Below are 57,671 nucleotides of genomic sequence, written 5' to 3'. Positions count from 1 at the left end.
ACCTGTGGCCCGACTCGGTCTTCGCCACCGGGTTCCTGGCCGGCGGCCCGGGTCGCCGCCTCGCCCAGAACGCCCTCGGCCGGTTCACCGACCGGGTCTATCGCTGGGCCGACCACGTCACGGTCCCCTCCCCCGGCCTGCGCGAGACGGTGCTGGCGCGCGGCGTGCCGGCCGAGAAGGTGTCGGTGGTCTACAACTGGGCCGATGAGAAGGTGATGCAACCGACCGAGCCGGACCGGGAGTTCCGGGCGCGTCTCGGCCTCGGCCCGCGCGACTTCGTCGTCATGTACGCCGGTAACGTCGGCGCCGCCCAGCGGCTCGACGTGGCCGTCGAGGCGATGGAGCACCTGCGCGACCTGCCGGACGTGCACCTGGTGCTCGTCGGCGACGGTGTGGAACGCGAGGCCCTGCGCCAGCGGGCGACGGCCCGACGGTTGGCGACGGTGCACTCCGTCGACCCGATCGAGCCGCACCTGATCTCCGCCACCATGGCGGCGGCGGATCTCCAGCTGGTGTCGCTGGCCGACGAGCCGCTGTTCCGCATCACCCTCCCGGGCAAGGTCCAGGCGATCCTCGCCAGCGGCCGGCCCGCCCTCGTCTGCGCACCCGGCGATGCCGCCCGCATCGTGACGGGGGCCGGTGCGGGGTTCGCCGCACCGCCGGGCGACCCGGTCGGTCTGGCGGAGGTCATCCGGCAGGCGCGTGCGACGCCGGCGCACCTGTTGCGCGCCATGGGCGACGCGGGCCGGCGGCACTACCTCGGGCACATGAGCGAAGCCATCAACGCGCAGGTGCTCGCCGACCTGCTGACGGATGCCGCACGGCGAGGTGGCGCGGCCACCCGCCGGGAGAGGAAGACACGATGACCCGGGTTCTCGTCCTCGGCGTAACCGGAATGCTGGGCCACACCCTGCTACGGGAGCTCGACCGGGATCCGGACGTCGAGGTGCACGGCACCGCCCGGGCGCGGGAGGTGACGGGCCTGCTGCCGGCCGATCTCGCCGTCCGGGTCAGGACCGGTGTGGACGCGCGCGACGTCGACGGGATCCGGCGGCTGCTGCACGACGTCCGGCCGGACGCGGTGGTCAACTGCGTGGGAGTCGTCAAGCAGCGCCCGGAGGTGCAGGACGCCGTCGGGACGGTGTCGCTGAACGCGCTCTTTCCTCACCTGCTCTCCCGCGAGTGCGCCGCCGTGGGCGCCCGCCTGATCCACGTCAGCACCGACTGCGTCTTCTCCGGCGACCGCGGCGCCTACGTGGAGACCGACCTGCCCGACCCGCCGGACCTGTACGGGCGGTCGAAGCTGCTGGGCGAGGCGACGGAGGGCGGCGCGCTGACGCTGCGGACGTCGATCATCGGTCACGAGCTGGCCTCGAACCGGTCCCTCGTCGACTGGTTCCTCACCCGGTCCGGTGTGGTGAGCGGCTACACCAAGGCCATCTACAGCGGGGTGACGACCCTCGAGTTCGCCCGGCTGCTGCGCACGGTGATCCTGCCGCGTACCGACGTCGCCGGGCTCTACCACGTCGCGGCGACGCCGATCCCGAAGTACGACCTGCTCCGTCTCGTCGCCGCCGAGTACGGCTGGACCGGGGAGATCGTGCCCTACGACGGATTCGTCTGCGACCGGTCCCTGTCGGCCGAGGCGCTCGCCGCGGTCACCGGCTACCGGCCGCCCTCCTGGCCGGAGATGATCGCCCAGTTGCACGCGGCCCGGACACGCTGGGGTCTGGCTTTCCCCACCGCGCCGGGCGGCGACCCGTCGCTGTCCTGACCAGCCGTCCGCGGGCCGCGGGCCGCGGGCGTCCCCGGCGCCCCGGCCCGACGGCGTCCCCGATACCGGGGCAAGGCCGCCGGGCGGGCGACGGGGAGCGGCCGGGTCAGCGCCGCGGCCGGTGCGTGTCGGCCGCGGCGGCGAGGATCTCGAGGTACCGCGTCAACTGGTCCTCCCGGTAGAGGCCGTCCAGCGTGGACGGAGCCAGCTCCGGGACCCGGCCGGTCCGGTCCTTCTCGGCCAGCCACATTCGCAACTGGTCGGCGATCTGCCCCGGATCGCTGAGGACGACGCCGGCATGGCGGGACCGCAGGATGTCCGCGACGATCCCGTCGGGGTGCCCGATCATGAGGATCGGACGACGGGCCCGCAGGTAGTCGAAGAACTTTCCGGGCACCGTCCCGGCGTCGCGCGGGTCGTTCCACATGACCAGCACCAGAACGTCGGCCTCCGCTTGGACCCGCCACGACTTCTCGGCCGACACCTCGCCCAGGTTGGTCACGGAGTCGGCGACTCCGGCGCGTTCGGTCGCCGCCTGGGCCACTCCGTTGTCCTCGCCGGCGAAGACCACGTTGACGCGCCGGGCCTCGGGCCCGAGCAGCGCGACCGCGTCCAGCAACGGTGCGGGATCCCGCTTGCCCGGGTTGAGCCGGCCGGTGTGCGCCAGGGTCAGCGTCGCGGGCCCAGACGCAGCCGGCTGCCAGGCGGGGGGCTCGGCCTCGTCGGACGCCGGCGGTTGCCGGTCGATGCCGTTCATGACGACCTCGGTGTCGATCCCGAACGTGGTTCGCATGATCTCGGCCAGCGGCTCGGAGATCGTGACGCAGTTCGCGGCCGAGCGGAGCAGCCGGTGCTCCATCCGGCGGTCGATGACCTGACGGATGCGGGTGCGGCCGTACGGCCAGTAGTCGTTGCCGACCGTCCACAGGTCCCGGTAGTCCGCGACCCAGGGCACGTCCAACCGGCGCGCGATTCTCGCGGCGACCAGGTATGCCGACGCCGGCGGACCGGTCACCATGATCACATCGGGGCGCCAACCGTCCCGGTTCCGCAGGAACTGCCGGACGGCCGGCACCACCCAGTTGACACAGGCGTCCGGGATCAGGACCTCCCGCCCGATCGTGCCGAGCGCTGTCAGCAGCTGGCGCCGGCCCACCCGGGACCGGGCCTCCGCGCGGCGTACGGACGAGACGAGCTGGGCCGACCGGGGCACCGGGGCGGCCCGGAGGATCTGGCTCTCCGGAATACCGGGATCCGGTGCGCCCGGGTCCGCCGGCGTCGCGGTGAGCACCCGCACGTCCCACTTCCGGTCGGCGGCGAACCTGGCCAGTTCGCCCGGCCGTCGGGCACCCACCGATTCCGAGGGCGGGAAGACGTAGGCGATGATCAGCAGTCGGGGTCGCATGTCGGTTGACTCGTTCCTCGTGGGACGGGGCCTCAGCGCGAGCGGAGGCGTCGCAGCGTCGGCCACCCCGGCAGGCGTCCGTTCTGTCAACGTTCGGATCAACGACCCGCTATGCCCCGAGTTATGCGGAATCCCGCGCGGCGGCCGGACCGGTCACACCGGCTCCGGTTGCCGCGCCGGCACGGACGGCCCGTCGTCGCGAACCCGCCGCCCCGCATCGCCGCCGCCGACGACCGTCCGCAGCGACAGCAGCCAGCAGGCCGCATAGGCGACGGCGGTCGCGATCCCGAACCCCCACACGGCGGTCAGCGCCGACCCACCGGCGAGCCAGGTGATCCCGACCGTGCCGGAGACGACGACGATCCGCGCCACGTCCCAGGTGAGCTGGAGACCCTGGCGACCGAAGACGACCAGCGTCTGCGACAACGGGGAGGCGACGAGGTGCGCGGCCGTGCCGATCGCCAGGGCCTGGGCGAACGCCCCGCTGCCCGCCCACTCGTCGCTGAACACGAGCCGGAAGAGCATCGGCGCCGCCAGCACGACGAGGGCCGCGGCCGGAAGCGCGATCAGGACGAGCTGACGGCTCGCGTTGAGGAAGATCCGCCGCGTCCGCTCGGGCGTCTCGCGGGCTGCCCGTGCGAGCTCGCCGAGGTAGACCTGGGCGATGGCGGTGCCGAGCAGGGCCGCCGGCGCCGCGAGGACCCGCTGGGTGAGGCCGAGCAGTCCCGCGGCGGTGCTGCCGTACCAGAAGGCGATCAGCAGGACCGGAAGCTGGAGCCCCAGCACGTTGAGCAGTCCCGACGGCGCCAGCACGAGGGGAAACCGGCGGTACCGCAGCGCGGTCCGCCACAGCTCCCGAGGACTGCGGGCGGCTCTGGCCTCCGCCCCGCCCAGGCGGGCGCCGGGAGCCAGCATGAGCGCGCCGGCCGCCTGACCGAGAGCCAGGCCCAGGGCAAGGCCGCCCGCACGCACACCGGCCGCTCCCGCGAGGAGCTGGGTGACCAGCATCGATACGGACTGCAGGAAGTTCCGGCGGCCGATGGAGGCGTACCGGCGGTGGCGGATCGCGAGCTGGTTGAGCACCAGGAGGCACCCCATCGCCGCGGAGGCCCACGGGACCAGCCACAGCCAGGTCCGCAGGGCGGGCTGGCCGAACGCGTCGGCGACCGGGCCGCCGGCCACCGCCACCACGGCGGTGCCCAGCGTCGCCGTCAGCAGGGCGCAGGTGAGCCCCAGGGCCACCAGCGCGTGCGCGCCGCGTTCCTGCTCCGGAAGCGGTACGGCCAGGTCGAAGCGGAACGCCGCGACCGTCCCCAGGGTCGCCACCAGGGTCGCGATCACGGTGAAGACGCCGAAGTCGGCCGGTGAGTAGAGGCGCGCCAGTGCGGGTGCCGCAGCGAGCAGGAGCAGTTGGCCGCCGACGGTGCCCGAGGCGATGCTCAGCACGCCTCGACGGCTCACGCTCAGCCGGGACCGCGCCGCCGCGCGCAGTCCCGTCCACCGCATCGCGTCGCCGCGCACGCCCTATCGACCCGCCCCCACCGGATCGCGCCCCTCCCGGACGGGGACGGCCCGCCCCGGTTGCCAACCGACCGGCCCGTACCGCTGCGGCGCCGGGCCCGTCGAGGACGACTCCGCGGCGCGGGCGCGGGCCGGGAGGGCGGTGTCCGCCCGTTTGATCCGGCCGCCCCAGTACCAGAGCGCCAGGTAGGCCACGAGGCCGGTGTTCAGCAGCGTCTCCGGGCCGCCCACCGCCCAGGTTCCCAGCACGACCGTCATGCCGGCGTACCCCATCAGCTCAAGGGAGTTGTAGCTGCGCCGGCGCAGCCCGTTGAAGGTGATCGTCTGCAGGACGATGGCGAGGCCGGCGGCTCCGGCCAGGACGCCGAGGGTGCCGAAGTTGTAGTGGATCGAGCCCCACAGCGACGGCGGAGAGGTGCCGACGGGCGAGCCGTAGAGCGTGGCGAACACCTCGTTGGCCAGGGTGCTTCCCCGGTCGCCCGGAAGGACGCCCAACAGTGAGCGCAGCCATTCGCCGCCGTAGCGGACCGGCAGCTGAGACGTGTAGTTGAAGGCGGCGAGACCGGAGAGCTGGTTGTCCTCCAGGAAACGCCGGTAGAGCTCGGACGCCGATGCCCGGAGCGGATGACCGCCGTCCTCGCTGCGACCCAGGACCTGCGTCGCGACGAGCACCACCGGGGCGCCGATCAGCGGCACCAGCAGGACCCACCGGGACATCGCACGGCCGACGGCGAGGAACGAGTAGACGACCAGGGTCAGCAGGAAGAGGAAGAACGCGCCGCGCTGGCCGGTGCCGATGAGCGCCAGCGCCGCCAGACCCAGTGGGAGCAGGGCGCAGACCCGCCCCAGCAGACCGGGCCGGTTGAAGTACCAGACGGCGAGGAGCACGGCGAGCGACGGCAGGAGGATGTTGCGGAACTGGTTGGCATAGCCCGGGAAGAAGTAGTCCTCTCCCGCGTACGACTGCAGCCGGAGCGTGGTCACGTCCTCCGCCTGACCGGTGAGCAGGCCGCGCAGGCCCACGACGAAGGCGCTGTAGCCGACGGCGGCGAAGTACAGCCCGGTGGCGACCATCGACACCATGATCACCAGCACGACGGCCGGCGTCGGCCGCACCAGCCGGAAGGTGTACGGCGCGTGGTCACCCACCCGCCGGGGCACGGTTCGCCGGCTGGTACGCAGGCACATGAACGTCACCATGCTCACCAGCAGGTACGTCGCCACCGCCCCGAGCACGAGGTGGCCGTAGAACGTCTCGGTGCGCGAGTCCGGGTCGATGAGCTGGACCGTCCCGAAGGCCATCAGCAACTGCGACACCACGAAGAGCCCGTCCGGGGTGAGCAGCCCGTAGGTGCGGACGGCGACGACGTAGTGCAGGGCGGCGAGCAGGAGCACTGGAACGAGAAGCAACATCATCGCTTGCTGAATCCGATCATCGTCTGGACCCGTCCGCCGAAACTCGGGCAGGGTGCGGCTCCGCCCCGCGGCACAACACGGTCAACGACACGCCACCCGGCAGGTCACGCGCCGTGACCCGGTCGGATCCACCAAGACCGCCACGTGGAGTCGCCGCCCCGACACGCCGGGTATCAGACGCAGCCATCGAACCATTGACATACATGCCGCACAGCGACCAGGCTCGCGCCTGATGTCCTTCCACCGAAGGGGGCGCGATGAGACCGACACGGCTGGCGATCGCCGGCGTGTTCACCCTGGTCGGCGCGATGGCGCTGACCGCTCCGGCCAGTGCGCGGCCACCGTCCGACCCGGGCGGCCGCGACGGGCTGGAGGTCTACGTCGGCACGGTCGACGCGGCGCAACTGGAGAAGCTGCGGGCGGCCGGGGTCGACCTGGACGAGGACCACCGGTCCGCCGATCCGGCCGGGGCCACCACGATCGAGACCGTGCTCACCCGACGGACTGCGGCCCGGCTCACCAGCCAGGGCGTGCCGCTGACCGTCAAGAAGGTCCGCGGCAGGCCGGCCTCCCAGGCGCTGCGTGAGCAGGCCGCGGCCGGCTGGACGGCGTTCCGGTCGTACAGCGAGCCGGGCGGCATCCGGGACGAGCTGACCGCCACCGCGGCCCGGTATCCCGGGCTGGCGAAGGTGGAGACCATCGGGCGTACGGTGCAGGGCCAGCCGATCCTGGCGGTGAAGGTCACCCGCGGCGCGCGCACGCTGCCGGACGGCAAGCGGCCGGCGGTGCTCTACGCGAGCACCCAGCACGCCCGCGAGTGGATCACCCCGGAGATGACCCGCCGGCTGCTGCACCACGTGCTGGACAACTACGGCGCCGACGCGGTGATCACCCGGCTGCTGAACACCACCGAGCTGTGGTTCCTGCCGGTGGCCAACCCGGACGGCTACGACCACACGTTCACCCCGGGCAACCGGCTGTGGCGCAAGAACCTGCGGGACAACGACGGCGACGGCCGGATCACCGGCGCGGACGGCGTCGACCTCAACCGCAACTTCAGCTACAAGTGGGGGTACGACGACGAGGGCTCCTCGCCGGAGCCGGCCAGCGACACCTACCGGGGCGCCTCGCCCAACTCGGAGCCGGAGACCAAGGCGCTGGACGGGCTGTTCCGCCGGGTCGGCTTCGAGTTCTTCGTCAACTACCACTCCGCCGCCCAGCTGCTGCTCTACGGCGTCGGCTGGCAGGTGAGCACCCCCACCCCGGACGACGTGATCTACGAGGCGATGGCCGGCGACGACGCCCACCCGGCGGTGCCCGGCTACGACCCGGACATCTCGGCCGAGCTGTACACCACCAACGGCGACACCGACTCGCACGCGCAGGTCCGCTACGGCGCGCTCGGTTTCACCCCGGAGATGTCCACCTGCCAGACGGCCGCCGCGTCCGACCCGGACGACCAGTGGCGCCCGGAGGACTGCGTCAGCGGCTTCGTCTTCCCCGACGACGAGAAGCTGATCTCGGCGGAGGTGGCGAAGAACCTGCCGTTCGCCCTGGCCGTGGCGAAGTCCGCGGCCGACCCGGACGATCCCGCCTCGGTGGTCGGCCGGAGCACCCCCGACTTCGTGGTGGACGCGTTCGACACCTCGTACGGGCGGACCCAGCAGGTCGCCTCGATCACCCGGCGCGCCCTGAAGGACGTGCGGATGCACTGGACGGTCAACGGCGGCCGGCCGAAGACCACCAAGGTCCGCGAGTGGCGCGGCGGCGAGCGGTACGGCGACACCAACGACCGCTACTACGCCGAGTTGCGCGGCACGGTCACCGGCACCCGGCCCGGCGACCGGGTGGAGGTCTGGTTCACCGGGGTGAAGCCGCGCCAGGGCCCGGTGGCCAGCGCGCACTTCACCTACCGGGTGCACCCGGACATCGGTGGGGACGTGCTGGTCCTCGCCGTGGAGGACGTGACCGGGCCCAGTCCGGCGCAGGACGCCACCACCGCGAAGTACGCCGCCGGCATCGCCGCGTCCGTCGAGAAGGCCGGGCACCGCGCCGACGTGTACGACTTCGACGCGATGGGCCGGAAGGCGCCGCATCCGCTCGGCGTGCTCTCGCACTACCGGGCGGTGGTCTGGGAGACCGGGGACGACGTCATCCTCCGCTCCCCCGGGCAGGTCGCCGGCACCACGGCCGAGGCGGCGCTCACCACCGAGCTGGCCGTCCGGGACTATCTCAACGAGGGCGGCAAGGTTCTGATCAGCGGCAAGTACGCGCTGTTCGCGCAGGGCTCCGACGGCGGGTACGTCTACCGGCCGGGCGCCCCGCCGGAGTGCCTGGACCCGGACGACGTCGCCTGCCTGCCGCTGCTCAACGACTTCCAGCAGTACTGGCTCGGGGCGTACAACTACCTCGGCGACGGGGGCACCGACCCGTCCGGCGAGCCGTACCCGGTGCGCGGTTCGGCCGGGGCGTTCACCGGCTTCGCGGGGAGTCTCAACGCGCCCGGGTCGGCCGGCAACCAGGACCACACCGCCTCGTTCCTCAGCACGTCGAGCTTCCTGCCGCCGGACCGCTACCCGCAGTTCGCCAGCTCGGCGGCGGTGGACTGGGCCCGGCCGGGCGCCGCGCCGTACGACCCGCGCACCGGCGACTGGTACGTGTACAGCGGCCGGGCCGACGAGGCGTACAAGCGGCTCACCCGCACCGTCGACCTGACCTCGGCGACCGCTGCCGAGCTGCGCTTCGCCACCTCGTACGACATCGAGGAGAACTGGGACTTCATGATCGTCGAGGCGCACGAGGTGGGCAGCGACGACTGGACCACGCTCCCGGACGCCAACGGCCACACCCGCCCGGTCGCCGGGGAGAGCTGCGCCTCGGGCTGGGTGGACGAGCTGCACCCGTTCCTCGCCCACTACCAGGGCGCGGACTGCTCCCCGACGGGCACCACCGGGAGCTGGCACGCGGCCACCGGGGCGTCCGGCGGATGGCAGGAGTTCGCCGTCGACCTCTCCGGCTACGCCGGCAAGAAGGTCGAGGTCGCCATCTCGTACGTCTCGGACTGGGGCACCCAGGGCCTCGGCGTGTTCCTGGACGACGCCCGGGTGACGGTGAACGGGTCGGTGGTCTCGGACACCTCGTTCGAGACGCCCGACCTGGGCGGCTGGACGGTGGCCGGGCCGCCGGCCGGCTCGGGGCCCGCGGCCAACGACTGGACCCGCAGTGAGCAGGCGTTCGAGGAGGGCTCGGCGGTGGTCACCGCCGACAGCGTCTATCTCGGCTTCGGGCTGGAGGGGCTGGCCCCGGCGGCCCGGGACGACCTGGTCGCCCGGTCGCTGACCCACCTCACCGGCCGGCCGCGCCGCTGAGTCCGGGCGGGCGCGCCGGCGGTGGTCCCGCCGCCGGCGCGCCTGCCCGTACGCCCCGCCGACCGGGCCCGGATGTGATGAGCTGTACGGGTGGCGGGACTGGGTCTGGTGCTGCACCCCACCCGGGACGTCTCCGAGGTGGTCGGGATCATCGAGCGGTGGGCGTCGCGCCACCGCAAGACGCTGCTGGTCCGCGCCGAGGACGAGCACCGGGTGCCGTCCCGCGTCGAGCCGGTCCCCGCCGAGGAGCTGGCCGTCCGCGCCGACGCGCTGATCAGCATCGGCGGCGACGGGACCATGCTGGGCGCGCTGCGCATGGCGGTGCACAGCCCGAAGCCGGTGCTCGGCGTGCACCTGGGCCGGCTCGGCTTCCTGGTGGAGGTCGAGCCGCCGGACCTGCCCGACGCGCTGAGCCGGCTGCTGGCGAAGGACTTCACCGTCGAGTCGCACGCCTGCCTCGCCTGCGACGTGTGCGGCGACGACGTGGTCGCCTTCAACGACATCGCGCTGGTCCGCCAGCCCGGCTCCGGGTTCGTCACCGCCACCCTGGCGGTGGACGGCCAGCGGTACGGCTACTACCGCTGCGACGCCCTGGTGGTCAGCACGCCGACCGGCTCGACCGCGTACAGCTACGCGGCGGGCGGACCGCTCATCTCACCGGCGGCGGACGCCGTGGTGGTGACCCCGTCGGCGCCGATGGCGGGCATCTCCCGGTCGGTGGTGCTCGCCCCGGAGGAGAGCATCCGGCTGGACCTCCGGCCGAATTCGGCGGCGGTCGCCGTCGAGATGGACGGGCTGGTGATCAAGGACGCGGCGACCGAGGGCGCGGTGCAGATCCGCTACCAGCGGAACGCCGGCCTGGTGGTGCGCTTCGACCCGAAGCGCTACCAGGAGCGCAACCAGCTCAAGCTGAGCCTGCTCGACCTGCCCTTCCTGCCCGACCAGCTCCGCGAGCTGCTCCCCGAGGAGCTGCGGCGCGAGCGCAACCAGCGGGAGCTGGAACCACCCTGCTGACCGGCCGGGTCAGGCCTGCTTGAGCACGTCGGAGACCAGCGCCTTCGCCTCCTCCTGGATCCGGGTGAGGTGCTCCGGGCCCTGGAACGACTCGGCGTAGATCTTGTAGACGTCCTCGGTGCCCGACGGCCGGGCGGCGAACCAGCCCGACGCGGTGCTCACCTTGAGCCCGCCGATCGACGCCCCGTTGCCCGGCGCCGTGGTGAGGGTCGCGGTGATCGGCTCGCCGGCCAGCTCGGTCGCGGTCACCTGCTCGGGCGAGAGCTTGGCCAGCACCGCCTTCTCCTCCCGGCTGGCCGGGGCGTCGATCCGGGCGTACGCGGGCGCGCCGAAGCGCTCGGCCAGCTCGGCCCAGTGCTCGCTCGGGGTCTTCCCGGTGGTGGCGATGATCTCCGAGGCGAGCAGGCAGAGCAGGATGCCGTCCTTGTCGGTGGTCCAGGTGCTCCCGTCGCGGCGCAGGAAGGACGCGCCGGCGCTCTCCTCGCCGCCGAAGCCGACCGCCCCGTCGAGCAGGCCGGGCACGAACCACTTGAAGCCGACCGGCACCTCCAGCAGCGGCCGGCCCAGGTCGGCGGCCACCCGGTCGATCATCGAGGAGGAGACCAGGGTCTTGCCGACGGCCGCGGCCGGCCCCCACTGCTCCCGGGTGCGGAACAGGTGCCCGATGGCCACGGCCAGGTAGTGGTTGGGGTTCATGAGGCCGCCGTCCGGCGTGACGATGCCGTGCCGGTCGGCGTCGGCGTCGTTGCCGGTGGAGACGTTGAACCGGTCGCGGGCCGCGATGAGCGAGGCCATCGCGTTCGGCGAGGAACAGTCCATCCGGATCTTGCCGTCGGAGTCGAGGGTCATGAACCGCCAGGTCGGGTCGACCGTCGGGTTGATCACCGTGAGGTCGAGGCGGTGCCGCTCGGCGATCTCCCCCCAGTACGCCACGCTCGCCCCGCCCATCGGGTCGGCGCCGATGCGCACCCCGGCGTCCCGGATCGCGGCGATGTCCAGCGCGGCGGGCAGGTCGTCGACGTACCGGGCGAGGAAGTCGTACTCCCCGGTGGTGTCGGCGGCGCGCGCCCGCGCGTACGGGATGCGCTTCACCTCCTTGAGCCCGGCGGCGAGGATGCTGTTCGCGCGGTCCTGGATCCACTTCGTGACGTCACTGTCGGCGGGCCCGCCGTGGGTGGGGTTGTACTTGAAGCCGCCGTCGTCCGGCGGGTTGTGCGACGGGGTGATCACGATGCCGTCGGCGAGCCCGGCGGTGCGGCCCCGGTTGTGGGTGAGGATGGCGTGCGACAGCGACGGGGTGGGGGTGTAGCCGTCCCGGCTGTCCACCAGCACGGTGACGTCGTTGGCGGCGAGCACCTCCAGCGCGCTGGCCTCCGCCGGGGCGGAGAGCGCGTGGGTGTCCCGGGCGAGGAAGAGCGGGCCGTCCAGGCCCTGCTCCCGGCGGTAGTCGCAGAGCGCCTGGGTGACGGCGAGGATGTGGTCCTCGTTGAAGGCGTTGCGCAGGCTCGACCCGCGGTGCCCGGACGTGCCGAAGGAGACCTGCTGCGCCGGGTCGCTCGGATCGGGGTGCCCGGCGTAGTAGGCGGTGACCAGCCGGGGCACGTCGACCAGGTCGGCGGGTTCGGCGGGCTGGCCGGCACGGGGGTGGGCCACGGTCGGAACCTCCTTGCGGTGTACGGGTGGATCAGGGCTCGACGCGCTGGCCCTTGCCGATGACGACGATGCCGTTGTCGGAGACGGTGTAGCGCTGGCGGTCCTTCTCCAGGTCGACGCCGATCTCGGCGCCCTCCGGAACGTAGACGTTCTTGTCCAGGATGGCCCGGCGGACCACGGCGTGCCGGCCGATCTCGACACCCTCCATGAGCACCGCCCCGTCCACGTGCGCCCAGGAGTGCACCTTCACCCGCGGGGCCACGATCGAGTTCTCCACCAGCGAGCCGGAGATCACCGACCCGGGCGACACCATCGAACTGACCGCGCGGCCGACCCGCTCGCCCCAGGCGTGCACGAACTTGGCCGGCGGGTACGGCGGCTGGTTGCTGTAGATCGGCCAGTCGAAGTTGTAGAGGTTGAAGACCGGGTGGACGTTGATGAGGTCCATGTGGGCGTCGTAGAAGGAGTCGAGCGTCCCCACGTCGCGCCAGTAGCCGCGGTCCCGGTCGGTGCTGCCCGGCACCTCGTTGTCCTTGAAGTCGTAGACGTTGGCCTCGCCCCGCTCGACCAGCGTCGGGATGATGCTGCCGCCCATGTCGTGCTTGCTGGTCTTGTCCTCGGCGTCGCGCTCGACGGCCTCGCAGAGCGCCTTGGTGCTGAAGACGTAGTTGCCCATCGAGGCGTAGATCTGGTCGGGCGCGTCGGGCAGCCCGACCGCGTCGGTGGGCTTCTCGCGGAACGCGCGGATCCGCCGGCCGTCCGCGCCGACCTCGATCACGCCGAACTGGTCGGCCATCGACAGCGGCTGGCGGATGCCGGCCACCGTCACCGCGGCGCCGGAGGCGATGTGGTCCTCCACCATCTGCCGGGGGTCCATCCGGTAGATGTGGTCGGCGCCGAAGACGATCACGTGGTCGGGCTGCTCGTCGTTGATCAGGTTGAAGCTCTGGTAGATCGCGTCGGCCGAGCCGGCGAACCACCACGGGCCGCGACGCTGCTGGGCCGGCACCGGGGTGACGTAGTTGCCGAGCATCGTCGACATCCGCCAGGTCTGGGTGATGTGGCGGTCCAGCGAGTGGGACTTGTACTGGGTGAGCACGACGATCTTGAGATAGCCGGCGTTGGCCAGGTTGGAGAGGACGAAGTCGACCATGCGGTACATCCCGCCGAAGGGGACGGCCGGCTTCGCCCGGTCGGTGGTGAGGGGCATCAGGCGCTTGCCCTCCCCGCCGGCCAGGACGATCGCGAGCACCTTGGCAGCCATGCTCAGACGCTATCCATCCCGCCCCGACTTCACCACTCGTACGGGCACAGTTTGCCCCCGGGTGCCGGGCCGGATTCCGCGCTAGGGTGCCGGGCATGAGCGATTCCGCCCGGCTGCGCGTCGACCTGCTCACCCGCGAGTATCCGCCGGAGGTCTACGGCGGCGCCGGGGTGCACGTCGAGTACCTCGCGCGCGAGCTGCGCCGCCTCGCCGACGTGCGGGTGCACTGCTTCGGCGCGCCCCGCGACGAGCCGGGCGTCACCGCGTACGTCGAGCCGGCGGCGCTGACCGGCGCGAACGCCGCGCTGCGCACCATGGGCGTCGACCTGGAGATGGCCGCCGGTGCCGCCGGCACCGACGTGGTGCACAGCCACACCTGGTACGCCAACCTGGCCGGGCACACCGCGAAGCTGCTGCACGGAGTGCCGCACGTGGTGACCGCGCACAGCCTGGAGCCGCTGCGCCCGTGGAAGGCCGAGCAGCTCGGCGGCGGCTACGCGCTCTCCTCCTGGTGCGAGCGGACCGCGTTCGAGGCCGCCGACACGATCATCGCGGTGAGCCAGGGGATGCGGCGGGACGTGCTGACCGCGTACCCGGAGGTCAACCCGGACCGGGTTCGGGTTGTCTACAACGGCATCGACACCGCGCAGTACACCCCGGACCCCGGCACCGACGTGGTGGACCGGCTCGGCATCGACCCGGCCCGCCGCAGCGTGGTCTACGTCGGCCGGATCACCCGGCAGAAGGGCCTGCCGTACCTGCTGCGGGCGGCCCGGGAACTTCCCGCCGACACCCAGCTCGTGCTGCTGGCCGGCGCCCCGGACACGCCGGAGATCGCCGCCGAGGTGGAGGGCCTGGTCGCCGAGCTGCGGGCCAACCGCTCGGGCGTGGTCTGGATCGCCGAGATGCTGCCCAAGCACGAGGTGATCCAGGTGCTCACCCACGCCACCGTCTTCGTCTGCCCGTCCGTCTACGAGCCGATGGGCATCGTCAACCTGGAGGCGATGGCCTGCGAGACCGCCGTGGTGGCCACCGCCACCGGCGGCATCCCCGAGGTGGTCGCCGACGGCGAGACCGGGCTGCTGGTCCCGATCGAGCAGGCCGGCGACGGCAGCGGCCGGCCGCTCGATCCGGAGCGCTTCGTGGCCGACCTGGCGGCAACGGTCAACGACCTGCTGGCCGACCCGAAGCGGACCGAGGAGTTCGGTCTCGCCGGCCGCCGCCGGGCCGTCGAACACTTCTCCTGGGACACCATCGCGCAGCGGACGCTGGAGGTGTACCGGTCGGTGGGAGCGGCCGGCTGACCCGAGCACGAAGCGATCTCGCGCAGTAGGTTGAACCGGTGACTGGACGGTTCCCGATCGAAGACGTCTCCCCCGTCGTCGCCTGCGGTCGCTACCCGGCCAAGGCGGTGGTCGGCGAAATCGTGCCCGTGTCGGCCCGCGCCTACCGTGAGGGCCACGACGCGCTCGGTTGCAACGTGGTCTGGCTCGGCCCGGACGGCACCGCCCGCCCGTTCACCCGGATGCGCCCCGGCGAGCCCGGCCAGGATCGCTGGCACGCCGCCATCCGCCCGGACGCGGTCGGCACCTGGCGGTTCACCGTGGAGGCCTTCCAGGACCCGTACCTGACGTGGCAGAACGCCGTCACCAAGAAGCTCGCCGCCGGCCAGGGCCCGGCCGAGCTGGCCAACGACCTGGCCGAGGGCGCCCGGGTGCTGGAAGCCGCCCTCGACCTCGTGCCCGAGGCCGACCAGGAGCGGGTCCGGGCGGCGCTGGCCGCGCTGCGCGACGAGGACGACGAGCTGCCCCGCCGGGTCGGCGCGGCGCTCGACCTGGCCCCGCTGCTCTGGGACCACCCGGTGCGCGAGCTGGTCACCACCGGCGACGAGCACAGCCTCTGGGTCGACCGGCCGCGGGCGCTCTTCTCCGCCTGGTACGAGTTCTTCCCCCGTTCCGAGGGCGCGATCCCGGCCACCGTCGACGCGCCCGCCCGGTCCGGCACCTTCGTCACCGCCCTGGACCGGCTGCCCGGCGTCGCCGCCATGGGCTTCGACGTGCTCTACCTGCCGCCGATCCACCCGATCGGCCGGGTCAACCGCAAGGGCCCTAACAACGCGCTCACCGCCGGGCCGGACGACGTCGGCTCGCCGTGGGCGATCGGCGCCGCCGAGGGCGGCCACGACGCCATCCACCCCGACCTGGGTACGCCGGAGGACTTCCGCGACTTCATCGCCGCCGCCGCCGAACAGGGCCTGGAGGTGGCGATGGACCTGGCGTTGCAGTGCGCCCCGGACCACCCGTGGGTGACCGAGCACCCGGAGTGGTTCACCACCCGGGCCGACGGCAGCATCGCGTACGCGGAGAACCCGCCGAAGAAGTACCAGGACATCTACCCGCTGAACTTCGACAACGACCCGGAGGGCATCCGGGCGGAGATCCTGCGGGTGGTGCTGCACTGGGTTGGCGAGGGCATCCGGATCTTCCGGGTCGACAACCCGCACACCAAGCCGTTCGACTTCTGGCACTGGCTGATCTGGGAGGTCAAGAAGGTCGACCCGGACGTGCTCTTCCTCGCCGAGGCGTTCACCCGCCCGGCGATCATGCACGGCCTCGGGAAGATCGGCTTCACCCAGTCGTACACCTACTTCACCTGGCGCACGTCCCCGGCCGAGATGCGGGAGTACTGCGCGGAACTGGTCGCGGCGGCCGACTACATGCGACCCAACTTCTGGCCCAACACCCCGGACATCCTGCACTCCTCGCTCCAGCACGGCGGCCCGCCGATGTTCAAGATCCGAGCGGTGCTGGCCGCGCTGCTCTCTCCCTCCTGGGGCATGTACGCCGGCTACGAGCTGTTCGAGCACGTCGCCCGCCCGGGCGCCGAGGAGTACCTGGACAACGAGAAGTACGAGCTGCGCCCCCGGGACTGGGCCGGCGCGCAGGAGCAGGGCCGCTCGCTCGCCCCGTTCATCGCCACCCTCAACCGGGTCCGCCGCGACAACCCCGCCCTGCACCGGCTGCGCAACCTGCGCTTCCACGACATCGACAACCCGGCGCTGCTCTGCTGGTCCAAGCACGACCCGGACACCGGCAACACGGTGATCGTGATCTGCTCGTTCGACTCCCGGTCCGTCCAGTGGGGCAACACCACCCTGGACATGCCGGCGCTCGGCTTCGACTGGCACGAGCGGTTCACGGTGCACGACGAGCTTTCCGGCGCCGACTACGACTGGGGGCAGCGCAACGCGGTGCGGCTCGACCCGTACCTGCAACCGGCGCACGTGCTCACCGTGCGCCGGCCCGCCCCGCCGGCCGAGCCCGAGCCCGCGCCGCCGGCCCCGGCCGCGCCCGACCTGACCGTCGAAGACGTACCCGCCGACCTCTCCGGCGGCACCGCCCCGACCGCACCGGCCGCGAAGGACGACGCACGATGGAGCAGCTGATCGCCGGCCAGGCACACGACCCGCACGCCGTGCTCGGCGCGCACCCCGCCGACGGGCGCACCACCATCCGGACGCTGCGCCGGGGCGCGGCCGACGTGACGGTGCTCGCCGGCGACGAGCGGCACCCCATGAAGCGGGTGCACGACGCGGGCGTCTTCGAGGCCGTGCTGCCCGGCGAGGTGCTCGACTACCGGGTCGAGGTCGACGGCGCGGCGCACGACGACCCCTACCGCTACCCGCCCACCCTCGGCGAGCTGGACCTGCACCTGATCGGCGAAGGCCGGCACGAGCGGCTCTGGGAGGCGCTCGGCGCCCGGGTCTTCGACGAGGGCGTGGCGTTCACCGTCTGGGCGCCCAACGCCCGCGGGGTCCGCGTGGTCGGCGACTTCACCGGCTGGGGGTCGGACGACGGCTGGCCGATGCGCTCGCTCGGTTCGAACGGGGTCTGGGAGATCTTCGTGCCCGGCGCCACCGTCGGCAGCCGGTACAAGTACCGGATCCTCGGCGCCGACGGGCACTGGCGGGACAAGGCCGACCCCCTCGCGGCCCGCACCGAGGTGCCGCCGGCCACCGCCTCCGTGGTGCACCACTCCCGCTACGCCTGGGGCGATGCCGACTGGCTCACCCGCCGGGCCCGGCGGCAGCCGCACCAGGAGCCGATGAGCGTGTACGAGGTGCACCTCGGCTCCTGGCGCCCCGGCCTCGGCTACCGGGAGCTGGCCGAGCAGCTCACCGCGTACGTCACCGAGCTGGGCTTCACCCACGTCGAGTTCCTGCCCGTGATGGAGCACCCGTTCGGCGGCTCCTGGGGTTACCAGGTCACCGGCTACTACGCCCCCACCGCCCGGTTCGGCGACCCCGACGAATTCCGCCACCTGGTCGACCGGCTGCACCAGGCCGGCATCGGGGTGATCCTCGACTGGGTGCCAGCGCACTTCCCCAAGGACGAGTGGGCCCTCGCCCGCTTCGACGGCACCCCGCTCTACGAGCACCCCGACCCGCGCCGCGGCGAGCACCCCGACTGGGGCACCTACGTCTTCGACTTCGGCCGCCGCGAGGTGCGCAACTTCCTGGTCGCCAACGCCCTCTACTGGCTGGACGAGTTCCACGTCGACGGGCTGCGGGTCGACGCGGTCGCCTCGATGCTCTACCTGGACTACTCCCGCCAGGAGGGCCAGTGGGCGCCCAACGTGCACGGCGGCCGGGAGAACCTGGAGGCCATCGCCTTCCTGCAGGAGGTCAACGCCACCGTCTACAAGCACCACGCCGGGGTGCTGATGATCGCCGAGGAGTCCACCGCCTGGCCGGGCGTCACCCGCCCCACGGCCGAGGGCGGGCTGGGCTTCGGCTTCAAGTGGAACATGGGCTGGATGCACGACACCCTGCTCTACACCTCCAAGGACCCGATCTACCGGCAGCACCACCACCATCAGCTCACCTTCTCCCTGGCGTACGCCTGGAGCGAGAACTACGTGCTGCCGATCAGCCACGACGAGGTGGTGCACGGCAAGGGCTCGCTGGTCGGCAAGATGCCGGGCGACACCTGGCAGCGGCTGGCCAACGTCCGGGCGCTGCTCGCGTACATGTGGGCGCACCCCGGCAAGCAGTTGCTCTTCATGGGCTGCGAGCTCGCCGACGACCGCGAGTGGAGCGAGGAGCGCGGCCTCGACTGGTACCTGTTGCACGACCCGGCGCGAGCCGGCGTGCAGCGCCTGGTCGGCGACCTGAACCGGGTCTACCGGGAGACCCCGGCGCTCTGGACGCAGGACACCGACCCCGCCGGCTTCCGCTGGATCGCCGGGGACGACGTCGCCAACAACGCCGTGTCGTTCATCCGGATCGCCCCCGACGGCCAGACCCTGGTCTGCGTGGCCAACTTCTCCGCGCTGCCGCTGGAGGGCTACCGGGTCGGGCTGCCGGCCGGCGGCACCTGGACCGAATTGCTCAACACCGACGCCCACCACTACGGCGGTTCCGGCGTGGGCAACCTGGGCGCGGTGCGGGCCGAGAGCGTGCCGTGGCACGGCATGCCGGCGTCCGCGGCGCTGCGCGTCCCGCCGCTCGGCGTCCTCTGGCTCCGCCCCGCCTGACCGCGGATCGGCGCCGCGCCCCGGCCCGACCCCGGTCGGTCGGCCGGCGGACCTAGGACGGGAAGTCGGCGGAGCGGCTCACCTCCGCCCACTCGGCGGCCTCGGCGGCCCGCTGCTCCGACGACGTCCGGGCCAGCTCCACCGCCGTCGCGCCCAGCAGGAGGCGCAGCGGCGGACGCGGGTGATCGACGATGTCGACCAGGATACGCGCCGCCCGTGCCGGGTCGCCGGGCCAGGTGCCGTCGGTCTCCCGGCGGAAGGCGTTCGTCCGGCCGACCGTCTCCTCGTAGTCGGGGTGGACCGGGTGGAACCGCATCGAGGCGCCGCCCCAGTCCGTGCGGAACGGGCCGGGCTCCACGATGGTGACCTTGATGCCGAGCGGCTTCACCTCGGCGTTGAGCACCTCCGAGAAGCCCTCGACGGCGAACTTCGCGGACTGGTACGCGGCCATGCCGGGGGTGCCGCCGACCCGGCCGCCGATCGAGGAGAACTGCAGGAAGTGCCCCGAGCGCCGGGCTCGCAGGACCGGCAGCGCCGCCCGGGTGACGTGCACGACCCCGTAGAAGTTCGCGTCGACCTGGGCGCGGAAGTCGTCCGCCGGCGTGTCCTCGATCGAGCCGGAGTTGCCGTACCCGGCGTTGTTGGCCACCACGTCCAGGGAGCCGAAGTGCTCCACGGCGCGGCGGACCGCGGCCTCCGCGGCCTCCGGGTCGGTGACGTCGAGGGCGAGGGTGAGGACGCGGTCGCCGTACCGCTCGACAAGATCGGCGAGCTGCTTGGGGCGCCGCGCCGTTGCGACGACGTTGTCGCCGGCCTCCAGCGCGGCGACGGCCAACTCGCGGCCGAGGCCGCGCGAGCTGCCGGTGATGAACCAGGTGCGAGTCATCTGCTTACCTACCTACTGGTTGGTTGGTTGGTTGCCTCCAGTATGCCGCGCCGCCGCAGCGTCGACAACCAACCAGTCGGTAGGTAGCCTTGGCTCATGGTCCGAACCCGCGACGCCGACGCGGCCCGCCTTCGCATCCTGCGCGCCGCCACCTCCGAGTTCGCGGCGTACGGGATCGCGGGCGCCCGGATGGACCGGGTCGCGGCCCAGGCGGAGAGCGCCAAGGAGCGCATCTACGCGTACTTCGGGAACAAGGACGAGCTGTTCGACATCGTCCTGACCACCGTGATCCGGGAGACCCTCGACGCGGTCGACTTCGACGCCGCCGACCTGCCCGGGTACGCGGGCCGGATGTTCGACTACTTCGCCGACCACCCGCAGGCCCAGCGCCTCACCACCTGGTACCGGCTGGAGCGCCCGTCCGGGTCCGCCCTGCGGGCGGTCGTCGAGGCCAACCGGACCCGGCTGGAGGCGCTCGCCGCCGCTCAGGCGACGGGCCGGATCGGCGCGGCCTTCTCCCCCGTCGAACTGCTCACCCTGGTCCAGGCCATCGCGAGTTCCTGGGGAACGATGAACCCGGAGTTCGCCGGCGCCGCCGCAGCGGTCGACCGGGCGACCCGCCGCCGCGCCGTCGTCGAGGCGGTCCGCCGCCTCGTCGCGTGATCATGAGGTTGGCGGCACCGGAGGAAATCGTCTTCGCCGCCAACCTCATGATCAACGGCCTGAGGTGAAGGTGGCGGGTCAGACCAGGCCGGCTTCGCGGAGGAGTTTCCAGAGGCCGGCGCCGTCCGGGGCGGCCAGCCACTTCTGGCCCACCGGGCCGGCGGAGGGGCGGCCCGGCGGGGCGGGCAGGCTGCCGGCGAGCACCGACTGGGTGGGCGAGAGCCGGCGGATCGCCACCCCGGCCACGTTGTCCGGGTGGGCCGCCGCGAACTCGCGGTAGATCTCCTGGTCGTGCTGCCCGTCGTCGCCGATCAGCAGCCAGCGGACGTCGGGGAACTCCCGGGCCAGCCGGGCCAGGGTGGCCCGCTTGTGCTCGCGGCCGCTGCGGAACCAGCGGTCGGCGGTCGGCCCCCAGTCGGTGAGCAGCAGCGGCCCGGCCGGGTAGAGGTGCCGCGAGAGGAACCGGGTCAGCGTCGGCGCGACGTTCCAGGCGCCGGTGGAGAGGTAGAAGACCGGGGCGCCGGGGTGGGCGGTGACGAGGCGTTCGTAGAGCACCGCCATCCCGGGGACGGCCGCCCGGGCGTGCTCGTCGAGGACGAAGGTGTTCCAGGCGGCGAGCAGCGGCCGGGGCAGCGCGGTCACCATGACCGTGTCGTCGATGTCGGAGAGGATGCCGAACCGGACCTCCGGGTCGAGGATGCGGACCAGCGCCTCCACCGGCTCGGCGTCGGCCACGCTCAGGCGTACGCAGCCCCAGCCCGGGGTGAAGTCGGCCTTGATGATGGCGTCCACGAAGCCGCTGCGGTCCGCGGTCGCCTCCTGGCGTACGCCGCCGGCCTCGATGGTGACCTTGGCGTACTTGGCGGGCAGGGTGGTGAAGCTGCGCCAGCCCCGGACCTTCTCCAGCCGGCCACGCTGACGGGTGTCGGGCCGGCCGAGCAGCACCCGGCAGAGCACCCGCGCCCAGCCGGGGGCGCCGTACCCGGCGTACGCGACGATGTTGACCTGCCACCCGGTGCGCCGCAGCCGGCGCTCCACCAGGCCGTGCAGGGCGTCCTCGATGCGCGCGGCCCGATGCAGCTGCGGCACGGCCAGTTGGTCGGGTGGTGTGGGTGGCACGCTGTCACCCTGCCACAACCCGTGCGGACCGGCCACGCGAGTGGTGTCCGCCGATCCACCCCGCCGCCCGGTGCCCAGCGTGACAGACTGCGGTCGAGGCGACGACGGGGGCGTTGGTCGTGTCAACACCAGAGCGGGGCCCGGGACGGTGGCGTCCGGCGCTGGACCGGCCGGCGCTGGTCGCGCTGCTGCTCGGCGTGGCCGGGGTCGGCTACCGGCTGGTGCTGACGCTGCTCACCCTGCCCACCTCCAACAGCGACGAGGCGACGTTCGGCCTGGCCGCCCTGCACATCGCCACCGGCCACGAGCGGCCGGTCTTCCTCTACGGCCAGCGCTACATGGGCGTGCTGGAGTCCTACCTGGCGGCCCCGCTGGTCGGCTGGGGCGGGGCGAGCTGGCCGCTGCTGCGGCTGCCGCTGGTGGCGCTCTACGCGGTCTTCCTGTGGCTGGCGTACCGGTTGACCCGCCGGCTCTTCTCCCCCTGGTTGGCCACCTTCGTGGTGGGCCTGCTGGCGCTCGGCTCCGAACGGGTGGTCCGCGACCAGCTCACCGTGGTCGGTGGCCGGCCGGAGGTGAAGCCGGCGGTGCTGGCGATGGTGCTGATCGCGGTCGCCCTCGCCGAGCACCGGGTCCGGCACCGCTGGGTGGCCACCGGCCTGTTCGGGCTGCTGGCCGGGGTGGCGCTCTGGTCGGACTGGCTGATCGTGCCCTACCTGGCAGTGGCCGGGCTGCTGCTGGTCTGGGCCGCGCCCCGGGACCTGGTGGGGTGGCCGGGGGTGCTGCTGGTGGTGGGCTTCCTGGTCGGGATCGCGCCGATGGTGAAGGACAACCTGGTCGCCCCGGAGGGACAGGACTCGCTGTCGGTGTTCCGGGAGATCAGCACCAAGGACGGCGCGACGCCGTCGGTGTGGGAGCGGCTGCACGGCGGGTTGCTGGAGGGGGTGCCGCTGGCCTCCGGGCTCTGCCCGATGGACGGCTGCGCCCGCTGGGCGCAGTGGTTCGGGGTGCTCTATCCGGTGCTGCTGGTGGCCGCCGCCGGGTTCGGGCTGGTCGCGTTCCGCCGGGCCGCGGATCCGGCCGCACGGGTCCGGGCCGTGGCGATCCTCGCCCTGGTCGTCGGGGCGGCGTTGACCCTGCTGGCGTACGTGCGCAGCCCGCTGGCCGCGACCGACCCGCTGGGGAACTCCCGCTACCTGTCCGTGCTCCAGATCTCGCTGCCGGCGGTGCTCTGGCCGCTCTGGCTGGCGGCCGCGCACGGGGTGCGGGTCACCGCGGGCGTGGCGGCCCGGCTGGGCGGCGCGCTCGCCGGGCTGGTGCTGGCCGCGCTGACCGCCGCCACGCTGGCCGGCACGGTGGCGTTCGTGGCGGACGCCCCGTCGCTGCGCGCCGAGGAGGGGCGGGCCCGGGAGCTGGCCGACGCGGTGGGCCGGGTGGGCCTGCACGAGGTGTACACGGACTACTGGACCTGCAACCGGCTGATCTTCAACACCGGCGAGGCGGTGGTCTGCGGGGTGCTCGACGGGAACCTGACCCCCGGGCAGAACCGCTACCCGGCGTACTGGAAGCGGGTGGGGCGGGCGGCCCGCCCCGGGTACGTGGTGCCCGCCGGATCGTCGGCGGAGCGCGGGCTGCGCCGGCTGCTCGGCGACCGGGCCGACGCGGCCGTGGTGGCCGAGGCCGGTGGCTATCGGGTGTACCACCCGGAGAGCGCCGTGCGGCCGTGGCGCTGAACCCGGCCCGTACGCTGTGCCGATGCTCATCCTGCTGCCCCCGTCGGAGGGGAAGGCCGAGGCCGGCACCGGCCGGCGGCTGGACCTGTCGAAGCTCTCCCTGCCGGAGCTGAACCCGGCCCGGGAGGAGGTGCTGGCCGCCCTGGTCGACCTCTGCGCCGGCCCGGACGAGGCGGCGGCCCGCGAGGCGCTGGGCCTGAGCGAGGGGCAGCGCGGCGAGCTGCGGCGCAACGCGCGGCTGCGGGCGGCGGCCACCGCGCCGGCCGGGCGGATCTACACGGGGGTGCTCTACGAGGCGCTCGACCTGGCCACGCTGCCGCCGGCGGCGGAGCGGCTGGCCCGCCGCTCGGTGCTGGTCAGCTCGGGTCTCTGGGGCGCGGTACGCCTCACCGATCGGATCCCGCCCTACCGCTGTCCGGTCGGGGCGCGGCTGCCGGGGATCGGGGCGCTGTCGGCGTACTGGCGCACGGCGCTGGCGGAGGCGATGGCGGCGGCCGCCGGGAAGGGCCCGGTGCTGGACCTGCGCTCCGGCGCGTACGCGGCCACCTGGGCGCCGCACGGGGCGGTCGCCGAGCGCACCGTGACCGTGCGGGTGCTGCACGAGCGGGACGTGGACGGCGTGCCGACCCGGTCGGTGGTGAGCCACTTCAACAAGGCCACCAAGGGCCGGCTGGTCCGCGACCTGCTCACCGCCGGGGCTCGGCCACGCACCGCCGACGCGCTGGTCGGGGCGCTGCGCGAGCTGAAGTACGCGGTCGAGGAGCAGCCGCGGGCGGCCGGCGGGCCGCGCCGGCTCGACGTGGTGGTGACCGAGCTCTGAGGGCGGGTTGCCGCAAATTTTGCTCAAGGCTCGGGCGCAGCGGTTTCGCGGCGCGGATGGCGGGGGTCACGGTTAGGGAACCCCGACACCGACCAAGGAGCTGTTCCGATGGCCCCCGAGTCCGCCACCCTGCTCGACCGGCCCCGCCAGTCGTCGCCGCCCCCGCCACTGGACTGGCTCACCCTGGCCGACGCCTTCGAGGTCGCCTGCCTGGTGCGCTGCACCCCGCCCCCGGCCGCCGACGCCCGCCGCATCGACGTCGGGCGGTACCGGGGCGGGATCGCCGAGTTCAACCGCGAGGACGCGGCGCAGCGGATGCGGCAGCTGCTGCATCGGCTGGACGTGCCGGTGGAGCACGAACTGACCACGGGCGGGCTGCGCCGCCGCTACGTGCTGCACCGCCTGTCGGTGTCCCGGGAGCACCGGGCGGCGTACGCGAAGCTGCTGGAGGCGGGCTGGCGGCAGGGCCGCCGGGAGCTGCTCGGCGGGCCCTTCCCCGGGGCTTCCACGGCCCGCCGGGTGTGGCGGCCCCGGCTGGCCGCCGCGGCGTGGCGCGCGGCGCTGCTCGCCGGTGGGCGGCACGTGCGCCGGCACAGCCTCGGCATCCGGCTGGCCGACCGGGACCTGGCCGCCGTGCTGGTCCGGAGCGCGGCGCTGCTGGAGGTCCCGGCGGCGCTCCGGCCCGGCTCGGGCTGCTTCCTGGTGAGCGTGGCCAACGGGGCGCACCGGGTGCGGATCACCGAGAGCGCGGCACTGGCCCCGGCGGCCTGCTGAGCCGCGCCCGCCGGTCGTCCGCCGACCGGCATCCCCGGTCGACGCCAGCCGGTGACCCAGACGGCGGCTCCTTGCGCCGCGGAGCGGCGGCGGCTGCCGTACCGCGGCAACGTGCCTGCAACAGCACCGGGCTAGCGTCCAGTTGTTGTGCCGCGACCTGCGGGCCGTCCCGTCACCGAAAGTGTGGATCCAGCTTGCTTCCCCCCAGCGCCGACCATGCGGTCCCGCCCGTACCGGGGTGGCACACCGGTGACGTGCGACAGCTGGCGGCCCTGCTGCGCGAGCACCGGATGGCGGCGCGGCTCAGCCAGGAGGCGCTCGCGGAGACGGCCGGGGTGGCCGTGCGGACCGTACGGAACCTGGAGGGCGCCCGGATCGCCCGGCCACGTCGCCGGACCGTGGAGGAGCTCGCGAACGCGCTCGGCCTGACCGGCGAACCGCGCGCCCGGCTGCTCCGGACGGTGCACGGGATCGCGCCGGCGCCGGCTTGGCAGCACAGCAGCCTCCCTCCGGTGGTGCCGGACTTCGTCGGTCGGCAGGCCGAACTGGACCAGCTGGTCGCGCAGGCACGGTGCCTCGCCGAACAGCCGGGCAACGCCACGGTCGTGATCAGCGGCCAGCCGGGCATCGGCAAGACCAGCCTGGTCGTGCGGGCCGCGCACGCCCTCGCGGGGGAGATACCCGGTGTCGCGTGCCACGTCGACCTGCGCGGCATGGACCTGGCGCCGCTCTCGGCCGACCAGGCGATGGAACAGCTGCTCACCACCCTTCGTGGCGGCCGGGGCGGGCCGTTGCCGCCCGGCCCGGGCGAACGGCTCGCCCTCTACCGGATGCTGACCGCCACCCGCCCCGGGCTGCTGGTGCTCGACAACGCGGCCACCGAGGCGCAGGTACGACCGCTGCTCCCGACGGGTCCCGGCTGGGTGACGCTGGTCTCCAGCCGGTTCAACCTCGGCGGGCTGGAGAGCACCGGCCGGCTGCGCCTGACGGACCTCGACGAGGCCACCGCGACGAGGCTGATCGAGGAGATCGTCGGCGCCGACCGGGTGTCGGCCGAACCGGAGGCCACCACGGAACTCGTCCGGTTGTGCACCGGACTGCCCCTCGCCCTGCGGGTGGCCGGTAACCGGCTCGCCTCCCGACCGTCCTGGAGCGTCGGCTGGCTGGTCGAGCGGATCCGCGACGAGACCCGCCGCCTCGACCTGCTGCATCCCGGCGACACCCGGCTCCGCGCCGGGTTCAGCCTGTCGTACGACCAGCTGCCGGAGATCGCGCGGCGGACCCTGCGCCGGCTCGCGTTGCTGCCCTGGCCGGACTACTCCGCCGCCCCGGTGGCCCAGTTGCTGGGGGTCGACGTCGGTGTGGCCGAGGCGGCGCTGGAGACGCTGGCGGACGCGAGTCTGCTGTCACCGGCGGCGGCGCCCGACCGTTACCTGCTGCACGACCTGCTTCGCGTCTTCGCCGCCGAGCGCCTCGCCGCCGAGGAACCGCCGTCGGATCGCGACGAGGCCGCCGCCCGGGTCCGGGCGTGGTTGCTCGGGATGGTGGAGGTCGCCGGCCGGTGGCTCGACCCCGACCCCAGGCGGGAACCGGCCGCCGGCACCGGGTTCGGCGACGTCCATGCCGCCATGGCGTGGCTCACCGCCGAGCGGCACGGCTGGTGGTGGGCCGTGCGGCAGGCCGCGGCGACCGGGCGGCACCGGGACGTGATCGCGGCCGCCGACGCGCTCTACTGGTACTCGGACCGCTACCACCACGTGATCGACTGGTCGGAGCTGTTCGGCCTCGCCGTCACCGCGGCGCAGGCCAGCGGCGACACGGTGGCGGAGGCCGCGCAGCGCAACGCCCTGGGCTGGGTGCAGACCGTGGTGCTCGACCAACCGGCGGACGCGATCGCGCAGCACCGCGAGGCCTTCCGACTGGCCGCTGCGGCAGGTGACCGGCGAAACCTCGGCTGGGCGTGCTTCTACCTCACCGGGGAGCGCTACCGCGCCGGCGACCTGGCGGGCGCCGCCGAGGCCTGCGTTCGGGCGCTGCGCGAGTTGACCGGCGCGGGGGACCTGACCGGGCGGATCGTCACGTCGTACACCCTGGCCGACATCCGGCGGCAGCGCGGCGAGGCCGGAGCCGCCGTTACCCACCTCCGGCGCGCGCTCGACGACTGGCAGGCCGCCATGGTCGACCAGCCGGCCCACCACCACCTCGCCAGTCGTCCCCTGACGGGTTGGATCCACCACCGGCTCGGGCGTGCCCACGCGGACCTGGCGCAGTGGCCCGAGGCGATCGCCTCGATGGAGGCGGCAGCCGCCGACTTCGCGGCCGGGGGCGACCCGTACGGCTCTGGTGAAGCCGCGCTGGGCCTCGCCGAGGCGCTGCTGCGGGCCGGCGACTCCCGCGGGAAGCGGGTCCTGCTGGACGCGGTACGGGACTTCGAGGCCGACGGCGACCAGGCGCGAGCGGCGCGGGCCCGGCAGCTGCTCGACCCCCGCCCGGGCGCCGATACGGCAGATTGCCGGTGATCTTGCCTGGTCGACCGAGGTCGTCGACCTTAGCGTCTCCTTGAACGTCATCCAGGCTGCCGACGACGAATGGCAGCCCGCCAATGGTGGTGAGCCGGATCGGTGGGGTGGCGTGTCCAGGCTTTGGGAGCGCTTCCAAGCATTGGTTCTGAAAGGAGCCTCGTGGCTACGAGCACGAGTAGTACCCGGCGCCGGAGGGGGCTGGCCGTACCGCTGCTGGTCCTCACCCTGGCCGGCGCCGGCACGGTCGCCACCGCGGGTACGGCGTCGGCCGCATCGACCGGGTCGGCCAGGGTGGCGGACAGCGGCCTCGACTTCAGGCCCGCCGAGAACGGTGACCGGGTGGACCTGACCGGCGGCGGGGGCCGCAGCGGGAAGTCCGACAAGACGCAGAAGAGCATCCCCACCAGCCCCGCGCGATACGTTGTCGAGCTGGTTGATGATCCGGTGACCACGTACACCGGCGGGATCCCCGGGCTGGCCCGGACCCGCCCGGCAGCGGGCAAGCGGCTGGAGCCGCACTCGGCGGCGGCGAAGGCGTACCGGCAGCACCTGGGCATCCAGCGCAGCGCTGTGGCCGAGGCGGCCAAGGTCAAGGTCGACCAGGTCTACACCACCGCCTTCGACGGGTTCTCCGCCACGCTGACTCCCGCTCAGGTCGACGCGTTGAAGCGGGACAAGCGGGTCCGTTCGGTCACCGCGTCCCGGGCGTTCAGCATCAACCAGGCAACGCCGGGGGCGGCCACGCCCACCCCGACGCCCGCCGCGCCGACAACCGCCGAGGCAACCGGCGCCGCGACGGCCGGTGCGCAGACGCCCGCCGGGTCGAAGCCGGGCAGCGACACCGGCGCCGGGATCGTGATCGGTGTCCTGGACTCCGGCATCTGGCCGGACAGCCCGTCGTTCGCCAAGACCATGCCGGCGCCGGCGGGCTGGCACGGCACCTGCCAGACCGGGTACGCCTTCGTGGTCGAACACTGCAACGGCAAGATCGTCGGTGCCCGGTACTTCGCCGACACGTACCTCGCCGCCACCGGCGGACTGCCGGAGGGCGAGTACCTGTCCCCCCGCGACATGGTCGGGCACGGTACGCACACCGCGTCGACCGCGGCCGGACTGAACCTTTCCGCGTAACGGTGTGAGTGCGGCGGGTAGCCGCCTTGGCGGTCGGTGCGGACACGCCCGAAACTGTTGCGGTGCAAGGGAAAGACGCAGAACCCCGGTATGAAGTGGTCCTCTCACAGATCAACTTCAGTAGGGGTCCTGCGTCGCCATGAGTGTCACATACACCGCCGAGCTGTCCGTGCGCGAGGAGACCGTGTTGTTCCTGTCCGGGCTCCTGCACCGGCAACGGCAGCGGCTCGGGACCCGTACCGGGACGCGGTCGCTGAGCTGCTTCAAGCAGGCGATCCTGGTGATCCGCTGGTTCCTTGACGGCACTCGGGTCAAGCAGTTGGCCATCGACAACCAGGTCAGCTCATCGACCGGCTACGCCTACCTGCACGAGGGCATCCGGGTCCTCGCCGCGCACGCGCCGGGCCTGGAATCGGTGCTGTTGGCCGCGAAGATGGCCGGCTACGCGCACGTGAACATCGACGGGACCCTGATTGAGACCGACCGGTGTCGCACCCCCGGACCGACGCCGGGAGTGGACCTGTGGTGGTCCGGCAAACACGACAACCACGGTGGCAACGTGCAGGTCGTGACCGCTCCGGACGGGTGGCCGCTGTGGACCTCACCAGTACGGCCCGGCCGGGAACACGACACGACGCCCTACGCGAACACGACATCCTGCCCCTGCTGGTCACCTGGACCAACGACCAGCGGCGGGTACTCGGCGACCTCGGCTACGAAGGCGAAGCCGACACGATCACGACCGCATTCAAAAAGCCGAAGAACGGCACCTGCACCACCGTGCAGCAGCAGTTCAACAAGGCACACAACGGCGTCCGCGCCATCGGCGAACGCGGCAACTCCCTGCTCAAGACCACCTTCAAAGCGCTGCGCAACGTCAGCCTGTGCCCCTATAACATCGGCAGGATCACCGCGGCGGCCCTCGTACTCCTGCACGTCGAGCACAACCGCACAACCTGATCACCCAACGCCACGACCCGTTACGCGGAAAGGCTCACTGCCCGTCGAGCACGTCACCATCTCGGGGCGGGACTTCGGTTCGACCTCCGGCGTGGCGCCGGACGCGCAGATCGCCGTCTACAAGGTCCTCTGGGGCGGTTCGGGGTACGACGCCGACATCATCGCCGGCATCGACGCGGCGGTCGCCGACGGCGTGCAGGTGCTCAACTATTCGATCGGAAAGCAGCTGGGGGACTGGGAACCCAACACCCCGATCGGCACCGCCTTCCTCAACGCCACGCTGGCCGGGGTCTTCGTCTCGGCGGCCGCCGGCAACGACGGCTTCAGCGGCGCGATCAGCAACGCCCAGCCGTGGGTGACCACGGTCGGCGCGGCGGTGACCAACGTGAACGAGGGGACGCTCCAGCTCGGCAACGGCACCAAGATCGTCGGCGCCTCGCTGGACGTCCTCCCCGGTGGCCAGCCCCGACCGCTGGTCTTCGGCAAGCAGGCCGGCAGTCTGGACGACGGCTCGGCGTACTGCTACGACCTGGACCCGGCGAAGGTGAAGGGCAAGGTGGTCGCCTGCGCCCTGGACTACCCGTACGGCCAGGTGGCGGAGGCCAAGGCCAGCGGCGCCGCGGCGCTCATCCTCTTCGACCCATGGGGCAACTTCCGGGTCAACTCGATCTACGACTTCCCGGTGCTCTACCTGAACACCAGGGAGCAGGCCGGCAAGCTCTTCAACTACCTGATGCGCCACCCGACCGACGGCACCGCGCTGGTCACCTCCGGCGGTGACGGCTCCAGCGTCCCCGCCGGCGTGCCGAGCGTCGCGGACTACTCGTCCACCGGGCCGGACAAGACGCACACCGGGCTGATGAAGCCCGACCTGGTCGCGCCGGGCAGCGACATCATCGCGGCCGTCTCCCCGCCCGGTAACTTCGGCCGGCAGTACGACGCGTACTCAGGCACCTCCATGGCGGCCCCGCAGGTGGCCGGCGCGGCCGCGATCCTGCGGGCGGAGCACCCAGACTGGTCGCCCGGGGCGGTCGCCTCGGCGCTGCGGACCACCGCCACCGACACCGTGGGCACCGACAACCCGCTTGCCCAGGGCAGCGGCCTGCTCGCCCTGGACCGGGCCGACGACCCGGGGCTGGTCATCGAGCCGGCCGCCGCGGACCTGGTTGCGTTCGGCGCGGCGGCCCAGCCGGACGGCCGGGACCTGAACCTGCCGTCGATCTCGCTGCGCGAGTACGACGGGACCAAGCAGGTGACGCTCACCCGCAAGCTGACCAACGTCGGCGGCAGGCAGGAGACGTACCAGGCCTCGGTCACCGGGCTGCCGGGCATGGAGGTCAGCGTGTCGCCGAAGGCGGTGACGGTGCCACCGGGCAAGACCGCCACGGTCACCATCACGCTGCGGCGCGGCAGCGCGCCGTGGGACCGCTACGTCACCGGCGCGATCACCTGGCGCAGCGCTGCCCATCAGGTGAAGGTTCCAGTCGCCGCGCGCCCATGGGGCATCTCCCCCAGGATGTACGACGACAACCTGGAGGACTTCAACCGGCTCGCCACCGGCGCCTACGGGGTGCTGCAGCCGGGCTTCACCGGCAAGATCTCCGGCCGGTCGACCGGCTACACCCCCGTGCGGTGGGAGTCGTACTCGATGCCGGCGGGAGTCAACGGCGGCGTCTTCGACCCGCAGGCCCTCGGGGTGCGGGCGCACACCTTCACCGTGCCGGCGGGCAGCGCCGGGATCGTGGTGCAGACCGCCACCGACGACCCGAACACCAACCTCGACCTCTGGCTGTACAAGGGTGACAAGCTGGTGTACCGGAGCGCCAACGACTGGCACAGCCTCGAGCGGGCCTGGGTCTTCATGCCGGAAGCCGGCACCTACACGGCGTACGTCTTCGCACAGACCGCCGGCGGCCCGGTCATCGACTACCGGCTCGGCCACGTGATCCTCAGCCGCGATGGCCACTACGCCCCCGCCACGCTGGAACTTCCGGCCCGGGTGGAGCGGGGAACGACCCCGTCGTACAAGCTCCGGCCGGACGCTCCGCTGGAGGAGAACCTCGAGTACTGGGCGTACACCGAGTTGTCCACCAACGGGGAGGTGGTCCCCGGACAGCTGGTCTCCACCGAGCAGTTCTGGTGGGAGTGACGGGCTGATACCGGATGCGGTGGGGCGGAGCCGTCGGCTCCGCCCCACCGCGCCGCCGCCCCACCGCGCCGCCGCCCCACCGCGCCGCCGCCCCACCGCGCCGCCGCCCCACCGCGCCGCCGGGCCACCGGCCCGGCGGGCTTGCGCGGCGGGCCGTGCACGGCGCACAGTGCAGCCCGTGAACCGACACTGGCCCGTGCCCGGCCGACGCCGGACCGCCGCGCCGATGGCGCTGGTGCTGCTGCTGGTGTCGGCGCTCGCCGGTCTGGCCGGGTGCCGGGACGAGCCGACCGAGCCGGTGCGCATCCGGATCGCCACGGGTAGCCCCACCGCGGTCTACCACGCCTTCGGCCAGTCGCTGGCCGCCCTGCTCAACCGCGAGATGCCCGGCGTGCAGGCCAGCGTGGTGATCACCGCGGCCTCCGCGCAGAACGTCCGGCTGGTCGGCTCCGGCGAGGCGGAGCTGGGCTTCACCCAGGCCGACGTGCTGCCGCCGCACGCACCGGAGCACCCCACGGTGCTCGCCGTGGCCCGGGTCTACGACGACCTGCTGCACCTGGTCACCACCGCCGGCGGCCCGGTACGCACCCTCGCCGACCTGCGCGGGCGGCGGGTGTCGGTGGGCGCCGACGGCTCCGGCACCGAGGTCACCGCCACCCGGCTGCTCGATGTGGCCCAGCTCGGCGGCGACGCGATCCGCAAGGAGCACCTCGGCCTGGACGACTCGGTGGCGGCGCTGCGCGCCGGCCGGATCGACGCCTTCTTCTTCTCCGGCGGCCTACCGGTCCGCGGCGTCGCCGAGCTGGCCGGGAACACCTCGGTGCGGATGGTCGACCTGGGCGAGTGGACCGAGCCGCTGCGCCGCGGGTACGGGCAGGTCTACGTGACCCGCGACATCCCCCGCTCGGTCTACGGGGCGGACCCGGTCAGCACGGTGGCGAACCCGAACTACCTGATCGTCCGTGCCGACCTGCCGCCGGCGCTGGTGCGCGAGGTGACCCGGCTGCTGATGGAGCGCCGGGAGGAGCTGGCCGCTGCGCATCCGGCGGCCGGCCGGATGAGTCCCCGATCGGCGATCGTCACCACCCCGCTGCCGCTGCACCCGGGCGCGGCCGACTGGTACCGGGCTACCAAGCCCTGAGCCGGGTCAGCACCGCCCGGCCTCGGAACCGACCCGGTCGACCGGGTCGTCGTCGAGCGCCGGAACGCTTTCGTCCGGCTCGGCCAGCTCGTCCGGGGCCGGGAACCACAGCTCGGCGACCAGCCCGCGGGGCTCGCCCTGGCGCATGGTCAGCCGGCCGTCGGAGGCGTCGACCAGCACCGCGACGATGGTCAGCCCGAGCCCGGCCCCGTCGACGTTCTGCACGTCCGGGGCCCGCCAGAACCGCTCGGTGGCCTGGTCGAGCTGGCTGGCCGTCATGCCGGGGCCGGTGTCCCGCACCTCCAGCGCAGTTCCGCCGTCGGCCGGGCGTACGGTCACCGTCACCGCTCCCCCGGCGCCGCTGAACTTGACGGCGTTGTCGATCAGCGCGTCGAGCGCCTGGTCGATGGCGGTCGGCACGGTCCGGGCGTACGCGGGCGCCCCGGTCGTGTCGAGCGTGAGGGTGACCGACCGGTGCCGGGCCAGCGGCAGCCAGGCCGAGACCCGGGAGGCGGCGATCTCGGCGGCGTCCACGGTGACCCGCTGGTTCTCCTCCCGTTCGGCCCGGGCCAGGGTGAGCAGCGCGTCGAGCACGGTGGCCAGCCGGTCGGTCTCCTCCAGCGCAAGCCGGTGCTCGGCCCGGCCGTCGGGGTCGGACAGGCTCGGCCCCAGCTCCTCCACCCGCAGCCGCAGCGCGGTCAGCGGATTGCGCAGCTGGTGGCTGGCGTGCGCGACGAATGCCCGCTGCCGGTCCATCACGTCGGAGACCGCGTCGGCCATGTCGTTGAAGCTGGTCGCCAGCCGGCGCAGCTCCGGCGGGCCGAGCCGGGGACGGACCCGGGCCCGGTGCCCCTCGGCGATCTCGTGGGTGACCGCGTCCAGCTCGGTGACCGGACGCAGCACCCAGCCGGCCAGCCCGAACGCGGTGGAGACGCAGGCCAGCACCGCGAGCAGGCCGATCCCGGCGAGCAGCAGCCACCAGGCGGTGACGGTGCGGCGCACCTTGGCCGCCGGGGTCGTGGTGACCACCGCGCCGAGCACCTCGCCGCCGTCGTTGATCGGCACCGCCACCACCAGCGGCCCCTCCACCCAGGGCCAGACCGACTCCGGCCCGCTGAACTGCTGCCCTGACAGCGCGGTGTCCAGGGCCGGGTCGGTGCCCGCGCCGAACTGCCAGCGGGCCGAGGCGACCACGGTCCGGCGGTCCCGGTCCACCACGGCCGCGCCGACGCCGTAGAGGTCGTCGTAGGCGGCCAGTTCCCCGTCCAGCGGGCCCGGGGTGCCGCCGCGCAGCGCCGGGCCGGCCAGTGAGGCGAACCGGGTGGCGTCGGCGAGCCGGTCGGCGCGGACCCGGTCGGTCTCCCGGGTGGCCAGTGTGGCCGCCAGGGGCGTCTCCAGGGCGAGCAGCACCAGCACCATCAGCAGCAGGTAGCTGATCACCAGCCGGCGGCGCACCGCGGCCCCCTCACTCGCCGCGGAGCCGGTAGCCGACCCCGCGGACGGTCTCCACCAGCGTCGGGTCGCCGAGCTTGCCGCGCAGCGAGCCGACGTGCACCTCCACGGTGTGCCGGTCGGCCCAGGTGGTGCCCCAGACGTCGAGCAGGATCCGGTCCCGCGGCACGGCCACCCCGGGCTGGCGAGCCAGCGAGAGCAGAATGTCGAACTCCTTGCGGGTGAGGGCCACCGGCCGCCCCGCCACGGTCACCGTCCGGCCGCCCACGTCGATGCGGACGTCGCCCGCCTCGATGAGGTTGCGCTCCGGCACCGTGTGCGCCGCCCGGCGCAGCACCGCCTCGATCCGGGCCTGGAGCTCCACCATCGAGAACGGCTTGACCACGTAGTCGTCGGCGCCCAGCCGCAGCCCCAGCACCCGGTCGCGCTCCTCACCCCGGGCGGTCACCGCGATGATGCCGAGTTGGCTGCTGCGCCGGCGCAGCTCCCGGCACAGGTCGGTGCCGTCCCCGTCGGGCAGGGTCAGGTCGAGCAGCACCAGGTCGCAGGGGGCGGCGGACAGCGCGGCCTCGACGGTGGCGGCGTGCTCGACCTCGTACCCGCGCCGGGTCAGCGCGGACGACAGGGCGGCGGCCACCCGACGATCGTCCTCGACCAGGAGGATCCGCACCCGTGCCTCCATCCGCTCGACGTGCTGCCCTGCGAATGGTGGCAGACGGACCGGCGGGACGGGAGGGCCGGTACGCGGTCAGAGACCGAAGACCTCCTCGGCGGTGGCGTCGCGGACCCCGTCGGTGAAGCCCCGGAAGCCCGGGTCGGAGTGGCTGGCCGGCACGCTCGTCACGTTCTCCCCGATCGCCTGGGTGACCGCGTCGACCAGCGGCGGGAAGTCGATCTCGGCGTCGGCGAAGGCGTCGTCGTCGGCCTGCCCCAGGTTGATCACGTGCTGGACGTCGTCGGTCGGGGTGTCCGGGTCGCCGGCCCAGTCGGCGCCGGCCCGGTAGCACTCGTCGTAGACGCCCCGCTGGCCGTCGGTCCAGTCCTCGTCGTAGCTCTGCATCCCCATCCCTCCGCGGGCCGCTGCACCCCGAGCATGCCGGGCCCGGGCGGACGGCAGGGGGCGTACGCCCGAACCGGCGCACGGCGGGCGGACGGCGGCTTCTAGGCTGCGGTGGTGATCTACAAGATTCTGACCAACGGCGAGTGGGTGCAGGCGCAGGCGGCCGGCCGGTTCACCGGCACCGCGATGGACCGCCAGGACGGCTTCGTCCACCTGTCCGCGGCGGACCAGGTGGTGGAGACCGCCCGCCGGGTCTTCGCCGGGGTCACCGGCCTCACCGTGCTCGCCGTGGACGAGGCGCGGCTCGGCGACGCGCTGCGCTGGGAGGTGTCCCGGGGCGGGGCGCTCTTCCCGCACCTCTACGCGGCGCTGCCGGTCGACGCGGTGCTGGCCGCCCATCCGCTGCCCGCCGACCGGCCCGCCGCCGACGCGGTGGCGGAGCTGCTGGCCTGACGGCTCGCTATGCTGCGTCGAGCCCGCGCGCCGGCTCCGGGAGCCCGGCGTCGCCGGGTGGTCCTGGCCCGGCCGGGCGCGCGGTGGTCAGCCGGCGCGACCGTCCGGCACCGACGGCGCGACGACGCGCCCTGCGACGATGCGAGTTGACATGACTGACACCAACGACCGGTCCGCCTCCGTCTTCGTCCACCCGACGGCCGACGTTGAGGAGGGCGCCAAGGTCGGCGACGGCACCAAGGTCTGGCACCTGGCCCACGTCCGGTCGAGCGCGCAGGTCGGCGCCGGCTGCGTGATCGGCCGCAACGTGTACGTCGACGCGGGTGTGACCGTCGGCGACCGCGTGAAGATCCAGAACAACGTCTCGGTCTACCAGGGCGTGACCATCGAGGACGAGGTCTTCGTCGGCCCGTGCGCGGTGTTCACCAACGACTTCCGCCCGCGCGCCCAGAACCCGGACTGGACCATCACCCCGACCATGGTCCGCCGGGGCGCCTCGATCGGCGCCAACGCCACCCTGGTCTGCGGGATCGAGGTGGGCGAGTACGCGATGATCGCGGCCGGCTCGGTGGTGACCCGCGACGTCAAGCCGTACCAGCTGGTGGCCGGCAACCCGGCCCGGCCGAAGGGCTGGGTGGACGAGAAGGGCGAGGTCGTCTCCCGGGACGTGGACAACCCGCCGTACCAGAGCTGAGCACGCGACGGGGGCGGCGACCGGACCGGTCGCCGCCCCCGTGCGTCGAGGTGGCGGTCAGCCGCAGAGGCGGCCGATCTCGTCCCGGAACCGGTCCATCGGGTTCGACCCGGCCGGGCCGAGCAGATACTCCTTCAGCTGCCGCCGCGCCTCGGTCATCGGGTCGTCGCCGGCCCGGGTGACCGCGAGGACCTTCGGCAGCTCACCGCAGTCCGCGGAGAGCAGGTACGCCGCCCGCGCGGTGGGGAAGGCCCGGCGGAACTCGTCCTCCGGCAGGCCGGCGGGGTTGGCCACCACGTACGGCCGCTCGCTCTGCACGAAGTCGGAGACCACGCTGGAGACGTCGCTGACCAGCAGGTCGGTGACGTTGAAGCAGTCGAACAGGGCCGGCGTCCGGCCGGTAACCACCAGGTGGGCGGTGCCGTCCAGCGAGGACGGGTCGGTCTGGCCGCCGGCGGCGCGGATCCGGGCCACGATGCGCTGGTGCACGGCCCGGGCCTCCTTCGAGCGGCTGCCGGTCAGCGGGTGCGGCTTGTAGATCAGCCGCAGGTTGCCGGCGGCGAGCAGCCCGGACACGATCCGCTCCCCCATCAGCACCAGCGACGTGTGGTAGGGGTCGTCGTCGAGCCAGCCCTCCCAGGTGGGGGCGTAGAGCACCGTGAAGACGTGGTCGGCGGCGCCCGAGCCGAAGGTGTGCACCCCGGCGAGCTGCGGCCGGCCGATCTCGACGATGTCCCGGTCCAGCACGCCCACCCCGGCCCGGGCGTACCGCTCCCGGCCGGCGGGCCCGGCCACCCAGACCTCGTCGTAGACCTTGCTGTACGGGTTGACGCTGGCCTGCTTGTCACTGTCGCCGTGGCCGACGAAGACGTGCTTCATGCCCGGTTCGCGCAGCATGTGGATGTTGGCGCCGACGTTGGCCGTGTACAGGGCGACCCGGATCGAGCTGAGGTCGAGGTTCATGAAGTCCACCCCGGCCGGTACGCAGATCACCGGCAGCCGGGTGTCGGCCAGTTCGCGGAACGCGTCGTCGGCGCGCAGCAGCACCACCGCGCGGCGGCCGGCCGCCTCGACCGGGGCGAGCCACATGTTGGCCTGGTAGACGTCCTTGGCGGGACCGGCGAAGTAGAGCGCCACCTCGGGCCGCTCCCGGGCCAGCCAGTCGTGCACCGCGGGCAGGATCCCGGGGGCCTTCCCGCGCCCGCGCACGAAGGTGAACGCCAGCACCGCGGCGGTGACCAGCCCGGCGGCCAGGGTGACCAGTCCGGTGACCACCACCGGGGCGATCCGGTCGGTGACCGCGGCCACCACGGCGGCCGGCACCAGCAGCACGTTGAGCAGTGGCAGCCGCAGGCCGGCCAGGAGCCGCGCCCAGGCCGGCGGGATCGGCACCCCGCGCAGCGTGCCGAGGTCGAGGTTGCGGGTGAACGCCGGGGTCGCCGCCCGCCCGTCGACCACCTTGGTCAGCGCGGTGGTGCCGACCGCCACGGTCCAGAGCGCGGCCGGCAGCAGCAGCACCGTGACGGTGCCGCCCACGCCGGGGCGGACCGTGCTGACCACCAGCAGCACCACGGACAGGTCGCGGACCAGCCGCCGGAAGACCAGGCCGAGGCCGGCCTTGCGGAGCAGTTCGCCGGTCTCGGCGTAGCGGGTGGCGAGGGCCAGCTCACCGGCGATGACGACCAGCGCGGCGACCGCGTACGGGACCACCAGACCGAGGACTCCGGAGAGGATCATGATCCCGTAGCCGAGCAGCGTCAGGCCGACGACGGCCAGACCCTGCCGGCTGCGCACTCTGCTGAACAACGACACGCTCCCTGTCTGCCCGCCGGCGTCGCTCCGGTCCGATACCGGGCAGCTGCGACCTTGAACCGGGGCAATTAACACAAGTATTCCCCGGGTGCCCGAGGGGTGAACGGCTGACGACGGTGCTCAGGAGCGGTGTCGGCCCCGGGCGGCGCAACGCAGCGAGCCCCGGCCGTCGAACGGCCGGGGCCCGCGGGCGACGGACGGGTCAGCCGCCGATGACCACCCGGCGGACGCCGGTCCAGCGGGCCGGGTCGGTGACCCGACGGCCGTCGACCAGCACCGTCACGCCCGGCAGGTCGGCCGGGGCGAGGTTGCGGTACTCGGCGTGGTCGGCCTGGATGACCGCGGCGCCGACCGGCTCGCCCTCGTAGCCGGGGAGGCCGTGCGCGGCCAACTCCTCGTTCGTGTACATCGGGTCGGAGACGTACGGGACCGCACCCCGCGCGCGCAGCGCCTCGACGGTCGGAAAGACGCCGGAGAAGGCGGTCTCCTTGACGCCGCCCCGGTAGGCGGCGCCGAGCACCAGCACGCCCACCCCGGTCAGGTCCCCGTACGCGGCGGCGAGCAGGTCGACGGCGTACTCCGGCATGGCGGTGTTGGCCTCGCGGGCCGAGCGCACCACGGTGGCCGCCGGGTCGTTCCACAGGTACATCCGCGGGTAGATCGGGATGCAGTGGCCGCCGACGGCGATGCCCGGCGAGTGGATGTGGCTGTACGGCTGGGTGTTGCAGGCCTCGATGACCTTGGTGACGTCGACGCCCACGGTGTCGGCGAAGCGGGCGAACTGGTTCGCCAGGCCGATGTTGACGTCCCGGTAGGTCGTCTCGGCGAGCTTGGCCAGCTCGGACGCCTCGGCCGAGCCGAGGTCCCAGACGCCGTTCGGGCGGTCGAGGTCGGCGCGCTCGTCGAAGTCCAGCACGGCCTCGTAGAAGCGCACGCCGTGCTCGGCCGACGCCTCGTCGATGCCGCCGACCAGCTTCGGGTAGCGGCGCAGGTCGGCGAAGACTCGGCCGGTGAGCACCCGCTCCGGGCTGAACACCAGGTGGAAGTCCTGGCCGGCGGTCAGGCCGGAGCCCTCCTCCAGCATCGGGGCCCAGCGGTTGCGGGTGGTGCCGACCGGCAGGGTGGTCTCGTAGCTGACCAGGGTGCCCGGCTTGAGCCCGCGGGCGATGGCCCGGGTGGCGTCGTCCATCCAGCCGAAGTCCGGCACGCCCTCGGCGTCGACGAAGAGCGGCACGACCACGACGACGGCCTCGGACTCGGCGACCGCGGCGGCGGTGTCGGTGGTAGCCGACAGCAGCCCGGCGGCCACCGCCTCCTTCAGCTTGACGTCCAGGTCGGCCTCGCCGGGGAACGGCACGGCACCGTCGTTGACCAGCCCGACGACCCGCTCGGAGACGTCGGCACCGATCACCCGGTGCCCCTTCGAGGCGAACTGCACGGCGAGCGGCAGACCGATCTTGCCGAGCGCGACGACGCAGATGTTCATGAAACTACTTTCCTCCAGAGGGCCAGATTCGGCGCAGGCGGGCAAGGAACCGACGGGGAGTCACCGGCGTGATCGCGACGATCACCTGGCCCTTGTGGTTGGTGGTGGGCGTGACGAGGTGGAACCGGACGCCGTGCCGGGCCAGCAGCCGGGGCGCCGCGACGCGGTGATCCGTCCGCAGCGGCGCCGAGCCGGTCCCGCCCAGCGCGGTCACCTCGGCGCGCGCCACCCGACGCTCCCCGCTCGCCGCGACGACCGAGAGCAGCCGGTCCACCGCGAAGTCCGTCCGTACGACGGTACCGGTGCCATCGGGCGCGACCGACGTGACACCCACCAACTCGCCGAAGCTGACCCGGACCGCCTCGTCGGCCAGCTCGGACAGCTCGGCCCAGCGGCTGCGCGCGGTGACCACCAGGGCACGGGCGCCGGCGGCGTCCCGGCCCCAGGCCAGCCCGGTCGCGGTCAGCTTCGCCAGCGCCTTGGCGGCCTGGTCGGTGATGTCGTACCAGTCGTCCGGATAGCCGAACGCCGGGTCGCGGAAGCCGACGTGCCGGGCGTACCAGCGGTCGTTCTCGATGGTGACCTCGGGCAGCGTCTTGTCGGCCTGCTGCCCGATCAGCTCGCGGAGCCGCGCCAGCTCGCCATCGCGCGCGACGGCGAGCCGCAGCCGCAGGTCCGGCGCCATCCGGGCCAGGATGCCCTCGGTCAGGTACGCCTCGGCGAGCTTGCGGATCCGGTCGTGGACGTGCTGCTGGACGTCCGCCGAGAGGTCGAGGAACTCCGCCCGGAGCAGCTTCGCCACCTCCCAGCTGAAGTGGCGCAGCAGCACCGCGTCGCGCCGCGGACCCGGCTCGATCAGCCCGGCCACGAAGCCGACCAGCTCCTCGGCGCAGCGCAGCCGCTCCTCGAAGCGGCTGGCGTAGGTGATGTTCTGCGCGTTGCCCCGCTTGACCGCGTAGTAGTACTCGTAGTCGGCGAGCACGGAGATCTTCTCCGCCCGGAAGCAGGCCTCCAGCGTGAACGGCTGGTCGCTGCCCATCGGCATGTCAGTGCGGAACCGCAGGCCGTGACGCTCGACCAGGTCCCGCCGGAACAGCTTCGTGTTCGACAGCGACCAGGGCAGCGCGCTGTCGAAGAGGTCGACCCGCTCCTCCGTGCTCGCGTAGACCGCCTGGTGCACGTAGCGCTTGTTGGTGCCGACCATCCGGCCGAGCACCACGTCGGAGCCCCACCGGTCAGCGGCGTCCACCAGACGCTCCAGCGCCTCGGGGCCGAGGTGGTCGTCGGAGCCGATGAAGAAGACGTACCGGCCGCGGGCGTGGTCCAGGGCGAGGTTGCTCGGGGCGGCCGGGCCACCGGAGTTGGCCTGGTGCAGCACCCGGACGGTGTCCGGGTAGCGGGCGGCGTACCGGTCCAGCTCGGCGCCGCTGCCGTCGGTGGAGCCGTCGTCGACCGCGACGACCTCCAGCCGGTCCCGCCCGATGGTCTGCCCGACCAGCGAATCCAGACAGGCGGTCAGATACGGCATGGTGTTGTAGACGGCGACGACGACGGTCACGTCGGGCTGGCTCACGCGCCCACCCCCACCGAGGCCGGGGCCGCGCCGGGAGCCGGGTCGCCGGCCGGCGCCGGGCGCGGCGGAGCGTCGGGCAGCAGCCGGGAGTAGACGCCGTCGAGCACCTGCGCCTGCGCCTCCCAGGTCCAGCCGGCCAGCAGACCGGGCCGGTCGTACGCGGCGCGGTAGCGCGCCGGGTCGGCGAGCACCGCGGTGACCGCCCGGACGAAGTCGGCCACGTCCTCGGCCGTGAACACCTCGCCCTGACCGGTCTCCCGGACAGTCTCCGCCATCGTCTGCACGTCGGAGACGACCAGCGGGAGGCGGGCGTGTGAATACTCGAAGAACTTGGTGATCAGCGCGATCTCGTGGTTGGGCCAGTGCTGGATCGGGATGACACCGACCTGCGCGCCGGAGAGGAACCGGACCACCTGGTGGTGCGGCACGTAGGGCAGCACGTGCACCCGGTCCGCCACGCCCAGCTCACCGGCCCGGGTGACCAGGCCCGTGACGTACGCCGACGCAGGCTTGTTGACCACGAACGCGACGTGCGCGCCGGGCAGCCGGGGCAGCGCCTCCACCATCACGCCGAGGCCCCGCTTGGCGGCGGCCACCCCGCTGTAGACCAGCAGCGGCGTGTCGGGCCCGATGCCGCAGAGCGCGCGGATGTCCGGCACCGGCTCGCCCGCGTCGGCCGGCAGCTCGTCCACCGCGGGGGCGTTGAGCACCACCGCCGGGCGCTCCGCCAGCCCATGCTCGCGTCGCAGCAGGTCGGCCAGGCCGCCGGAGACGGTCATCGCCGCGTCCGCGTACGGCACGTACTCCCGCTCGTGGGCCACGTTGCCGGGCAGCCAGCGGGCGTTGTCGCGCCACGGCTGCACGCCGGGCAGGTACTCGTGGGCGTCCCAGACCAGCGCGATCCGGCGGCCCTTGGCGGCGGCCCGGATCTTCGCGCGGGCGCCGACGCCGATCATCCGGAAGTCGTTGGCGTGGATCAGGTCCGGGGCCAGCTCGTCGACGACCGGGCCGTAGGCCAGCTCGTAGTCCCACAGCCCCGGCTCGATGCGGCGCCAGGCGCCGTCGCCGCGCAGCCGCTGCCAGAACAGCGTGTACGCCCGGTCCCAGGCGCCGTGGAGCTTGCGGCTCTTCCGGGCCTGGTTGAGCTGCCGGTGGCGGAAGCCCACCCACTTGCGGGTCAGGCCGGCGAGCTTCTCCTCGGCGCGCAGCGCCACCCAGGGGAGGCCGCCCGGCCGGCCGGCGCCGGACTCCCGGGCCGCCGTGGTCAGCGCGGCCCGCCGGACCGCCAGGTCGGCCCGCCAGGCCTTCATCGCCTGGGTACGGTGGGCGGCGATGCCGGACGGCGGGTAGGCGAGCGGCCGGCGCAGCCAGACGCGGCGGAACTCGTGCCGGCGCTTGGCGAGCGGCTCGGGCATCGGGATCAGGCGGACCTCGGCGTCGCCGAGCCGCCAGCGCTGCGGCTGCCCGACGGGCGCGCGCCCGAGGAGGACCACCTCCCAGCCGGCCTCGGCCGCCGAACGGGCCGCCTTCTGCACCCGGGAGTCACCGTGGACCCCGTTGTCCACCAGCATGACGATCCGTCCCCGGGTGGCCGCCGGGGCGGTCGTGCCGTCAGATCCCATTCCTGCCCGTTTCCGTCGTCACCAGCACCGCACCCGCGGACCCGAGCGAGTCTACGACAACGCCTCGGCCGCAGACGTCCGCCGCCGTCGGCGGTCCGCGCCCGGCCGCGCCGGTTGCTACCCTCCATGCTGTTCAACGACCGGTGACCTCGCCAGTTCCCGGGCCGGGCCGGCGTCGAGCCTCTCCGACGGGCCGGGCCCGCCGTCGGATCACCCCAGCTCAGCGCGGACAGGATCGCACAATGGACATGGTGACAACCGAGGAGCCGAGCCGAACGCCGTCCCCCTCGGCCACGCAGGCGAGCCCGCTCCCGGGTCGTCCCGGTCTGGGCCGTCGGCTGTCGGCGGCCGGCCGGGCCGCGCTGCCCGCGCTCGCGGCCTACGCCGTGATCCGTCTGGTCGGGGTGCTGACCGTGTACGTCTGGGCCCGCAACCTGGGCCTCTCCCCCGAGCAGCGGCTCAGCAAGTCGGACGGCACCTACTACCTCTCGATCGCCCAGCACGGCTACGACGGGTACGTGAAGACGCAGAGCGACATGGCGTTCTTCCCGCTCTATCCCGGCCTCACCGGCGTCCTGGACCGGATCACCCCGTTCAGCCCCCGCGAGGCGGCGCTGATCGTGGCGTGGCTGGCCGGCCTCGCGGCCGCCTGGGGGCTCTTCGCGATCGGGACACACCTGCACGATCGGCGCACCGGTGTGCTGTTGGCCGCGCTCTGGGCCGCGCTGCCGCACGCCATCGTCGAGTCGATGACCTACAGCGAGAGCCTGTTCACCGCCCTGGCGGTGTGGACGCTGTACGCGCTGCTGCGCAACCAGTGGCTCACCGCCGGCGTGCTGTGCCTGTTCGCCGGGCTGACCCGGCCGACCGCCTCGTCGTTGATCCCGGTGGTGGGGCTCGCCGCGCTGGTGGCGATCGTCCGGCGGCGGGACGGCTGGCGGCCCTGGGTCGCCCTGCTGCTCGCCCCCGCCGGTTGGCTCGGCTACCTGGCCTGGGTGGGCACGCAGACCGGACGGCCGGACGGCTGGTTCCACATCCAGTCCGCCGGCTGGGGCAGCACCTTCGACCTGGGCGCCTACACCGTCCGCCGGGGCCAGGAGGTGCTCGCCGAGACGACCACCCCACAGATGCTGGTGGTGAGCGTGGTGTCGCTGCTGGCGGTGATGTTGTTCGTGCTGAGCCTGATCGACCGGCAGCCCTGGCAGCTGCTGCTCTACAGCGGGCTGCTCCTGGTCACCACGCTCGGCGCGGCCGGCTACTACCACGCCAAGGCGCGGTTCCTGCTGCCGGCCTTCGCGTTGCTGATCCCGGCGGCCGTGGGCCTGGCCCGGGCCGGCTGGGCCCGAGCGGCCACCGTGCTGGTGGCGGCGACCGTCTTCTCCGCCTACTTCGGCGGATACCTGCTGCTGATCTGGACGAAGTCGCCGTGACCGGTCACCCGGTAGGGGCCAGGACGCCCGTCACCGGGTGAACGGACGCACGTCCCAGAGCCAGACGTCGTCGACCCGCTGCCCCGGGCCGTACAACGCGTCCAGCACGATCCTCAGGTTGTCGTGCCTCCGGACGTCCACGGGCAGCGCCACGGCGTCAGCCTTCCAGTACCGGACGTCGGAGCGTGCCTGGGCGATCTCCGCCGGACCGACCCGGGTGTCCCGTTCGCCCCGGGAAACGGCGGTGAGCAGCTTCGCGGTCGGCTGGGGCTCGACGCCCCAGCGGCCGGTGGCGTCGGTGGCGGAGACCGGACCGAGGAAGTAGCCCTCGGGGACGGCGAAGCCGGCCACCGCGGCGGAGCTCCAGTAGACCGAGGTCATCTGACTGACCGGGACGGGCACCAGGGTGCGGCCCGGCCCGACATGGTCCTTCCACGCGCCGCTGGTGACGAAGTCGGGGGCGGGGATCCGGTCGCGGGCCTCCAGCGGGGTCGGCAGGATCGGCAGCAGCGCGGCCAGCCCCGCCACGGTGACCAGCCGGGTGACCAGGCGGGCCCGGCCCGCCTCGGTCGCCCGCATCCGGGTGAGGCGGTCCCCGGCGACCGCGAACAGCACCCCGAGCGCCGCCGTGGTGATCAGCGCGAACCGGGAGACCACCACCGAGTCGAACACCGGCAGGTCGCTCACCAGCGCGAACGGCGCCGGAACATCGGTACGCCGGGTCCCCCAGGTCCAGGTCGTGCCGACCGAGAAGAGCGCGGAGATCGCGACCACCACGCCGAGCACCCGACCGACGATCTCCCGGCGCAGCCACCAGCAGGCGACCAACGCCAGAATCACCAGCGGCCAGCCGTAGAAGCTCGACTGCTCGGTCGTGTTGGGAGCCCAGTGCAGCGCGCTGGTGGGGCTTCCCGCCACCGACTCGGTGGCGTAGCGCACGAACGAGCCGAGGGTCAGCGCGTAGTCGTCCGGATCGCCGGGGTGCCCGACCCGGTGCTGCGGCCCGGCGAACTGCATCCAGAGCGGGTACGCGGCGGCGGCCGCGACCAGCACGCCGGTGATCGCGAGGCCGCCGAGCAGCGGCCGGACCCGCCGCAGCGCCTCGCGGGGCCGGAAGATCACGTAGCCGACCACCAGCATGAGGCAGCCCAGCGCCAGCAGGAAGAGGATCTCCAGGCTGACGAAGAACTGCGCCACCACGAGAGCGCCCAGCACGAGACCGTCCCGGACGGTGCGGCCGCCACGGGCCAGCCGGACCACCCGCCACACGATGAACGGCACCAGCCACTGCGCGGTGATGTGCGGGTGCCCGTTGCTGTGCGAGACCAGGGCCGGCGCGAAGGCGCAGAACAGGCCGCCGACGAAGGCCGCGGCCCGCGACGCCACCAGGTGCCGGGAGAGCACGTGGTACCAGGCGTACCCGGTGCCGGCCAGGTTCAGCGTGATGAACAGCAGGTACGAGAAGGAGGCGCCGAACAGCAGGGTGAACGGCGCCAGCACCAGCCCGGGCAGCTGCATCCCGACGTTGGTCATCAGGTTCACCCCGTTCGGGGCGTTCTGCAGCGTGGTGAAGAACGGGTTCTCCAGGTGGCTGGCCGCGTGCGCCGCGTATGCCAGCATCCATTCGTTGAAGCCCTGGTCGTTGGGACGGCTGCCGAGCAGCCGGCCGCCGTGGTCCAGCCAGCCACGGGCGGTCACCCACAGGGCACCGGCGAGGTAGACGGCGGCGACCAGCAGGTCCGGGCGCAGCCGCCGCCACCGCGAGGGGCCGGCCGCGGCCGGGGCGGGGCGTTCCGCCGCGTCGGTCGGCGACTCGCACCGCTCCGGTGCCCCGCCGTTGGCGTCGGCCACCGGGTCGCCGGCGGCGGACGTGCTGGTGCGGATGTCGGGCCCCGGGGCGGTCATGGCGCCGTAGTTTACGCAAGCCAGGGCGGCCGCCCCGGTCCGGCTCACCAGGCCGCCGGGCGGCGACGGCGCCGCTGTGCGCGGGTGGACGGCCCGTGAACGGCCGCGGAAGATCGGCCGCCGGTCCGGCGAACGGTTGGCAGCGGCAACCCGCGGCCCGGCGGATCCGCCGCCACCGCCACGCGGCGCGGCCGACCGGCGGGGCCGGAGGACCAGGCGGGTTCGGTTAGGGTGGTGCGCTGTGTCCCTTCCCACGTCGCTCGTCGCCCTCCGGCCTGCCCCGACGCGGATGACCGGAACCGACCGGTGGCGTCGCGCACCATCCCGGCCCGGCGACGGCCGCGTCCGTGCCCGGGCGCCGCTCGGGGCACTACTATTCCAAGTGCCGTCGCCCGTCACCCGGGCTCCCGCGGTCGGCAGGGACGTCTCCGCGGCGTCGGCGGGCGTGGTCGTCCGCCGTGGTCGTCCCCCGGTGAGCACCCCCACCCCCGCCGCAGGCGGCGGCCCCCGGTCCGCCCGTAGTCCCCGTCGCAGATCACGAGGAGTCACGCAGTGAAGGTCGTCAGCATCGTCGGCGCCCGACCGCAGTTGGTGAAGCTGGCGCCCATCGCCGCGGCCTTCGCCGAGGACGGGTGCGAGCACGTGATCGTGCACACCGGTCAGCACTACGACGCGGACCTGTCCGACGTGTTCTTCTCCGGCCTCGGCATCCCGGACCCGGACGTGCACCTGGGCATCGGCTCCGGCAGCCACGGTGTGCAGACGGGCACCACGCTGGCCGCGCTGGACCCGGTGCTCGCCGCCGAGCGACCGGACTGGGTCCTGGTCTACGGCGACACCAACTCGACCCTGGCCGGCACGCTGTCGGCGGTGAAGCAGCACCTGCGGGTGGCGCACCTGGAGGCCGGGCTGCGCTCGTTCAACCGGCGCATGCCGGAGGAGCACAACCGGGTGCTCACCGACCACGCCGCCGACCTGCTGCTCGCTCCCACCGAGGAGGCGATGCGGCACCTGGCCGCCGAGGGCCTGGCCTCCCGCTCACACCTGGTCGGCGACGTGATGGTGGACGTCTGCCTGCGGGTCCGGGACGACGTGTCGCAGGGCGGCCGGCCCCGGCCGGCCCTGCCCGAGGGGATCGACCCGGACGCCCCCTACCTGCTGGCCACCCTGCACCGCGCGGAGAACACCGACGACCCGCAGCGGCTCGCCACGCTGCTCGACGCGCTGGCCGACCTGCCCGTGCCGGTCGCGCTGCTGGCCCACCCGCGGCTGGTCGCCCGAGCCGAGGAGCACGGCCTGAAGCTGTCCCGGGGCTCGCTGCACGCCGGCCGTCCGCTGCCGTACGCCGCCATGGTGGCCGCCGTGCTCGGCTCCGTCGGCGTGGTCACCGATTCGGGCGGCCTCCAGAAGGAGGCCTACCTGCTGGACCGCCCGTGCACCACCCTGCGCACCGAGACAGAGTGGGTGGAGACCCTCGCGGACGGCTGGAACGTGCTCGTCCCGGACCCCCGCGAGCTGGGCGCGCAGTGGGCGACGACGGCGACCCGTCCCGCCCCGGAGGCGCCCCGCGGCACCCCGTACGGCGACGGTCGGGCCGCCCACCGGGTCGCCGAGACGCTGCGCCGGCACCTGGCATGACGGCACGTCCCCTCTTCACGATCGGCTACCTGCGATGAGCAATCGAGTTGTCCCCCTCCCCCGGTCCGGCGGCGGGTCGCGGCCGCACGCCATCTACCTGGCGATCGGCTTCCCGCCCGCGGCGAAGAGCAGCGCGTACCGGCTGCGCGAGACGGCGAACCAGTTCGTCGCCCTGGGCTGGGACATCACCGTCATCACCATCTGCCAGGAGGCCTGGGAGCGGGAGTACGGCCTGGACCACACGCTGTCCGAGAAGGTCGACCCGCGGGTCAAGGTGGTCGAGCTGCCGCTGATCCGGGAGGACCTGGAGACCGACATCCGGGCCTTCTCCGAGGAGCGCTCGCTCGACCCGGCGGGCTGGATCAAGCGGCTGCGCCAGCGGGAGCAGAAGGTCTTCCCCGAGCCGGTCTTCGGCGGGTGGCGGTACGAGCTGGAGGCGGCGGTGCTGCGGGTGCACCGTGAGCACCCGGCCGACCTGCTGCTGGCCTCCTGCGCCCCGTACGTGAACCTGGCCGCCACCTGGAAGCTGTGGGAGGAGCACAAGGTCCCCTACGCGATCGACTTCCGGGACGGTTGGTCGCTGGACGTGATCGGCGGCGGTGAGGCGTTCACCCGGGACTCGGTCTCCGGCCGCTGGGAGTCCAAGGTCCTCGAGCACGCCGTCGCGGTCTGGTGCGTCAACGACCCGATCGCCGGCTTCTACCGGGAGCGCTACCCGCACCTCGCCGACCGGGTGCACGTCGTGCGCAACGGCTACGACGAGGACAGCCTGCCCGACGTCACGGGCCGTTCGCCGGACCCGGCCGCCGGGCTCACCTTCGGCTACCTCGGCTCGGTCAACTTCACGCCCGCCTTCCTCGAGTCGGTGCTCGACGGCTGGCGGATCGCCCGGCGGGACGACCCGGTGGTCGCCCGCTCCCGGTTCGAGGTGCGCGGCCACATCGGCGCGGGTCCGGCCCGCGAGGCCAACCGCCACATGGACCTGCTCAAGGAGGCCGCGGCCGACGGGGTCAGCTTCGGCGGCCCGGTGCCGAAGGCCGACCTGGCGGCGACCTACGGCTCGTGGGACGCCCTGGTCCTGATGCTGGTCGGCGGCCGCTTCGTCACCTCGGGCAAGGTGTACGAGTTCATGGCGACCGGTCTGCCGGTGCTCTCCGCCCACGACGTCGACCACGACGCGGCGAACATCCTGGCCGGGCATCCGCTCTGGACCGGGGCGGTCGGCCTGGACCCGCACCGGCTCGCCAACTCCTTCAGCGAGGCGGCCCGGATGGCCCTGAAGGCGACCGACGCCGACCGGAGGGCGGCGCGCGAACTCGCCCGCCGGTTCGCCCGCCCGGCCGTGCTCGGCCCCGCCGTCCGGCACCTCACCGAGCTCGTCCGGCCGACCACGGCCGGCGATTCCACCCCGGCCGTGGCCGCTTCGACGGAGGATGTCCAACCGTGACCACCGTGCTCATCGTGGCCGCCACCGCGCCGAAGCAGCCGGCCGTCCTGATCGAGGCGCTGGAGCGTTTCCGCAGCCGGGGCGCCCGGGTCACCGTGGCCTGCCTCTTCAACAGCGCGGACCTGCCGATCGACCCGGCGCTGGCGGAGGTGCGCACCTTCGCCGTACCCGGGGAGAAGCGGGACGCCCGGCTCCGCAAGGCCCTCGGCCGCGCACCGGCCAACCGGAAGGTGTGGCTGCACGCCCGGCACAACAGCTGGCTGCGGCAGCGGTACCGCGCGGCGGACCTCCTGGTGGCGCTCGACGCCCGGGCCGTGCACGCCGTCTGGGAGATGGCCCAGCGCAACACCCGGGCCGGCGCCTACTACGGGCTCGTGCCGGCGCAGAAGGCGCTCGACGCGCGGCGGACCGAGTCGGTGGGCCGGCGGCTGGAGCGCCAGGTGGCGGCGGCAGCCGGCATCGGCGCCCGCGGAGCCCGGCGGGCGGCGGTCCAGACCGTCCGGACCACCCTGCGCAAGGCCACCGGCCAGACGGTCATGAGCAACCCGGCCGGCGCCTGGTTCTGGACCCACGCCGTGGCGGCTCCTCGCGTTCCGGACCGGTTCCGCAGCAAGCTCGCCGTCCGGCTGCACGACAGCGCGGTCAAGGCCGGTCGGCCGGCCGTCGCGGCCCGCGCCGCCTCCGCCGCGGCGAACCGGATCAACAGCGCCGGTACCCGCGCGGACGTGCTGACCAAGGCGGCGCAGGCGGAGCTGGCCCTCGGCCGGGTGCCGACCGGCCTGCACGACGCGATCCGGGCCCAGCTCACGCTGGCGGACAGCCTGCTCCCCCGGGACAGCAAGAAGGCCGCCGCGGCGGTGTCCAGGGCGTGGAGCCTGGCCTCCAACCGGGTGCTGCACTTCGACCGGCTCACCTCGCCGATGAGCGAGGACCCGGGGGCGTTCCTGGCGCCGTTCCGGGAGAGCACCGCGGCCCGGAAGCTGTCCGCGAAGCGGGGGCGGCTCGCCCCCGCCGCTCCGGTGCCCACCGACCGGCCGCTGCGCCTGCTGGTCACCACTCTGATCAACGACAACTTCCTGCAGGAGATCCTCGAGCGCTACCGGGCGATGCCCAACGTGGAGGTCCGGTTCCTGGACCTCTACGACGACCCGGTGACCCGCCCGCTGGCCCTGAGCGGCAGCGCGGTGATGGAGCACCTGCTGGCCGGCGAGTCGTCGTACGGCGCGAAGATCGAGGAGTGGCTGCGGCCGCACCTGGACTGGGCCGACACCGTCTTCGTCGACTGGTGCCAGGCCACCGCCGCGCTGTTCACGCTGCACGACCCGGGTAGCGCCCGGATCATCGTCCGGCTGCACAGCTTCGAGGCCTTCAACTTCTGGCCGCACCTGGTCGACTTCTCCCGGGTCGACGACGTCGTCTTCGTCTCCGAGCACCTCAAGGACCTGTCCACCGCGGTGCTGCCCCAGCTCACCGAGGCCGACGGTCCCCGGCTCTGGGTCATCGACAACGCGATGGACCTGCAGCGGTACCCCCGCTCGAAGCCGGCGGACGCCCGGTTCACCCTGGGCATGGTCGGGTTCAGCTCCGTGGCCAAGGACCCGCGCTGGGCGATCGAGGTGCTCCGGAGGTTGCGCGAGCGGGACGAGCGCTACCGGCTCACCCTCATCGGCAGCGACTTCAACAACCGGACCAGCAAGCCGGCCAAGGACTACGGCAAGCTGCTCAGCAAGGACCTGGCCGAACTGGAGCCGCTCGGCGCCGTTCGGCGGTACGGGCAGACCGACGACGTCCCGGCGGCGCTCCAGGAGGTGGGCGTCATCCTCAGCACCTCGGTGCGCGAGAGCTTCCACTGCGGCCTGGTGGAGGGTGCGGCCAGCGGGGCGGTGCCGGTCGTCCGGGACTGGCCGTTCTTCGCCGGGAAGACGCACGGCGCCCGTACGCTCTTCCCCGCCGACTGGGTGGCCGCCACTCCGGAGGAGGCCGCGGAGCGGATCCTGGCCGCCACGGCCACCGAGGAGCGGTGGGCGGAGGCCGGTCGGGCCGCGTCCGAGCACGTCCTGAAGACCTGGGACTGGACCGTCACCCAGACCGGCTACGACCGGCTGCTGCTGGACGACTGAACCGCCCCGCCGCCGACGGAGCAGCGGAGGCGAACGCGAAAGGGGCCCGGCCGACCGGCCGGGCCCCTTTCGTCGTCGGTCAGCGGACCGGCACGGCCGATCGCTGCGCCGGCACGGTCGGGGCGGCATCCGTCGAGGCGACCGCCTTCGGGTGGTCCGGCAGCAGCCGGGTGTAGACCTCGTCCATCACCCGGGCCTGCGCCTCCCAGGTCCACTGCTCCAGCACGCCCGGCCGGTCGTACGCGGCGCGGTACCGCCGCGGGTCGTCCAGCACCGCACGCACCGCGCGCAGGTAGTCGTCCAGGTCCTCCGCCCGGAACACCTCGCCCTGGCCGGTGGCCCGGGTCGCCTCGGCCATGGTCCTGACGTCGCTCACCACCATGGGCAGCCGACCGTGGGCGTACTCGAAGAACTTGGTGATGAGCGCGATCTCGTGGTTCGGCTTGTGGTGGATCGGGATGACGCCGAGATCGGCGGGGGCCACGAAGGCGGACACCTGCCAGTGCGGCACGTACGGCAGCAGGTGCACCCGGTCGGCCACGCCCAGTTCGGCGGCGAGCTCCTCCAGCTCGTACATGATCGGCACCTTGCCGTTCGGGTGCAGCGACACCAGCGCGACGTGCGCGTCCGGCATCTGCGTGAGGCCCCGGATCATGATGTCCACCCCGCGCGACGGGTTGATGCCGCCGCAGTAGACCAGCAGCGGGGTGGCCGCGTCGACGCCGCAGAGCGCCCGGATGTCCGGCACCGGCACGGCCCGCTGCTCCGGGGTGAGTGCCGCGGGCGGGGCGTTCAACACCACGCCCGGCTGCTCGGGCAGGTCGTGCGTCTCGCGCAGCAGGTCGGCCAGGGTCGACGAGACCGTGATGACGGCGTCGGCGTACGGCGCGTGCTCCCGCACGTAGGCGATCTGGGCGGGCAGCCAGCGCAGGTTCGTGGGCCGGCCGATGATGCCCGGCACGAACTCGTGGGCGTCCCAGACCAGCTTGACGTCCCGGCCACCGGCCCGGGCCCGCATGGCGGCGCGCGCGCCGACGCCGAGCATCCGGAAGTCGTGCGCGTGGATGAGGTCCGGTGCCAACTCGTCCACGACCGGGGCGAAGGCCAGCTCGAAGTCCCACAGCTCCGGGTCCAGGCGGCGCCAGGCCCGGTCACCCTGGAGGCCCTGCCAGAACCGCAGGGCGGCCCGGTCGAGCCGGGAGTTCGGGTCCTGCTGGCTCTCCTGGAGGCGCTTGAGCTCCTTGGAGCGGAGCTTGACCCACTGGAACATCGCCTTGTTGACGAAGTACGGCGTGGCCAGCCGGGCCTTGCCGGCCAGCTCCGCCCAGCGCGGGCCGCCCTCGCGCCGCGCGACCTTGATCTCCGAGAGCTGGAAGTTGAGGTCGTCCCGCCGGGCCCTGAGCTTGTTGAGCCTCCGCTTCGCCACGGGCCCCGGCTTGTAGGCCAGCGGGCGGCGCAGCAGGGCGCGGCGGTAGGTGACCGGGTGCGGGAGCCGCCGGGGCACCCTGATGAGGCGCACCTCGGCGTCGCCGATCCGCCAGTTCTCCTCCGCGGCGGCGCCCTTCAGGATGCCGACCAGGATCACCTCCCACCCGGCCTCGGCGGCCGACCGGGCCGCCTTCTGCACCCGGGAGTCACCGTGGACCCCGTTGTCGACCAGCATCACCACCCGTCCCCGGGTCGGTCGGGCATCGGTACGGGGGACAGCTTGCATGGGGTGCTTCTCCTCGTTGACGGGGTGTGGCAGGGGCGGCCCGGATCGCGGTCGCCGGTCGTCGGCACGACCGGCGCCGGTCACCGGAGGAAGGCGTCGAAGACCTCCGCCGTTCGCCTGCCGTCGTGGTTCTCACGGACGTAGCGGGGCCCCTCGGCGGCAAGGGCGATCGCCGCGGGACGGTCGTCGAGCAGCGACTCCATCGTCTTGACCAGGGTGGTGGGCGTGGCGTTGGCGATCGGTGGTCGTACGCCGACCGCACGGTGCGCTCCCTCGCTGAGGTAGGCCACCACCACCTTCCCGGCGGCCATCCCCTCGCAGGAGAAGGTGCCGTAACTGCCGATCACGAGCTGGTCGACGACGATGTCGGCGTCCTGCACGAATCGACGCATCTCGGTGTACGGCAGGCCTTCCACCAGCCGCAACTCGATGATCCGCCGGTCGTGCAGCTCCTGCAACGCGGGCAGCAGCCGATCGGTGCCCTTGGTCCAGCGGTTGGACGGGGCGTGCAGCACCACGGGCCGGGACCGTTCCAGCACCGGCCGGTCGCAGGCCCACCCGTCCACGTCGACCACCAGGGGCGCCCAGGTGGCGAAGGGCACGTCGTCCAGCAGGTCGGGGGTGGTCACGAAGAGCGGCAGGCCGCTCTCCTCGGCGGTACGCCGGTTCTGCTCGGCCACCGTGGTGAGCCGCTCCCGCAGGTCGTCCGGGGCGTCCCGGAACGCCGATTCGGCGTGCCGCTCCAGGTGTGCGCCGGGATGGCGGATCTCGCTGCCGTGGGCGAGCAGCGCGACCTTGATCCGGGCCCGGCGCAGGGCGGGCAGGTCGGCCGCGATGTCGTCCCCGTTGACCCGGCCGAGCACCGGGCGGAAGGCGTCGACGATCAGGTGGGTGTAGCCACCGAGCACCCGGCGGATGCGGTCCAGTTGCACGTCCAGCTGGTGCTCGGCCGGGAAGTGGAGGTAAAGGTCCGCCGGGTGCCGGAAGGTGGCCGGCGGCTTGGCGACCACCAGCTCGATGCCGACGTCCGGGCGGGCGGCGCTGATCGCGACCGCCAGGGCGGAGAGCTGACCGGCGTAGTTGGCGGTGCCCAGGCCGAGTCGGACCGGTGCCGAGCCGAGCGCCCGCCAGGGGCCCGGCGTGCCGGCCTCGACCGGAGCGACGGGCGGCGCCTCGTCCGTCCGGTCCGCCTCGTCCGTCGCGCGCCCCCACGCCCGCTCGACGGCCTTCGCGAAGGAGGGGACCGAACCGGGGACGAAGAGTTCGCCGGCGCGGCGGCGGGCGAGGTGCTCCCGCACCGCGCGGGTGTTGCCCGCCACGACCGGCAGCCCGGCCGCCAGGTACACGTCGAGCACGGCGGGCACCAGCGGCGCCTCGCCCCCGGCCTCGGCGAACCCGAGCACGGCCAGATCCGCCGAGGCGAGGAACTCGGGCGTCAGCCGGCGGGGCCGGGGCACCTCGTGCACCCGCCGTCGCGCCTTGCCGGCGCGGCGTACCAGCTCCCGCACGGCCGCCTGCTCCGCGTCGGTTCGGACCAGGGCCAGGTGGAACTCCGGCAACCGGGCCAGGGCGTCGATGACACGGCCCAGCGCCCGGTCGTCCGCGATCCCGCCCGCGTGCACCAGCAACGGCGTGGTGGCGGGCAGCTCGCACACCTCGCGTACCGAGGGGGTTTCCCAGGGCCGGTCCCCGGCGGCGGCCCGGCGGAGCGCGATGCGCCACCGCCGGGGGATCCGCCGTCCTACCGCGGAGACCGTCCGCCGCACCGGCGCCGGGCTCATCGCAGTGCCGACTCCACGTCGCTGCCGCTCGGCGCGACGGACACCACCTTGCCGTCCGAGGCGGACTCCAGCAGCCCCGCGGCGACCTGCACGGTACGCAGGCCCTGCCGCAGCGTGACGATGTCGCTCTGCTTGCCCTCGACGGCGTCGCGGAAGCGTTCGTGCTCGACCAGCAGCGGCTCCCGCTTCGGGATCGCGTACCGGACCATGTCGCCCTCGGCCACGCCGCGGAACGCGCGCAGCGCCTCCCACTCGGTGTCGATGGCGGCGTTGGCGTAGAAGGTGAGGTCGGCGGTGAGCGTGTCGGCGACGAAGCAGCCCTTGTCACCGGTGACCACGGTGGACCGCTCCTTGAGCGGGCTCAGCCAGTTGACCAGGTGGTTGACCATCGTGCCGTCGGAGAGCTGGCCGACCACGGCGACCATGTCCTCGTGCAGCCGGCCGCTGCGGGAGACGGTCCGGGCCGACACGGAGGCGTATTCCCGGCCGGTCACCCAGGCGGTCAGGTCGATGTCGTGGGTGGCCAGGTCCATGACCACGCCGACGTCGGCGATCCGGTGCGGGAACGGGCCCTGGCGCCGGGTGACGACCTGGAAGATTTCGCCCAGCTCGCCGGCCTCCAGCCGGGTACGCAGGCTCTGCAGCGCCGGGTTGTAGCGCTCGATGTGCCCGACACCGGCCACCAGGCCGGCGGACTCGAACGCCTCCACCAGCTTGGTGGCGGCTTCGACGGACTGGGCCAGCGGCTTCTCGATCAGCGCGCAGACGCCGTTGGCGGCCAGCTCCAGGCCGATCCGCTCGTGCAGCGCGGTCGGGCAGGCGACGACCGCGTAGTCGACGCCCAGGGCCAGCAGGTCGGACAGCTCGGGAACGACCGGGGCGCGGAGCGTTCCGGTCACGTCGCCGGCCGGGTCGACCACGCCGACCAGCTCGACGCCGTCCAGGTTGGACAGCACGCGCGCGTGGTTGCGGCCCATCGCGCCCAGGCCGATCAGGCCGGCGCGCAGCTTGCGGCTCTGGCTCACCGGGCACCCCCGGCCAGGTTCGCACCCTCGGCGATCCGCTCCAGGTCGGCCGCGCTCAGCGACGGGTGCACCGGCAGCGAGACAACCTCGGCGGCGGCGCGCTCGGTCTCCGGCAGGTCCCACGGGCCGGGCTTGCCGTCGGAGTCCAGGTAGGGCTTGAGCCGGTGGATCGGGGTCGGGTAGTAGACCGCGTTGCCGATGCCCAGCTCGGTGAGGCGGGCCATGGCCGCGTCCCGGTTGCCCTGCACCCGCACCGTGTACTGGTGGTAGACGTGCTTGGCGGCGTCCGCCACGGGCGGGGTGACCATCCCGGTGATCTTCGAGTCGAGGAACTTGGCGTTGGCCCGCCGCTGCTCGGTCCACTCGGCGAGCTGGGTGAGCTGCACCCGGCCGATGGCGGCGGCCACGTCCGTCATCCGCATGTTGGCGCCGACGATCTCGTTGGCGTACCGCTGCTCCATGCCCTGGTTGCGCAGCAGCCGCAGGGTGCGGGCCAGCTCGGCGTCGGCGGTGGTGACCATGCCGCCCTCCAGGGCGTGCATGTTCTTCGTGGGGTAGAAGCTGAAGCAGCCGGCGGTGCCGAAGGCGCCGACCGGGGTGCCGTGCAGGGTGGCCCCGTGCGCCTGGGCGGCGTCCTCCACCACGGCGAGGCCGTGCCGCTCGGCGATCGCCATGATCTGGTCCATGGCGGCCGGGTGGCCGTAGAGGTGGACCGGCATGATGGCGACGGTGCGCGGGGTGACCGCGGCGGCGACCGCCTCCGGGTCGACGCAGAAGCTACCCGGCTCGATGTCCACGAAGACCGGCTCGGCGCCGACCAGCCGGACGGCGTTGGCGCTGGCGGCGAAGGAGAACGAGGGCACGATGACCTCGTCACCCGGGCCGAAGCCGAGCGCCATCAGGGTGAGCTGGAGCGCCGAGGTGCCGGAGTTGACGGCGACGCAGTGCCGGCCGGCGACCAGGTCACCGAACTCCTCCTCGAACGCCGCGACCTCGGGGCCCTGCACGACCCGGCCGCTCCGCAGCACCCGGACAGCCGCCTCGATCTCGGCCTCACCGATGATCGGTCGTGCTGGGGGAATGAACTCTGGGTGCGGCCCGACCATGGGGCTTCCTCCTGTCGACACGGTTCTCAATTCGGGGGACGGTTTGGGGGGATGGTAGCGGTTGCTGCCGGAAACAACCCGGTCGCAACCATTGTCCGACCAGTTGTGTCCTGATGTTCATGATCGACTGGCACACCGCGCCGGGGACCCGGGGGTCAGACTTCCACCTCGTCGCGGACAGGCCCCAAGCATGCTACCCGGAGGGCCGCCACGATCGCGGAGGCCAGTCGGGGCACCTCCTCGAGCTCCAGCGGCGCCCGGGAGATGGCCATCCGCCAGTAGACCGGACCGACGATCAGGTCCACCGCGGCGCGCCGGTCGGTGTCCGGGGAGAGTTCCCCGCGCTCGACGGCCCGGCCGATCAGGATCCGGCCGACGGCCTGCTGGTAGTCGTCCAGGGCGGCCTGGAGCTTCTCCGCGATCTGCGGGTTGCGGGCCGCCTCGGCCAGCAGGTCCGGGATGATCTGCGAGGCCAGCCGGTGGCGCAGCGCGCGGGCCATCACGTGGA

41 protein-coding genes and 1 pseudogene (2 of these 42 only partly in view) are annotated in these 57,671 nt (G+C 73.4%); 22 read left to right on the top strand and 20 right to left on the bottom strand.

The genetic code is table 11. The annotated features are described in order from the left end of the window. Positions 1–866, top strand: partial view of a glycosyltransferase family 4 protein gene (locus AC0OLQ_RS11320; RefSeq protein ID WP_484531283.1) — the 3' portion only. It extends 451 nt beyond the left edge of the window; only the last 866 of its 1,317 coding nucleotides appear in the window; the start codon falls outside the window, past its left edge; it ends in the stop codon at positions 864–866. Then, on the top strand, positions 863–1,774 hold the full coding sequence (locus AC0OLQ_RS11315) for a dTDP-4-dehydrorhamnose reductase family protein (protein ID WP_484531282.1): 912 nt from the start codon (positions 863–865) through the stop codon (positions 1,772–1,774). Before AC0OLQ_RS11320 ends, AC0OLQ_RS11315 begins: the two co-directional genes overlap by 4 nt. 106 nt (positions 1,775–1,880) lie before the next feature. Here AC0OLQ_RS11315 and AC0OLQ_RS11310 read toward each other — a convergent pair whose 3' ends face one another. From AC0OLQ_RS11310 to AC0OLQ_RS11300, 3 genes are all read right to left on the bottom strand, one after another. Further along, positions 1,881–3,179: a glycosyltransferase gene (locus tag AC0OLQ_RS11310; RefSeq protein ID WP_484531281.1), complete on the bottom strand. Its 1,299-nt coding sequence runs from the start codon at positions 3,177–3,179 to the stop codon at positions 1,881–1,883. Positions 3,180–3,332: 153 nt separating this feature from the next. Next, positions 3,333–4,700 carry a lipopolysaccharide biosynthesis protein gene (locus AC0OLQ_RS11305; protein WP_484531280.1) on the bottom strand — a complete coding sequence of 456 codons (1,368 nt, stop codon included), beginning with the start codon at positions 4,698–4,700 and terminating at the stop codon, positions 3,333–3,335. A 3-nt stretch (positions 4,701–4,703) separates the two neighbouring features. Further along, positions 4,704–6,116 (bottom strand): O-antigen polymerase, encoded by a 1,413-nt coding sequence (locus AC0OLQ_RS11300; protein ID WP_484531279.1) that lies wholly within the window; start codon positions 6,114–6,116, stop codon positions 4,704–4,706. 257 nt (positions 6,117–6,373) lie between these two features. On the opposite strand from AC0OLQ_RS11300, the gene AC0OLQ_RS11295 reads away from it, so the two are divergent. Next, a complete protein-coding gene (locus tag AC0OLQ_RS11295; RefSeq protein ID WP_484531278.1) occupies positions 6,374–9,484 on the top strand; it encodes a M14 family metallopeptidase in 3,111 nt (1,036 codons plus the stop codon). 90 nt (positions 9,485–9,574) lie between these two features. Next, positions 9,575–10,498, top strand: a complete 924-nt coding sequence (locus AC0OLQ_RS11290) for an NAD(+)/NADH kinase (RefSeq protein WP_484531277.1) — start codon at positions 9,575–9,577, stop codon at positions 10,496–10,498. A gap of 9 nt (positions 10,499–10,507) precedes the next feature. Here AC0OLQ_RS11290 and pgm read toward each other — a convergent pair whose 3' ends face one another. Next, the gene (gene pgm, locus AC0OLQ_RS11285) at positions 10,508–12,151 is read right to left on the bottom strand and encodes a phosphoglucomutase (alpha-D-glucose-1,6-bisphosphate-dependent) (protein WP_357333094.1); all 1,644 of its coding nucleotides are present in this window, start codon (positions 12,149–12,151) and stop codon (positions 10,508–10,510) included. Positions 12,152–12,182: 31 nt separating this feature from the next. Then, entirely contained in the window at positions 12,183–13,415 is a 1,233-nt protein-coding gene (gene glgC, locus AC0OLQ_RS11280) for a glucose-1-phosphate adenylyltransferase (protein ID WP_484531276.1), read from the bottom strand. Between the two features lie 95 nt (positions 13,416–13,510). Here glgC and glgA point away from each other — a divergent pair, with 95 nt between their 5' ends. Genes glgA through glgB form a run of 3 tightly spaced genes read left to right on the top strand, consistent with a single transcriptional unit; the run spans position 13,511 to position 18,950 of the window. After that, positions 13,511–14,719, top strand: coding sequence for a glycogen synthase (glgA, locus tag AC0OLQ_RS11275; RefSeq protein ID WP_484531275.1), 1,209 nt, complete (start codon positions 13,511–13,513; stop codon positions 14,717–14,719). A gap of 38 nt (positions 14,720–14,757) precedes the next feature. Then, the gene (locus tag AC0OLQ_RS11270) at positions 14,758–16,860 is read left to right on the top strand and encodes an alpha-1,4-glucan--maltose-1-phosphate maltosyltransferase (RefSeq protein ID WP_484531274.1); all 2,103 of its coding nucleotides are present in this window, start codon (positions 14,758–14,760) and stop codon (positions 16,858–16,860) included. Then, entirely contained in the window at positions 16,848–18,950 is a 2,103-nt protein-coding gene (gene glgB, locus AC0OLQ_RS11265) for a 1,4-alpha-glucan branching protein GlgB (protein WP_484531273.1), read from the top strand. The genes AC0OLQ_RS11270 and glgB overlap by 13 nt, the downstream gene beginning before the upstream one ends. 52 nt (positions 18,951–19,002) lie before the next feature. Here glgB and AC0OLQ_RS11260 read toward each other — a convergent pair whose 3' ends face one another. Then, positions 19,003–19,836, bottom strand: coding sequence for an oxidoreductase (locus AC0OLQ_RS11260; RefSeq protein WP_484531272.1), 834 nt, complete (start codon positions 19,834–19,836; stop codon positions 19,003–19,005). Positions 19,837–19,932: 96 nt separating this feature from the next. Here AC0OLQ_RS11260 and AC0OLQ_RS11255 point away from each other — a divergent pair, with 96 nt between their 5' ends. After that, positions 19,933–20,499 (top strand): TetR/AcrR family transcriptional regulator, encoded by a 567-nt coding sequence (locus AC0OLQ_RS11255; protein ID WP_484531271.1) that lies wholly within the window; start codon positions 19,933–19,935, stop codon positions 20,497–20,499. Positions 20,500–20,577: 78 nt separating this feature from the next. Here the strand turns inward: AC0OLQ_RS11255 and AC0OLQ_RS11250 are convergent, their stop codons facing one another. After that, the gene (locus tag AC0OLQ_RS11250; RefSeq protein WP_357333101.1) at positions 20,578–21,618 is read right to left on the bottom strand and encodes an App1 family protein phosphatidate phosphatase; all 1,041 of its coding nucleotides are present in this window, start codon (positions 21,616–21,618) and stop codon (positions 20,578–20,580) included. 119 nt (positions 21,619–21,737) lie between these two features. Here AC0OLQ_RS11250 and AC0OLQ_RS11245 point away from each other — a divergent pair, with 119 nt between their 5' ends. The 8 genes and pseudogenes from AC0OLQ_RS11245 (at position 21,738) to AC0OLQ_RS11210 (ending at position 32,845) form a co-directional block, all read left to right on the top strand. After that, the gene (locus AC0OLQ_RS11245) at positions 21,738–23,348 is read left to right on the top strand and encodes an ArnT family glycosyltransferase (RefSeq protein WP_484531270.1); all 1,611 of its coding nucleotides are present in this window, start codon (positions 21,738–21,740) and stop codon (positions 23,346–23,348) included. Between the two features lie 22 nt (positions 23,349–23,370). Then, positions 23,371–24,168 carry a peroxide stress protein YaaA gene (gene yaaA, locus AC0OLQ_RS11240; protein WP_484531269.1) on the top strand — a complete coding sequence of 266 codons (798 nt, stop codon included), beginning with the start codon at positions 23,371–23,373 and terminating at the stop codon, positions 24,166–24,168. A gap of 108 nt (positions 24,169–24,276) precedes the next feature. Continuing rightward, positions 24,277–24,942, top strand: a complete 666-nt coding sequence (locus AC0OLQ_RS11235) for a hypothetical protein (RefSeq protein WP_484531268.1) — start codon at positions 24,277–24,279, stop codon at positions 24,940–24,942. Between the two features lie 254 nt (positions 24,943–25,196). Beyond that, positions 25,197–27,461, top strand: a complete 2,265-nt coding sequence (locus AC0OLQ_RS11230) for a helix-turn-helix domain-containing protein (protein ID WP_484531267.1) — start codon at positions 25,197–25,199, stop codon at positions 27,459–27,461. 162 nt (positions 27,462–27,623) lie between these two features. Continuing rightward, positions 27,624–28,595, top strand: coding sequence for a protease inhibitor I9 family protein (locus AC0OLQ_RS11225; protein ID WP_484531266.1), 972 nt, complete (start codon positions 27,624–27,626; stop codon positions 28,593–28,595). A 139-nt stretch (positions 28,596–28,734) separates the two neighbouring features. Continuing rightward, positions 28,735–29,555: pseudogene (locus AC0OLQ_RS11220) on the top strand (HARBI1 family protein). 91 nt (positions 29,556–29,646) lie between these two features. Beyond that, positions 29,647–31,704, top strand: a complete 2,058-nt coding sequence (locus AC0OLQ_RS11215; protein ID WP_484531265.1) for a S8 family serine peptidase — start codon at positions 29,647–29,649, stop codon at positions 31,702–31,704. Positions 31,705–31,930: 226 nt separating this feature from the next. Further along, positions 31,931–32,845: a TAXI family TRAP transporter solute-binding subunit gene (locus AC0OLQ_RS11210; RefSeq protein WP_484532323.1), complete on the top strand. Its 915-nt coding sequence runs from the start codon at positions 31,931–31,933 to the stop codon at positions 32,843–32,845. 6 nt (positions 32,846–32,851) lie between these two features. Here AC0OLQ_RS11210 and AC0OLQ_RS11205 read toward each other — a convergent pair whose 3' ends face one another. The 3 genes from AC0OLQ_RS11205 to AC0OLQ_RS11195 all read right to left on the bottom strand — a co-directional run bounded on the left by AC0OLQ_RS11205 (position 32,852) and on the right by AC0OLQ_RS11195 (position 35,357). Beyond that, positions 32,852–34,300, bottom strand: a complete 1,449-nt coding sequence (locus AC0OLQ_RS11205; RefSeq protein ID WP_484531264.1) for a sensor histidine kinase — start codon at positions 34,298–34,300, stop codon at positions 32,852–32,854. 10 nt (positions 34,301–34,310) lie between these two features. After that, on the bottom strand, positions 34,311–34,979 hold the full coding sequence (locus tag AC0OLQ_RS11200; RefSeq protein ID WP_357333108.1) for a response regulator transcription factor: 669 nt from the start codon (positions 34,977–34,979) through the stop codon (positions 34,311–34,313). Positions 34,980–35,045: 66 nt separating this feature from the next. Continuing rightward, positions 35,046–35,357, bottom strand: coding sequence for a hypothetical protein (locus tag AC0OLQ_RS11195; RefSeq protein WP_484531263.1), 312 nt, complete (start codon positions 35,355–35,357; stop codon positions 35,046–35,048). Between the two features lie 114 nt (positions 35,358–35,471). On the opposite strand from AC0OLQ_RS11195, the gene AC0OLQ_RS11190 reads away from it, so the two are divergent. Then, a complete protein-coding gene (locus AC0OLQ_RS11190; RefSeq protein WP_484531262.1) occupies positions 35,472–35,810 on the top strand; it encodes a DUF952 domain-containing protein in 339 nt (112 codons plus the stop codon). A 151-nt stretch (positions 35,811–35,961) separates the two neighbouring features. Then, entirely contained in the window at positions 35,962–36,504 is a 543-nt protein-coding gene (locus tag AC0OLQ_RS11185) for an acyltransferase (protein WP_357333111.1), read from the top strand. Positions 36,505–36,561: 57 nt separating this feature from the next. On the opposite strand, the gene AC0OLQ_RS11180 is transcribed toward AC0OLQ_RS11185, so the two are convergent. The 4 genes from AC0OLQ_RS11180 to AC0OLQ_RS11165 form a co-directional block, all read right to left on the bottom strand. Continuing rightward, positions 36,562–38,310 (bottom strand): CDP-glycerol glycerophosphotransferase family protein, encoded by a 1,749-nt coding sequence (locus tag AC0OLQ_RS11180; protein ID WP_484531261.1) that lies wholly within the window; start codon positions 38,308–38,310, stop codon positions 36,562–36,564. A gap of 208 nt (positions 38,311–38,518) precedes the next feature. Beyond that, on the bottom strand, positions 38,519–39,802 hold the full coding sequence (locus AC0OLQ_RS11175) for a nucleotide sugar dehydrogenase (RefSeq protein WP_484531260.1): 1,284 nt from the start codon (positions 39,800–39,802) through the stop codon (positions 38,519–38,521). A gap of 4 nt (positions 39,803–39,806) precedes the next feature. Further along, positions 39,807–41,375 carry a glycosyltransferase family 2 protein gene (locus AC0OLQ_RS11170; RefSeq protein ID WP_484531259.1) on the bottom strand — a complete coding sequence of 523 codons (1,569 nt, stop codon included), beginning with the start codon at positions 41,373–41,375 and terminating at the stop codon, positions 39,807–39,809. Beyond that, positions 41,372–42,997 carry a glycosyltransferase family 4 protein gene (locus AC0OLQ_RS11165; RefSeq protein WP_484531258.1) on the bottom strand — a complete coding sequence of 542 codons (1,626 nt, stop codon included), beginning with the start codon at positions 42,995–42,997 and terminating at the stop codon, positions 41,372–41,374. Before AC0OLQ_RS11165 ends, AC0OLQ_RS11170 begins: the two co-directional genes overlap by 4 nt. A gap of 242 nt (positions 42,998–43,239) precedes the next feature. Here AC0OLQ_RS11165 and AC0OLQ_RS11160 point away from each other — a divergent pair, with 242 nt between their 5' ends. After that, positions 43,240–44,427 (top strand): hypothetical protein, encoded by a 1,188-nt coding sequence (locus AC0OLQ_RS11160; protein WP_484531257.1) that lies wholly within the window; start codon positions 43,240–43,242, stop codon positions 44,425–44,427. Between the two features lie 30 nt (positions 44,428–44,457). Here AC0OLQ_RS11160 and AC0OLQ_RS11155 read toward each other — a convergent pair whose 3' ends face one another. Further along, positions 44,458–46,332 (bottom strand): DUF6311 domain-containing protein, encoded by a 1,875-nt coding sequence (locus tag AC0OLQ_RS11155; protein WP_484531256.1) that lies wholly within the window; start codon positions 46,330–46,332, stop codon positions 44,458–44,460. Positions 46,333–46,884: 552 nt separating this feature from the next. On the opposite strand from AC0OLQ_RS11155, the gene wecB reads away from it, so the two are divergent. Genes wecB through AC0OLQ_RS11140 form a run of 3 tightly spaced genes read left to right on the top strand, consistent with a single transcriptional unit; the run spans position 46,885 to position 51,537 of the window. After that, on the top strand, positions 46,885–47,970 hold the full coding sequence (gene wecB / locus AC0OLQ_RS11150) for a non-hydrolyzing UDP-N-acetylglucosamine 2-epimerase (protein ID WP_357333117.1): 1,086 nt from the start codon (positions 46,885–46,887) through the stop codon (positions 47,968–47,970). A 34-nt stretch (positions 47,971–48,004) separates the two neighbouring features. After that, entirely contained in the window at positions 48,005–49,417 is a 1,413-nt protein-coding gene (locus tag AC0OLQ_RS11145) for a glycosyltransferase family protein (RefSeq protein ID WP_357333118.1), read from the top strand. Continuing rightward, entirely contained in the window at positions 49,414–51,537 is a 2,124-nt protein-coding gene (locus tag AC0OLQ_RS11140; RefSeq protein ID WP_484531255.1) for a glycosyltransferase, read from the top strand. Before AC0OLQ_RS11145 ends, AC0OLQ_RS11140 begins: the two co-directional genes overlap by 4 nt. A gap of 79 nt (positions 51,538–51,616) precedes the next feature. Here AC0OLQ_RS11140 and AC0OLQ_RS11135 read toward each other — a convergent pair whose 3' ends face one another. The 5 genes from AC0OLQ_RS11135 to AC0OLQ_RS11115 all read right to left on the bottom strand — a co-directional run. Beyond that, positions 51,617–53,251: a glycosyltransferase family 4 protein gene (locus tag AC0OLQ_RS11135; RefSeq protein ID WP_484531254.1), complete on the bottom strand. Its 1,635-nt coding sequence runs from the start codon at positions 53,249–53,251 to the stop codon at positions 51,617–51,619. Positions 53,252–53,331: 80 nt separating this feature from the next. After that, a complete protein-coding gene (locus AC0OLQ_RS11130; protein WP_484531253.1) occupies positions 53,332–55,032 on the bottom strand; it encodes a glycosyltransferase in 1,701 nt (566 codons plus the stop codon). Then, positions 55,029–56,057, bottom strand: a complete 1,029-nt coding sequence (locus AC0OLQ_RS11125; RefSeq protein ID WP_484531252.1) for a Gfo/Idh/MocA family protein — start codon at positions 56,055–56,057, stop codon at positions 55,029–55,031. Before AC0OLQ_RS11125 ends, AC0OLQ_RS11130 begins: the two co-directional genes overlap by 4 nt. Continuing rightward, the gene (locus AC0OLQ_RS11120; protein WP_357333123.1) at positions 56,054–57,163 is read right to left on the bottom strand and encodes a DegT/DnrJ/EryC1/StrS family aminotransferase; all 1,110 of its coding nucleotides are present in this window, start codon (positions 57,161–57,163) and stop codon (positions 56,054–56,056) included. Before AC0OLQ_RS11120 ends, AC0OLQ_RS11125 begins: the two co-directional genes overlap by 4 nt. Positions 57,164–57,318: 155 nt before the next feature. After that, positions 57,319–57,671 carry the 3' portion of a TetR/AcrR family transcriptional regulator gene (locus tag AC0OLQ_RS11115; RefSeq protein WP_484531251.1) on the bottom strand. Its footprint extends 280 nt past the window's final position, so only the last 353 of its 633 coding nucleotides appear in the window; the start codon falls outside the window, past its right edge — the gene reads right to left on this strand; it ends in the stop codon at positions 57,319–57,321.

Source organism: Micromonospora sp. Utrum1 (genome assembly GCF_057197805.1).
Note: the sequence above shows the minus strand (reverse complement) of the source record. Positions and strands in the feature narration are given on the sequence as shown.

What these genes read in the sequence shown, in the direction of transcription:
- AC0OLQ_RS11315 (WP_484531282.1), top strand. Translation starts at nt 863, where the DNA reads ATGACCCGGGTTCTCGTCCTCGGCGTAACCGGAATGCTGGGCCACACC.
- AC0OLQ_RS11310 (WP_484531281.1), bottom strand. Translation starts at nt 3,179, where the DNA reads ATGCGACCCCGACTGCTGATCATCGCCTACGTCTTCCCGCCCTCGGAA.
- AC0OLQ_RS11300 (WP_484531279.1), bottom strand. Translation starts at nt 6,116, where the DNA reads ATGATGTTGCTTCTCGTTCCAGTGCTCCTGCTCGCCGCCCTGCACTAC.
- AC0OLQ_RS11295 (WP_484531278.1), top strand. Translation starts at nt 6,374, where the DNA reads ATGAGACCGACACGGCTGGCGATCGCCGGCGTGTTCACCCTGGTCGGC.
- glgC (WP_484531276.1), bottom strand. Translation starts at nt 13,415, where the DNA reads ATGGCTGCCAAGGTGCTCGCGATCGTCCTGGCCGGCGGGGAGGGCAAG.
- glgA (WP_484531275.1), top strand. Translation starts at nt 13,511, where the DNA reads ATGAGCGATTCCGCCCGGCTGCGCGTCGACCTGCTCACCCGCGAGTAT.
- glgB (WP_484531273.1), top strand. Translation starts at nt 16,848, where the DNA reads ATGGAGCAGCTGATCGCCGGCCAGGCACACGACCCGCACGCCGTGCTC.
- AC0OLQ_RS11260 (WP_484531272.1), bottom strand. Translation starts at nt 19,836, where the DNA reads ATGACTCGCACCTGGTTCATCACCGGCAGCTCGCGCGGCCTCGGCCGC.
- AC0OLQ_RS11255 (WP_484531271.1), top strand. Translation starts at nt 19,933, where the DNA reads ATGGTCCGAACCCGCGACGCCGACGCGGCCCGCCTTCGCATCCTGCGC.
- yaaA (WP_484531269.1), top strand. Translation starts at nt 23,371, where the DNA reads ATGCTCATCCTGCTGCCCCCGTCGGAGGGGAAGGCCGAGGCCGGCACC.
- AC0OLQ_RS11235 (WP_484531268.1), top strand. Translation starts at nt 24,277, where the DNA reads ATGGCCCCCGAGTCCGCCACCCTGCTCGACCGGCCCCGCCAGTCGTCG.
- AC0OLQ_RS11210 (WP_484532323.1), top strand. Translation starts at nt 31,931, where the DNA reads ATGGCGCTGGTGCTGCTGCTGGTGTCGGCGCTCGCCGGTCTGGCCGGG.
- AC0OLQ_RS11200 (WP_357333108.1), bottom strand. Translation starts at nt 34,979, where the DNA reads ATGGAGGCACGGGTGCGGATCCTCCTGGTCGAGGACGATCGTCGGGTG.
- AC0OLQ_RS11195 (WP_484531263.1), bottom strand. Translation starts at nt 35,357, where the DNA reads ATGCAGAGCTACGACGAGGACTGGACCGACGGCCAGCGGGGCGTCTAC.
- AC0OLQ_RS11185 (WP_357333111.1), top strand. Translation starts at nt 35,962, where the DNA reads ATGACTGACACCAACGACCGGTCCGCCTCCGTCTTCGTCCACCCGACG.
- AC0OLQ_RS11175 (WP_484531260.1), bottom strand. Translation starts at nt 39,802, where the DNA reads ATGAACATCTGCGTCGTCGCGCTCGGCAAGATCGGTCTGCCGCTCGCC.
- AC0OLQ_RS11165 (WP_484531258.1), bottom strand. Translation starts at nt 42,997, where the DNA reads ATGGGATCTGACGGCACGACCGCCCCGGCGGCCACCCGGGGACGGATC.
- AC0OLQ_RS11160 (WP_484531257.1), top strand. Translation starts at nt 43,240, where the DNA reads ATGGACATGGTGACAACCGAGGAGCCGAGCCGAACGCCGTCCCCCTCG.
- AC0OLQ_RS11155 (WP_484531256.1), bottom strand. Translation starts at nt 46,332, where the DNA reads ATGACCGCCCCGGGGCCCGACATCCGCACCAGCACGTCCGCCGCCGGC.
- AC0OLQ_RS11145 (WP_357333118.1), top strand. Translation starts at nt 48,005, where the DNA reads ATGAGCAATCGAGTTGTCCCCCTCCCCCGGTCCGGCGGCGGGTCGCGG.
- AC0OLQ_RS11135 (WP_484531254.1), bottom strand. Translation starts at nt 53,251, where the DNA reads ATGCAAGCTGTCCCCCGTACCGATGCCCGACCGACCCGGGGACGGGTG.
- AC0OLQ_RS11130 (WP_484531253.1), bottom strand. Translation starts at nt 55,032, where the DNA reads ATGAGCCCGGCGCCGGTGCGGCGGACGGTCTCCGCGGTAGGACGGCGG.
- AC0OLQ_RS11120 (WP_357333123.1), bottom strand. Translation starts at nt 57,163, where the DNA reads ATGGTCGGGCCGCACCCAGAGTTCATTCCCCCAGCACGACCGATCATC.